This is a genomic window from Acidaminococcus massiliensis (assembly GCF_900095825.1).
GTDB lineage: Bacteria > Bacillota > Negativicutes > Acidaminococcales > Acidaminococcaceae > Acidaminococcus > Acidaminococcus massiliensis.
The window spans coordinates 691,465-749,135 of sequence record NZ_LT608315.1; the positions used below are offsets into that span (position 1 = coordinate 691,465).

General features: G+C 56.0%; 51 protein-coding genes and 1 tRNA gene (1 of these 52 running past the window's edge). 43 read left to right on the plus strand and 9 right to left on the minus strand.

What is annotated here, in order from left to right; genetic code table 11:
- From ilvB to BQ2657_RS03365, 5 genes are all read left to right on the plus strand, one after another.
- Window positions 1-1,444 (plus strand): biosynthetic-type acetolactate synthase large subunit (gene ilvB / locus BQ2657_RS03345; RefSeq protein ID WP_075579365.1); only part of this gene is annotated, 1,444 nt, incomplete at its 5' end.
- 43 nt (window positions 1,445-1,487) lie between these two features.
- Complete coding sequence (gene ilvN, locus BQ2657_RS03350) at window positions 1,488-2,048, plus strand: acetolactate synthase small subunit (protein WP_075579366.1); 561 nt, start codon at window positions 1,488-1,490, stop codon at window positions 2,046-2,048.
- A complete protein-coding gene (locus tag BQ2657_RS03355; RefSeq protein WP_075579367.1) occupies window positions 2,045-3,307 on the plus strand; it encodes an ATP-binding protein in 1,263 nt (420 codons plus the stop codon). The genes ilvN and BQ2657_RS03355 overlap by 4 nt, the downstream gene beginning before the upstream one ends.
- 100 nt (window positions 3,308-3,407) lie before the next feature.
- Entirely contained in the window at window positions 3,408-4,919 is a 1,512-nt protein-coding gene (locus BQ2657_RS03360; RefSeq protein WP_075579368.1) for an Ada metal-binding domain-containing protein, read from the plus strand.
- Window positions 4,894-5,442, plus strand: a complete 549-nt coding sequence (locus tag BQ2657_RS03365; RefSeq protein ID WP_075580971.1) for a methylated-DNA--[protein]-cysteine S-methyltransferase — start codon at window positions 4,894-4,896, stop codon at window positions 5,440-5,442. Before BQ2657_RS03360 ends, BQ2657_RS03365 begins: the two co-directional genes overlap by 26 nt.
- 30 nt (window positions 5,443-5,472) lie before the next feature.
- Here BQ2657_RS03365 and BQ2657_RS03370 read toward each other — a convergent pair whose 3' ends face one another.
- The gene (locus BQ2657_RS03370) at window positions 5,473-6,978 is read right to left on the minus strand and encodes an ArnT family glycosyltransferase (RefSeq protein ID WP_075579369.1); all 1,506 of its coding nucleotides are present in this window, start codon (window positions 6,976-6,978) and stop codon (window positions 5,473-5,475) included.
- Between the two features lie 175 nt (window positions 6,979-7,153).
- On the opposite strand from BQ2657_RS03370, the gene BQ2657_RS03375 reads away from it, so the two are divergent.
- Complete coding sequence (locus BQ2657_RS03375; protein WP_075579370.1) at window positions 7,154-8,050, plus strand: NAD(P)-dependent oxidoreductase; 897 nt, start codon at window positions 7,154-7,156, stop codon at window positions 8,048-8,050.
- 312 nt (window positions 8,051-8,362) lie between these two features.
- On the opposite strand, the gene BQ2657_RS03380 is transcribed toward BQ2657_RS03375, so the two are convergent.
- The gene (locus tag BQ2657_RS03380; protein ID WP_075579371.1) at window positions 8,363-9,484 is read right to left on the minus strand and encodes a 5-methyltetrahydropteroyltriglutamate--homocysteine S-methyltransferase; all 1,122 of its coding nucleotides are present in this window, start codon (window positions 9,482-9,484) and stop codon (window positions 8,363-8,365) included.
- Window positions 9,485-9,636: 152 nt separating this feature from the next.
- On the minus strand, window positions 9,637-13,923 hold the full coding sequence (locus tag BQ2657_RS03385; protein WP_075579372.1) for an acyl-CoA dehydratase activase-related protein: 4,287 nt from the start codon (window positions 13,921-13,923) through the stop codon (window positions 9,637-9,639).
- Window positions 13,924-14,210: 287 nt separating this feature from the next.
- On the opposite strand from BQ2657_RS03385, the gene BQ2657_RS03390 reads away from it, so the two are divergent.
- Entirely contained in the window at window positions 14,211-15,059 is an 849-nt protein-coding gene (locus BQ2657_RS03390; protein ID WP_075579373.1) for a carcinine hydrolase/isopenicillin-N N-acyltransferase family protein, read from the plus strand.
- Window positions 15,060-15,186: 127 nt separating this feature from the next.
- On the plus strand, window positions 15,187-16,800 hold the full coding sequence (locus BQ2657_RS03395) for a putative polysaccharide biosynthesis protein (protein ID WP_143224828.1): 1,614 nt from the start codon (window positions 15,187-15,189) through the stop codon (window positions 16,798-16,800).
- Window positions 16,801-16,843: 43 nt separating this feature from the next.
- Here the strand turns inward: BQ2657_RS03395 and BQ2657_RS03400 are convergent, their stop codons facing one another.
- On the minus strand, window positions 16,844-17,800 hold the full coding sequence (locus BQ2657_RS03400) for a M23 family metallopeptidase (RefSeq protein ID WP_075579375.1): 957 nt from the start codon (window positions 17,798-17,800) through the stop codon (window positions 16,844-16,846).
- Between the two features lie 141 nt (window positions 17,801-17,941).
- Window positions 17,942-18,481 carry a PadR family transcriptional regulator gene (locus BQ2657_RS03405; protein ID WP_075579376.1) on the minus strand — a complete coding sequence of 180 codons (540 nt, stop codon included), beginning with the start codon at window positions 18,479-18,481 and terminating at the stop codon, window positions 17,942-17,944.
- Between the two features lie 164 nt (window positions 18,482-18,645).
- Between BQ2657_RS03405 and BQ2657_RS03410 the strand changes: the two genes are divergently transcribed.
- Together BQ2657_RS03410 and ygiD are read left to right on the plus strand one after the other, a co-directional pair.
- On the plus strand, window positions 18,646-19,629 hold the full coding sequence (locus BQ2657_RS03410; protein ID WP_075579377.1) for an alpha/beta hydrolase: 984 nt from the start codon (window positions 18,646-18,648) through the stop codon (window positions 19,627-19,629).
- A gap of 13 nt (window positions 19,630-19,642) precedes the next feature.
- Window positions 19,643-20,434, plus strand: a complete 792-nt coding sequence (ygiD, locus tag BQ2657_RS03415; protein ID WP_075579378.1) for a 4,5-DOPA-extradiol-dioxygenase — start codon at window positions 19,643-19,645, stop codon at window positions 20,432-20,434.
- 407 nt (window positions 20,435-20,841) lie between these two features.
- On the opposite strand, the gene BQ2657_RS03420 is transcribed toward ygiD, so the two are convergent.
- Window positions 20,842-22,083 (minus strand): aminopeptidase, encoded by a 1,242-nt coding sequence (locus tag BQ2657_RS03420; protein WP_075579379.1) that lies wholly within the window; start codon window positions 22,081-22,083, stop codon window positions 20,842-20,844.
- Window positions 22,084-22,291: 208 nt separating this feature from the next.
- On the opposite strand from BQ2657_RS03420, the gene BQ2657_RS03425 reads away from it, so the two are divergent.
- Together BQ2657_RS03425 and BQ2657_RS03430 are read left to right on the plus strand one after the other, a co-directional pair.
- Window positions 22,292-23,542, plus strand: a complete 1,251-nt coding sequence (locus BQ2657_RS03425; protein WP_232708997.1) for an ArsB/NhaD family transporter — start codon at window positions 22,292-22,294, stop codon at window positions 23,540-23,542.
- A 16-nt stretch (window positions 23,543-23,558) separates the two neighbouring features.
- Window positions 23,559-24,599 carry a lactonase family protein gene (locus tag BQ2657_RS03430; protein WP_187119168.1) on the plus strand — a complete coding sequence of 347 codons (1,041 nt, stop codon included), beginning with the start codon at window positions 23,559-23,561 and terminating at the stop codon, window positions 24,597-24,599.
- Here the strand turns inward: BQ2657_RS03430 and BQ2657_RS03435 are convergent.
- Entirely contained in the window at window positions 24,505-25,437 is a 933-nt protein-coding gene (locus tag BQ2657_RS03435) for a LysR family transcriptional regulator (RefSeq protein WP_075579381.1), read from the minus strand. The two genes, BQ2657_RS03430 and BQ2657_RS03435, sit on opposite strands and share 95 nt — an antisense overlap.
- Window positions 25,438-25,574: 137 nt before the next feature.
- Here BQ2657_RS03435 and BQ2657_RS03440 point away from each other — a divergent pair, with 137 nt between their 5' ends.
- The 26 genes from BQ2657_RS03440 to BQ2657_RS13560 all read left to right on the plus strand — a co-directional run bounded on the left by BQ2657_RS03440 (window position 25,575) and on the right by BQ2657_RS13560 (window position 50,605).
- On the plus strand, window positions 25,575-26,699 hold the full coding sequence (locus tag BQ2657_RS03440) for a 2-methylaconitate cis-trans isomerase PrpF family protein (protein ID WP_075579382.1): 1,125 nt from the start codon (window positions 25,575-25,577) through the stop codon (window positions 26,697-26,699).
- 23 nt (window positions 26,700-26,722) lie between these two features.
- Window positions 26,723-29,011, plus strand: a complete 2,289-nt coding sequence (locus BQ2657_RS03445; RefSeq protein WP_075579383.1) for a hydratase — start codon at window positions 26,723-26,725, stop codon at window positions 29,009-29,011.
- Window positions 29,012-29,020: 9 nt separating this feature from the next.
- Complete coding sequence (locus BQ2657_RS03450; protein WP_075579384.1) at window positions 29,021-30,442, plus strand: MmgE/PrpD family protein; 1,422 nt, start codon at window positions 29,021-29,023, stop codon at window positions 30,440-30,442.
- Window positions 30,443-30,533: 91 nt separating this feature from the next.
- Window positions 30,534-31,727, plus strand: a complete 1,194-nt coding sequence (locus tag BQ2657_RS03455) for an isocitrate/isopropylmalate family dehydrogenase (RefSeq protein WP_390621272.1) — start codon at window positions 30,534-30,536, stop codon at window positions 31,725-31,727.
- Between the two features lie 295 nt (window positions 31,728-32,022).
- Window positions 32,023-32,334, plus strand: a complete 312-nt coding sequence (locus BQ2657_RS03460) for a hypothetical protein (protein ID WP_075579385.1) — start codon at window positions 32,023-32,025, stop codon at window positions 32,332-32,334.
- On the plus strand, window positions 32,328-34,184 hold the full coding sequence (locus BQ2657_RS03465) for a V-type ATP synthase subunit I (RefSeq protein ID WP_075579386.1): 1,857 nt from the start codon (window positions 32,328-32,330) through the stop codon (window positions 34,182-34,184). The genes BQ2657_RS03460 and BQ2657_RS03465 overlap by 7 nt, the downstream gene beginning before the upstream one ends.
- Before the next feature lie 14 nt (window positions 34,185-34,198).
- On the plus strand, window positions 34,199-34,675 hold the full coding sequence (locus BQ2657_RS03470) for a V-type ATP synthase subunit K (protein WP_075579387.1): 477 nt from the start codon (window positions 34,199-34,201) through the stop codon (window positions 34,673-34,675).
- 16 nt (window positions 34,676-34,691) lie between these two features.
- Window positions 34,692-35,300, plus strand: a complete 609-nt coding sequence (locus BQ2657_RS03475; RefSeq protein ID WP_075579388.1) for a V-type ATP synthase subunit E — start codon at window positions 34,692-34,694, stop codon at window positions 35,298-35,300.
- A 1-nt stretch (window position 35,301) separates the two neighbouring features.
- Complete coding sequence (locus BQ2657_RS03480) at window positions 35,302-36,297, plus strand: V-type ATPase subunit (RefSeq protein ID WP_075579389.1); 996 nt, start codon at window positions 35,302-35,304, stop codon at window positions 36,295-36,297.
- A gap of 26 nt (window positions 36,298-36,323) precedes the next feature.
- On the plus strand, window positions 36,324-36,650 hold the full coding sequence (locus tag BQ2657_RS03485) for a V-type ATP synthase subunit F (RefSeq protein WP_075579390.1): 327 nt from the start codon (window positions 36,324-36,326) through the stop codon (window positions 36,648-36,650).
- Between the two features lie 6 nt (window positions 36,651-36,656).
- Window positions 36,657-38,432 carry a V-type ATP synthase subunit A gene (locus BQ2657_RS03490; protein ID WP_187119219.1) on the plus strand — a complete coding sequence of 592 codons (1,776 nt, stop codon included), beginning with the start codon at window positions 36,657-36,659 and terminating at the stop codon, window positions 38,430-38,432.
- Window positions 38,425-39,816, plus strand: coding sequence for a V-type ATP synthase subunit B (locus BQ2657_RS03495; protein WP_075579392.1), 1,392 nt, complete (start codon window positions 38,425-38,427; stop codon window positions 39,814-39,816). The genes BQ2657_RS03490 and BQ2657_RS03495 overlap by 8 nt, the downstream gene beginning before the upstream one ends.
- A gap of 3 nt (window positions 39,817-39,819) precedes the next feature.
- Window positions 39,820-40,455, plus strand: coding sequence for a V-type ATP synthase subunit D (locus tag BQ2657_RS03500; protein ID WP_075579393.1), 636 nt, complete (start codon window positions 39,820-39,822; stop codon window positions 40,453-40,455).
- Window positions 40,456-40,573: 118 nt separating this feature from the next.
- The gene (pdxR, locus tag BQ2657_RS03505; protein ID WP_075579394.1) at window positions 40,574-41,926 is read left to right on the plus strand and encodes a MocR-like pyridoxine biosynthesis transcription factor PdxR; all 1,353 of its coding nucleotides are present in this window, start codon (window positions 40,574-40,576) and stop codon (window positions 41,924-41,926) included.
- A 98-nt stretch (window positions 41,927-42,024) separates the two neighbouring features.
- Window positions 42,025-42,573, plus strand: a complete 549-nt coding sequence (locus BQ2657_RS03510; protein ID WP_143224829.1) for a hypothetical protein — start codon at window positions 42,025-42,027, stop codon at window positions 42,571-42,573.
- Between the two features lie 19 nt (window positions 42,574-42,592).
- Window positions 42,593-43,171, plus strand: a complete 579-nt coding sequence (locus tag BQ2657_RS03515) for a nitroreductase family protein (protein ID WP_075579395.1) — start codon at window positions 42,593-42,595, stop codon at window positions 43,169-43,171.
- Window positions 43,172-43,198: 27 nt separating this feature from the next.
- On the plus strand, window positions 43,199-44,056 hold the full coding sequence (locus tag BQ2657_RS03520) for an NAD(P)/FAD-dependent oxidoreductase (RefSeq protein WP_075579396.1): 858 nt from the start codon (window positions 43,199-43,201) through the stop codon (window positions 44,054-44,056).
- Window positions 44,053-45,060, plus strand: coding sequence for a polysaccharide deacetylase family protein (locus BQ2657_RS03525; RefSeq protein ID WP_075579397.1), 1,008 nt, complete (start codon window positions 44,053-44,055; stop codon window positions 45,058-45,060). Before BQ2657_RS03520 ends, BQ2657_RS03525 begins: the two co-directional genes overlap by 4 nt.
- A gap of 59 nt (window positions 45,061-45,119) precedes the next feature.
- A complete protein-coding gene (locus BQ2657_RS03530) occupies window positions 45,120-45,587 on the plus strand; it encodes a peptidylprolyl isomerase (RefSeq protein ID WP_075579398.1) in 468 nt (155 codons plus the stop codon).
- The gene (locus BQ2657_RS03535; protein WP_075579399.1) at window positions 45,584-45,853 is read left to right on the plus strand and encodes a GIY-YIG nuclease family protein; all 270 of its coding nucleotides are present in this window, start codon (window positions 45,584-45,586) and stop codon (window positions 45,851-45,853) included. The genes BQ2657_RS03530 and BQ2657_RS03535 overlap by 4 nt, the downstream gene beginning before the upstream one ends.
- Window positions 45,854-46,009: 156 nt before the next feature.
- The gene (locus tag BQ2657_RS03540; protein ID WP_009015310.1) at window positions 46,010-46,207 is read left to right on the plus strand and encodes a cold shock domain-containing protein; all 198 of its coding nucleotides are present in this window, start codon (window positions 46,010-46,012) and stop codon (window positions 46,205-46,207) included.
- Between the two features lie 111 nt (window positions 46,208-46,318).
- Window positions 46,319-47,074: an SDR family NAD(P)-dependent oxidoreductase gene (locus BQ2657_RS03545; protein WP_075579400.1), complete on the plus strand. Its 756-nt coding sequence runs from the start codon at window positions 46,319-46,321 to the stop codon at window positions 47,072-47,074.
- A gap of 9 nt (window positions 47,075-47,083) precedes the next feature.
- The gene (gene brnQ / locus BQ2657_RS03550) at window positions 47,084-48,427 is read left to right on the plus strand and encodes a branched-chain amino acid transport system II carrier protein (protein WP_075579401.1); all 1,344 of its coding nucleotides are present in this window, start codon (window positions 47,084-47,086) and stop codon (window positions 48,425-48,427) included.
- A 77-nt stretch (window positions 48,428-48,504) separates the two neighbouring features.
- A complete protein-coding gene (locus BQ2657_RS03555) occupies window positions 48,505-49,113 on the plus strand; it encodes a porin family protein (protein ID WP_075579402.1) in 609 nt (202 codons plus the stop codon).
- A 71-nt stretch (window positions 49,114-49,184) separates the two neighbouring features.
- Window positions 49,185-49,763: a helix-turn-helix domain-containing protein gene (locus BQ2657_RS13555; RefSeq protein WP_075578809.1), complete on the plus strand. Its 579-nt coding sequence runs from the start codon at window positions 49,185-49,187 to the stop codon at window positions 49,761-49,763.
- A complete protein-coding gene (locus tag BQ2657_RS13560; protein WP_408607740.1) occupies window positions 49,733-50,605 on the plus strand; it encodes an IS3 family transposase in 873 nt (290 codons plus the stop codon). Before BQ2657_RS13555 ends, BQ2657_RS13560 begins: the two co-directional genes overlap by 31 nt.
- A gap of 79 nt (window positions 50,606-50,684) precedes the next feature.
- Here the strand turns inward: BQ2657_RS13560 and BQ2657_RS03570 are convergent, their stop codons facing one another.
- Entirely contained in the window at window positions 50,685-52,943 is a 2,259-nt protein-coding gene (locus tag BQ2657_RS03570) for a LuxR C-terminal-related transcriptional regulator (RefSeq protein WP_075579403.1), read from the minus strand.
- Between the two features lie 172 nt (window positions 52,944-53,115).
- Between BQ2657_RS03570 and BQ2657_RS03580 the strand changes: the two genes are divergently transcribed.
- A tRNA-Arg gene (locus tag BQ2657_RS03580) sits at window positions 53,116-53,192 on the plus strand.
- 192 nt (window positions 53,193-53,384) lie between these two features.
- Here the strand turns inward: BQ2657_RS03580 and BQ2657_RS03585 are convergent.
- Window positions 53,385-54,788 (minus strand): aspartate ammonia-lyase, encoded by a 1,404-nt coding sequence (locus tag BQ2657_RS03585; RefSeq protein WP_075579405.1) that lies wholly within the window; start codon window positions 54,786-54,788, stop codon window positions 53,385-53,387.
- Between the two features lie 286 nt (window positions 54,789-55,074).
- Here BQ2657_RS03585 and BQ2657_RS03590 point away from each other — a divergent pair, with 286 nt between their 5' ends.
- The 4 genes from BQ2657_RS03590 to BQ2657_RS03605 all read left to right on the plus strand — a co-directional run.
- Window positions 55,075-55,443 carry a CidA/LrgA family protein gene (locus BQ2657_RS03590; RefSeq protein ID WP_075579406.1) on the plus strand — a complete coding sequence of 123 codons (369 nt, stop codon included), beginning with the start codon at window positions 55,075-55,077 and terminating at the stop codon, window positions 55,441-55,443.
- Window positions 55,436-56,119 (plus strand): LrgB family protein, encoded by a 684-nt coding sequence (locus tag BQ2657_RS03595; RefSeq protein WP_075579407.1) that lies wholly within the window; start codon window positions 55,436-55,438, stop codon window positions 56,117-56,119. The genes BQ2657_RS03590 and BQ2657_RS03595 overlap by 8 nt, the downstream gene beginning before the upstream one ends.
- Before the next feature lie 136 nt (window positions 56,120-56,255).
- Window positions 56,256-57,410: a M20 family metallopeptidase gene (locus BQ2657_RS03600; protein ID WP_075579408.1), complete on the plus strand. Its 1,155-nt coding sequence runs from the start codon at window positions 56,256-56,258 to the stop codon at window positions 57,408-57,410.
- Window positions 57,411-57,431: 21 nt separating this feature from the next.
- On the plus strand, window positions 57,432-57,671 hold the beginning of the coding sequence (locus BQ2657_RS03605) for a YfcC family protein (protein ID WP_075579409.1). The gene runs 1,200 nt beyond the window's last position; the window shows 240 of its 1,440 coding nt (coding positions 1-240); it begins with the start codon at window positions 57,432-57,434; the stop codon falls past the right edge of the window.

Here is a 57,671-nt window from a genome sequence, read left to right on the forward strand (position 1 = left end):
CGCCACCGCCAATATGGATTCCATCCCTCTGGTGATCATCAGCGGCCAGGTGGCTACTTCCCTGATCGGCCAGGATGCCTTCCAGGAAGCGGACACGGCGGGGATCACCACCCCCATCACCAAATACAATTATCTGGTCCGGAAGGTGGAGAACCTGCCCCAGGTATTGAAAGAAGCTTTTTATATCGCCCGGACAGGAAGGCCCGGTCCGGTGCTTATCGATATCGTCACAGATGTGTTCGATGCCCGGCTGGATTTCCACTACCCCAAAGAAGTCCATCTATTGGGCTACCAGGGCAGCCAGCATCCCCGCCGGGCCGATGTGCAGCGGGCTGCGGAAGCCTTGCGCCGGGCCCGCAGACCGGTGATCATGGCCGGAGGCGGGGTGGTCCTGTCGGATACGGGAGGGGAACTGACCCGGCTGGCGGAAAAGACCGGGATCCCGGTGGTCACCACCTTGATGGGAAAAGGCGCCGTGCCGGATACTCTGCCCCAGCATCTGGGCATGCTGGGGATGCACGGCAGCTATGCGGCCAATATGGCGGTTTCCGGCTGTGATCTGCTGCTGGCTTTCGGGGTCCGGTTCGATGAAAGGTCTACTGCTAAGGCCAGCCTATTTGCACCGGCTGCTCGGATCGTCCACTTCAATGTGGAACCGGGGGAAATCAACAAGATCATCCCCGTCCAGGTGGCCGTTCCTGGAGATCTGCGGGAATCCCTGCCCCTGTTTGCCCAGCTGGCGGAACCTCTGGCTGCCGCCTGCAAAGAACAGACAGCGCCCTGGCGGGAACAGGGTGAAGCCATGAAGGAAGAAGTCCCCTGTACGGCCCATGCCTGCAGGGGAGGGATCTCGCCGGAAACGGCTTTGAAAAAAGCGGCGGCCCGGGCTCCCCAAGACACTATTGTGGTCACCGATGTGGGCCAGCATCAGATGTGGGCAGCCCAATTCTTTCCCACCCGGGAAGCCCGCCATTTCATCACTTCCGGCGGGCTGGGCACCATGGGCTTCGGCCTGCCGGCCGCCCTGGGAGCCAAAGTGGGAGAACCGGACAAAACGGTCCTGCTGATCACCGGCGACGGCAGTGTCCTGATGAACTGCCAGGAATTCACCACCCTGCCCACCTATGGCATCCACGTGAAGACCATTGTCCTGAAGAACGGCCAACTGGGTCTGGTCCGGCAGCTCCAGGGCCTGTTCCGGGGCGGCCGATATTCCCAGACGGAACTGATCCGGAAACCCTCCATGGCAAAAATTGCAGAAGCCATGGGGATCCCTTCCCGGAGCATCTCCCGTCCGGAAGAACTGGAAGCAGGACTGGATTTCCTGTTCGGCGGAGACGATTCAGCTCTTTTAGAAATCGCCATCCCGGAAGACGAACGGGTCTATCCTGTGGTCCCGGGCAGCAAGGGGCTGGACCAGATGATCCTGGGACGGGAAGGATGAACAAAACGAAGAACGTGCAAAACAAGGATAAAGGAGAAAAACTATGAAATGGCAGCATATGGCACTCCTGGTCAACAATCGGCCGGGGGTCCTGTCCCATGTGGCTGGGCTTATCGCCCGCCGGAACATCAACATCGAATGCCTGAATGTGGGGTATACGGAAATCCCGGAGATCAGCCGGATCAATCTGGTGGTAGGGGTGGAAAGCCGGTTCCAGCTGGACCAGGCCATCCATCAGCTGAGCCATCTGATCGATGTGATCAAGGTGGTGAACCTGGATGATGCCCCGTTGGTCAGCTGTGAACTGACCATGATCAAGGTCAGCGCGCCCACTCCCCAGATCCGAGAGGAACTGACCAATATCGCCAGCCTCTTCCATGCCAAGATCGTGGATGTACATCCGGAATCCCTGATCCTGCGTCTGACGGGCCGGCAGGATCATATCCAGGCTCTGCAGCAGATGCTCCAGAATTACACCATCTTGGAAATCGCCACCACCGGGCAGATTGCGCTGGGGAGAGGCCCCCAGACCGTCAAAGACAGCCTGCTGGAACCCCAGGAGCCGGCTGCTGAGGCACCGGAAACAGAGGGAGGACAGCCATGAAACAGGCCTTTCCGGAAACGGTAGCAGATTTCCAGGTCTTTTCCACCCTGACGGTGCTCCGGTCCCTCCATCGGGATCCGGTGATCAAAAACCTGAGCCGGGCCCAGCAGCATCCGGAACGGGAGAAGTATCTGGCCCGGGCCCGAGAGGCTCTGCTGGAACAGGCGGAAGAGCTGGGACTTTCCGGCAACCTGTGGCAGGGCTATTTCTTCCATCTCCTGTGTGAAGGGAACAACCTGGCTGGGCAGATGGTGGAAGCCCGGGGAAATGTGGGAAGCGGGATCCTGTCTGCCCTGACCCGGGACTTGGAGAAAATCCGTCCCTTCCTGACCCTTTCCGGCCGTTCTGTCCTGGGAGACGGGTTCTACGATCATTATGAACCTATTTCCCCGGCCCCTCGGGACGGTCTGGAAAAACAGCTGGCCCAGCAGCTGCTGGCGGCGCCCGAAGCGGCCCGGCAGGCGGAAATCCTGCTCCAGCATTACAAACGGTACGGCCGGGGGAAGATGGCCCGGTATGAAGCTTTTTGCCTGGATGCCAGGGGACATTTCCAGGGAATCGCCGATTTTCCCCACACGGCCTGGGAGGATATCCTGGGCTATGAGGAACAGAAGGAGAAGCTCCTGGCCAATACCCGGCAGTTCATGGCAGGGCGGGGCTGCAACAATGTCCTTTCTACTGGGAGCCGGGGCACGGGGAAATCCACTTCCATCAAGGCCCTGATCCCTCTTTTCAGTGCCCAAGGGCTGCGGCTGGTCCAGATCAAACGGGATCAGCTCCATCTGCTGGCGGCTGCCATGGAACGGGCCGGGCGGATCCGCAGCCACCGGTTCCTGTTTTTCTTCGACGATCTGTCCTTTGATGAGAACGAAAAGGAATACAAATACCTGAAATCCGCCATTGACGGCGGAGCTGCTCCCCAGCCGGACAATGTGATGCTGTGCGCCACCAGCAACCGGCGCCATCTGCTGAAGGAAACCTGGGCGGACCGGAGTGACGAGCTGGAAGCGGAAGTGTACCGGGAGGATGCCACCAATGAATCCATCTCCCTGTCAGACCGGTTCGGACTGATCCTCCATTTCGGGGCTCCCACCCAGCAGGAATACCTGGCCATCATCGACCATGAGCTCCAGAAAGAAGGTATCAAACTGTCTCCGGAGGAGCTGCGGATCCAGGGCGTCCGCTGGGAAATGGAACATTCCGGCCGGAATGGACGGATCGCCAAACAGTTCGTCCAGTGGTATTTGGGGAGTCATTGACGGGGCTGTTGCGCCTGCAACAGCCTCTTTTCCATGTCCGAAAACCGCCGGTTTTTTCTTTGTTTTCTGGTACAATAGAAGTAGAAAAGGAGGGAAAACCATGGACGATACGGACAGAGAACGGCTGTACCGGGCTTTTTGTGCCCGGGACTCCCGGTTTGACGGAAAATATTTTATAGGGGTGCGTTCCACCGGAATCTACTGCCGTCCAGTTTGCCACGCCCGGAAGCCGAAACTGGAGAACTGTGAATTCTTTGCCAGCGCGGCGGAAGCGGAAAAGGCAGGCTACCGGCCCTGCCTCCAGTGCCGGCCGGAACTGGCCCCTGGCTGTGCTCCGGTAGATGCTTGTGATTTTCTGGCCCAGCAGGCAGCCCGCTGTCTCCGGGAAACCTGCGGCAGCGGGATCAGCCTGGCCGCCCTGGCAGAAAGCCTGGGATGCAGCCCCCGCCACTTGCGGAGGACCTTTGAAGAAGCTTACCAGGTGCGGCCGGTGGAATATCTGACTACCTGCCGGCTGCTGCTGGCTAAGAGCCTGCTCACGGATACCCGGCTGCCGGTGACGGAAATCGCTTTTGCTTCCGGCTTCCGCAGTCTCCGGCGGTTCAATGAGGCTTTTCGGGAAAGATACCGGCTGGCTCCCACGGCTCTGCGGAAACAGCTGGAAGGGAAAGAAATCAGTCAGGAGGAGGACAGTTTTGTGATGGCGCTGGGCTATCGTCCTCCCTTCCGGTATGACCTGCTGCTGGAATTCTGGAAACCTCGGCTTCTTCCAGGAATCGAAACGATCCAAAAGGGGATCTACAGCCGGGGCATCCAACTGGCTGCGGGAACAGGAAAACGAGTCAAAGGCTGGTTCCAGGTCAGGGATCTGCCGTCTCGGAACCGTTTGGAACTGCGGCTCAGTGCTTCCCTTCTGCCCGTGCTGCCCCAAGTCCTGGGCCGGGTCCATCGTCTCTTTGACTTGGATTGTGAGCCCCAGAGCATCCTCCAGGGCTTTGAAGGGTTCCGGGACACCACAGGACGGGATTTCATTCCAGGTATCCGGATCCCCGGCTGTTCGGAACTTTTCGAAATGGGGGTCCGGGCCATCTTGGGGCAGCAGATCAGTACAGAGGCGGCTTCCCGGCTGGCCGGGCGTCTGGCTGACCGGTACGGAGCCGAAATCGAAGGGGCCCCGGAAGGGATCCGGCGGGCTTTTCCTCTAGCAGAAGATTTCCTTTGGGAGGAAGCAGAGGGGGAACAGCAGCTGGGGCCGCTGGGCATCATCCGCCAAAGGTCCCGGGCCATTGTCCGGCTGGCCGCTTTCCTGGCGGAGCGGCAGGATACCCATTGGCTGGCTGGACAGCCGGAACAGGTGGCGGAAGAATTGCAGGAAATTCCAGGAATCGGACCCTGGACCGCGCACTATACGGTGATGCGGGCCCTGGGCTGGTCAGATGCCTTTCCGGTGACGGATCTGGCCATCCGGAAAGTCCTGGCGCCTCGGACGGAAAAGGAGCGCAGGGTATTGGCAGAAGCCTGGAGGCCCTGGCGGAGTTATGCCACCCTCTGCCTCTGGCAGGGAAAACAGGAAGGAGTCGAAAAAAATGCTGTACATCACAAAAGTAGATAGTCCTCTGGGAACGATCCTCCTGAGCAGCCATGGAGAAAAGCTGAACGGGCTGTGGTTCCAGGGAGAGAAGTATGAAGAAATCCGGATGAAAAACGAAGACGGTGTGGAAGAACGGCCGGATCTCCCTGTATTCCAGGAAACCCGGCGTTGGCTGGACCTGTATTTCCAGGGGAAAGATCCAGGCTTCACGCCTCCCCTTGAACTGTCCGGCAGTGATTTCCGGCAGCAGGTAGGGCGGATCATGCTGACCATTCCTTACGGAAAGACCATGACCTATGGCGCCATTGCCCGGGAAATGGCCCGGAGGGAGGGAAAGGAGCGGATGTCGGCACAGGCCGTGGGAGGAGCGGTGGGCCACAATCCCATCAGCTTGATCATTCCCTGCCATCGGGTGGTGGGGACCAGCGGAAGCCTGACCGGATACGGCGGCGGTATGCCCCGGAAAGTGTGGCTGCTGGAACATGAAGGCATCGATCTGAAAGCCTCCGGTTTCACCATACCGAAAAAAGGGACTGCCCTGTAACAGGGACAGTCCTTTTTGCTTCCAGGAGATTCAGTTTCTTCCCCACACGGTCCAGCGGCCTCCTTCTCCCAGTTTTTCCCAGTTTCCTGGGACGGTCTGGAGAAAGTCCTTCTGGCTGCTCTGGTCTACCAGGACGATGATCCTTCCCGTATCTGGCAGGTCTTCCAGGGCTTCGAAGGGCATCATATTCTTGGCGTTCCAGCTGATCCCTGCCGGCCGCATTTCCTGCAGCCGTTCCCGGGTCACCAGACGGGGAGCGGGGATACCGCTGTAATAGGTGAAGGAAACCGGATAGCGGCCTCCATACACGTACACCGGGACACCGGATACATGGTGGGAGGTGACCATCTGGGCCACATCCCAGGCAGAAGCCTGCCGGCACAGGGGGATGGCCAAGGCATAGGACAGGACCGTAAAGAGCAGGGCCATGGCCAGGGCGGCCCGCTTGATCCAATACTGCAGGTCCAGCCGGCCGGCGGCACAGGCCAGACCGATGGCCAAAGGCGGCAGATAGGGGAAGGTGTAAGTGGGGTATTTGGTGGCCATGCATTCAAAGAAAAACCAAGTGAGGAAAACCCACAGGAACAGGAACCGCTGCCGGTCATCCAAGCTTTGCCAGAGGGTCCGGTTTTTGATCCGGGCGATCAGGGTCTTGCCGTATTTTTTCCAGAGCCAGGGCAGGCTCAGGCTCCAGGGGAAGCAGCCGATGAGGAAAATCAGGAAATAATACCACCAGGTATTGTTCCGAGGATGTTCGGAGACTGTAGCCCGGAGCACATTGTGGACCCCGATGAACCCATCCAGGAAGGCGCTGCCGTGGAGGACTGTCATAGGGACGTACCAAAGGGCAGCGATGGCCAGGGTCAGGATGAGGCCACGGAACAGCTTCATATGGGCCAGGGTCCGGAAATCTCGGTTGCCGGCCAGATAGGCCAGGATGATCAGCCCCGGCAGCACCAACCCCAGGGGCCCTTTGGTCAGGATGGCCAGGCCGGCCAGGGCATAGGCTCCGTAATAAAGAAGGGGCCGGTTTTCCCTTTTGGCCAGGTAGAACAGCATCAGGGCTCCATCCATGGCCACGAACAGGGTCATATCGGTGATCACGGCTTTGGCCAGGTAGAAATATTCCACACTGGTGGCCATGATCAGCCCGCTGAGGAATCCGATGTTCCGGTTGTACAATTTCTGGGCGAACCAATAAGTCTGGAGGACCCCGATGGTGCCAAAGACTGCAGGGAAGAAACGGGCTGCGAAGGAAGTCTCCCCGAAGAGCTGGAAGGCCACCAGCAGCTCGCCGTAGAACATCCAAGGTTTATCGTACCAGTAATTCCCGTAGATCCGGGGAGAGAGCCAGTCTCCGGAAGCCAGCATTTCTTTGGCGGTCAAGGCGTAATTGGATTCTACCGGGTCCGTGATCAGCAGCTGGCAGTTGGCTGCAAAGAACAGGAGCAGGCAAAGCACGAACAGCAAAAAAGCCGGCCAGTGCCTGTGGTAGACCCGCAGCAGCGGGGTCCTGTCATTTTCCCAGTATTCCATGGAACATTCCTCCTCCTGTTTGGTGGTTCCAGTATAGGAGGAGAAAATAAAGGAACCTTAAACAAAGGAAAAGGAATGCATAAAAAATCCTGCAAAAGAGGGAAAAGAAAGGTGTATAATGGATTTCCAAGCTTGCAGAGTTGAAGGATAAGGGAAAACGGAATGGAGGGAAGCTATGGAAATCAGCTTTATCGGTGTGGGCGTCATGGGCGGCGGCATGTGCCGGAATCTGCTGAAAAAGGGGCTGAAGGTCCGGGCCATTGCTAGGAAGAAAGAACATCTGCTGGCTTTCCAGCAGGCCGGGGCGGCCATCAGTACTCGGAACCGGGACGCGGCGGACAGTTCGGTCATTTTCCTCTGTCTGCCGGATGGAGCGGCGGTCAGACAGGTCCTTTTGGGAGAAGAAGGGCTGCTGGAATGCCTGGAGCCGGGTACGGTCTTGGTGGACTGCAGTACCTTGGGCTATCTGGAAGCCCGGGAACTGGCAGGCCTTTGCAGCAAACGGGGTGTGGTGTACCTGGACGCACCGGTTTCCGGGCACCAAGCCAAAGCAGAGGACGGGACACTGACCATCATGGTGGGAGGACGGGAAGATGCCTTCCGGCAGGTGAAACCCCTCCTGGAAGCGGTGGGAAGCACCATCCTGTATATGGGAGAAAGCGGCAGCGGGCAGCTGACCAAAATGATCAACAACTGTGCCCTGAATATCTGTACGGCCGCTTTTTGTGAACTGATGCCCTTGGGGGTGAAAATGGGGCTGTCTCCGGAGAAACTGGGAAAGGTCCTGATGACGGCTTCTGGGTCCAGCTATGCCTCCTGCCATCTGATCCCCAAGGTGCTGGAAGGGGATTTTGCCTACGGCTTTTCTCTGGAGCGGGCCTATAAGGACATGGCCCATATGGCGGAACTGACCACCCGGTTCCAGGTGCCGCTGCCCACCCTCCAGGGAACCATGCAGACTTACCAGCTGGCCCTTCGGCATGGGGAAGGGGAATTGTACAAAGGAGCTATGATCCGGTTTTACGAAGATCTGCTGGGAGTGGAATGCCGTCGGGAGAAAAAGGAACCCTGAGGCTTCCGACTCCTGACGAAGGGGGTGTTGCACGTAACGTGCAACACCCCCCGGTCTCATGAGCCGCATAGCAGCTCGGTCTCGGGTCTCGAGTCTCGAGCCGAATGAGAAATTTGCAAGCAAATTTTTTGAATGTACAAACCCTAATCTGCTAACGATAAGATATTCGTTTCTATATCCAGCACGATACTGGTCCTACACCTTCAAAAAAACCTGGCCATGGGGACAGGTTCTATCCAACGGCTCGAGACTCACGACTCGAGACCCGAGACCTCAAAAAGGGACTGTTGCGCATGCAACAGCCCCTTGTTTTCATGCATCTTCCCAGACTTTTTCCGCAATGGACCGGATCAGCCGGAGCTTGGCCCACTGTTCTTTTTCCGTCAGTAGGTTCCCTTCTTCTGTGGAGGAGAAACCGCATTGGGGACTCAGGCACAGCTGGTCCAGGGGAACATATCTTTCCGCTTCCCGGATCCGGGCGATGATGTCTTCTTCTTTTTCCAGTTCCGGAGTCTTAGAGGTCACCAGGCCCAGGACTACCTGCTGGTCTTTGATGTACTGCAGAGGTTCGAAGCCGCCGGCCCGGTCGCTGTCGTATTCCAGGAAGAATCCGTCCACATGGCAGCGACCGAAGAGGGTTTCTGCTACAGGTCCATAGCCGCCGCTGGAGAACCAGGTGGAACGGAAGTTCCCCCGGCAGATGTGCATGGTGATGGTCATGTCATCGGGTTTGGCTTCCAGGGCTCGGTTGATCATATCCACATAATGGCTGGCCAGTTCATCCAGGTCGAAACCCCGTTCTGCATAAGCCTGCCGTTTGTCGGCGTCGCAGAATTCTCCCCAGCTGGTGTCATCCAGCTGCAGATACCGGCAGCCGGCGGCGTAGAAAGAGCGGATGGCCTGCTGGTAGGCCAAGGCGATGTCCGTGAACAGCCGGTTCTGGTCCTGGTACTGGGGAATGGGTTCGTAGTGTTTTTCCCGGACGCAGCAGATCAGGTGGAGCATGCTGGGGGAGGGAATGGTCATCTTGGCCAGGGTATCTCCCGCCGTCTCTTTCAGGAAACGGAAATGATCCAGGAAAGGATGGTTCCCGAAGCTGATGGGACCGGTGATCTTTGCCGTGCGGGCCTTGGGCTGAGCCCCTTTGAAATGGACGGACCAATTTTCCGCAGAGATTTCCGTGACCCCTTCCAGTTCTGTCAGGAAATCCAAATGCCAGTACCGGCGGCGGAATTCTCCATCAGTGACGGCATGGAGGCCTACTTCTTTTTCTTTGGCTACCAGATCCTGGATGGCAGCATCTTCCGCCTCTTTCAGATCAGCAGCGGAGATTTTCCCGGCGGCAAACGCCTCTCGTTTTTCTTTCAGGGCAGCTGGACGCAGGAAGCTGCCAACGATATCATACCGGAATGGCGGTCTATTTTTTACACTCATGTCACTTTTCCTCCCGTAGCATTCATGGATTGTTCATGGGAAAAGTATACCATGGGTGTAGGGATTTGGATAATACCGAAAAACAACCGAGTGCCATAGCCTGAGGGAATAGCAGAAGGGACTGCTGCCTGCGCAGGCAGCAGTCCCTTCTTTCAAATCATGATTTCCCGTCTTGCCAGGTTCTCATCAAAGAAGCTTTCCTTCTTCTTTTCTTTTTCAGCTGGTGCAGGAGCCGCTGCGGTGCGGATGTTTTCCACAAACAGCAGCAGCCGGTTGGTCACGTTCACATCACTGACCCCGCTGTCAAAATCCAGGCTCAGCAGGTTCATATGAGGATAGAGGGATTTGATCTTCTTTTCGATTCCCTTGGAGATGATGTGGTTGGCAATGCAGCCGAAGGGCTGGAGGCTGATCACGTTCTCGATGCCGTGCTTGGCGAAGTTCACCACTTCCGCCGGCAGCAGCCAGCCTTCCCCGAACTGGGCGGCCATGTTGATGATGCCCTTGCCGTCATTGGCCAGTTCGAAGATGTCTTCGATGGGGGTGAAGTACCGGAACTGTTCTCCGATTTCGTTGAATTTCCGGATCTGTTTGGTGACCCACATATAGAGTACATCTACGATCAGGCTGGGCATATGATGCCGTTCCAGGCCGAATTTCCGGTTGGTGATCCGGTTGACGAAAGCCTGCATGAAGAAAGGCGTCAGGAGCGGCGGCATCACTTCGATGGAATGGTCCATGAGCCAGCCGGTGATGTTTTTGTGGGCGAAGGCGTTGAACTTCAAGTAGATTTCACCTACGATCCCCACCTGGGGCAGCCGCACATCCGGCTTGGCCAGGTCGTTGAATTCAGCGGCGGCCTCTTTCAGGAGCTTCAGCAGCCCGTTGGAATTGTTGGCCTCGATTTCCTTTTTGGCCAGTTCCAGGTATTTGTCCTTCAGTTCTACGGCTTTGCCCTTCACGGTTTCCCGGACCACAGAGGCATTGAAGAACTTGGAGAGACAATCGGAGAACAGCACCGTGGAAATGGTGATCCTGGCGATCTTCAGCCAGTTCAGTTCAAAGCCCGGCTGGTCGTTCTGGATGTTCTTGCTGGTGGCCAGGGAGATGACCGGGGTATCTTTGAACCCGGCTGCAATCAGGGCATGCTTGATCAGGCCAAAATAGTTGGAAGCACGGCACTGCCCCCCGGTCTGGGTAATGGCTACCGCTGTCTTTTTGGGGTCATACTTTCCAGACTGGAGAGCCCGGATAAAGTCCCCCACCACCAACGTAGCCGGGTAGCACACCTCATTGTTGGCGAATTTCAGCCCCAGATCTGCACTTTGGACAGTGCTTTCCGGCAGGGTCTCTACATGGAACCCTACGTTTTTCAGGACCGAGGGGATCAGGGGAGAAATGAACGGCGTAAAGTAAGGCGCTAGGATGGTGTAGTCCCGCATGCTCTTTTCAAAGCGGGGAGGCTGTTCGAACGGTGTGGGCTCGAATTTGGCATCCCGGTTGTACCGGATACTTTCCACTACGGAACGGACCCGCAGCTTCAGAGAGCCGATATTGGACACATCATCGATCTTCAGCAGGGTCAGGGCTTTGCCGTGGCGCTGGAGAATGCCCCGGACTTCGTCCTGGAGGAAGGCATCCGGGCCGCAGCCGAAGGAAGTCATTTCCATGAAGTGGACGCTGTTGTCCTGCCGGGCCACCCAGTCGGTGGCCTTGGAAATCCGGTTGATGTAGGCCCACTGGCGGACCAGATAGGAATCATCGATGGTGATGGTGCTGTCGTCCCGGACCAGATCCTCGTTGATCACATTGATGCCCATGGCCGCAATGGATTCACTGAGCTTGTGCTGGATGAGAGGGTCCGTATGGTAGGGCCGGCCCGCCAGCAGGATGGTCAGCTGTTTATGGGCACGGCTCTTCTGGAGGATCTCTTCATTCTTTGCCTTGATGGCAAGGCCGTATTCTTCCTGGGCTTTGACCGCTGCTTTCAGGGCCTTGTCCGCCGTGAAACGGTCGAACCCGATGTAGCTCAGGTATTTCCGGATCTGCTGCTTCAGGAGTTTGGCATCCTGGAAGTTGATGGGCGGGGAATCGATGGGGATCTCTGTATTGGTGACGCTTTTGATCACGTCGGAATAGCCGGAGACCACCGGGCAGTTGTAGCTGTTCAGCTGCCGTTTGTCGTCCTGATGTTCGTAGATCACATAGGGCATGAAGATCCGGTTCACCCGTTTCCGGATCAGGTTGTTGATGTGCCCGTGGACCAGCTTGGCCGGGAAGCAGATGTTGTCGCTCATTACATCATGGATGCCGCCCTCATAGTTCTTGAAGGTGGAGGGGTCGGACAGCTGGACCTTCAGGCCGCAGGCGGTGAAGAGGGCATGCCAGAAGGGATAGTCCTCATAGATGTTCAGGCAGCGGGGAATCCCGATCACCCGCTGGGCATCTTCTTTTACCGGACGGTCGAAGAGCAGCTTGTATTTGTAGTCGTAGATATTTTCTCCCGGTTTGCAGTCTTCGCCGTTGTTGGTGAAGAACTTTTCACACTTGTTCCCAGAGAAATAGATGCTGCCGTTGCTGAAATTGTATTTTTTGATCAGGCAGTTGTTTTCACAGCCATGGCACTGGAGCTGGCTGTCGGTGTAATTGGCCACATGGATCATTTCGTCCAGGGTCACGGAACCTTCCGCCCGGCTCCGGGCAAAGAGGGCACAGCCGTAGGCTCCCATGATTTCCGGGATGTTGCTCCGGTGGACCGTGGTGCCGGTGAGCCGTTCAAAGGCCCGGACCACTGCATCGTTTTTCATGGTGCCTCCCTGGAGGACGATGTCAGTCCCCAAGTCATGGGTGTTCTGGAGCTTCAGCACCTTGTACAGGCAGTTCTTGATGACGGAATAGGCCAGCCCAGCGGAAATATCCCCGATGGTGACCCCTTCCCGGAGGCTCTGCTTCACTTTGGAGTTCATGAATACGGTGCACCGGGTGCCCAGGTCACAGGGTTCCTTGGCTTCGCAGGCCAGTTTGGCAAAGTCGCTGACAGAGTAGTTGAGCCCTTTGGCAAAGGTTTCCAAGAAGGTGCCGCAGCCGGAAGAACAGGATTCGTTCAGTTCCATCCGGTTCAGGACCCCATGATCCACGAAAATGGCTTTCATATCCTGGCCCCCGATGTCCAGGATAAAGGAAACATCCTTATTGATCTTACGGGCTGCCAGATAATGGGCGATGGTTTCAATGATGCCAGTCTTCAGATCGAAGGCCGCTTTGATCAGATCTTCCCCATAACCGGTGGAGCAGCTGCCCAGGATCCGGGGATTGGCTCCCACTTTCAGGCATTCCGCATAGAAAGCTTCAAAAGCATTTTGGACGGCTCCGATGGGATTGCCGTTATTGGGCGCATAATGGGTAAACAGGATCCGGTCTTCCGGATCCGTGACTACCAGTTTGGTGGTGGTGGAACCGGAATCGATGCCCACGTAGACCGCATCTGTTTTCGCCGTCAGGGGCGTCAGCTGGATGGTATCGGCTTCCTTGGCTTTTTTCCAGGCGGCATAGTCCTCCGGAGAAGTAAAGATCGGCGGCAGCACATCGTCGGAACGGACGGTGACTTTGGGGGCGTTTTCCAGCTTTTCCACCAATTTGTCGAAGGAAATGGCAGGGGCGTCCGCCGCACTGAGGGCCGTCCCATAAGCGGGGATCAGATTGGCGTTTTCCGGGACGATGAAGTTCACATAGGGAATCTGGAGACAGTCCATCAGGGCCTTCCGCAGGGCGGGCATGAAGGTCAAAGGCCCTCCGCAGAGCAGGATCTTGGGCTCGATGGTGCAGCCATGGCTCAGGGTGGAAATCACCTGGACCGCCACTGCATGGAAAATGGAAATGGCAATATCTTCCCGGCTGACATTTTTGGCCAGCAGGTTCTGGATATCCGTTTTGGCGAAAACACCGCAGCGAGAGGCGATATAGTGGACATGCTGGGCTTTTTCAGCCAGGCCGTTCAGCTGTTCGATGGGGATCCCCAGAAGTACAGCCATCTGGTCCAGAAAAGCTCCGGTGCCCCCGGCGCAGTTGCCGTTCATGCGCAGATCGCAGCTTCCATCGGCTTTGATGTACACGATTTTTGCGTCTTCTCCACCGATGTCGATCAGCGTAGCCACTTCTGGATATTTGGCTTTGACGAATTTGGTGGCAGCGATCACTTCCTGTTCAAACGGAAGCTGGAATTTTTCCGCTACCCCCATGCCCACGGAACCGGTGATCTTCAGCTTCAGGCTGGCGGCTCCGATCTGGGAACGCAAAGTCTGCAGCTCTTCCCGCAAAACGCCAGCTACATTGGCCTGGTGGCGCTTGTAGCGGGAAAAAACCACATGGGAATGATTGTCCAGCACGACGATCTTGCACGTGGTGGACCCGATGTCTAAACCTACACGATACGTACTCATAATGCACCTCATCTTAAAGTGTATTTAATTATAGCACATTGCCCAAGAAATACCAGATGGAAGTATATAAACAGCTGTAGAAGTCCGTCCCATGCGTGTTTCGGACGCTTCTTACAAAGACGCGGCGTGGCGGAGATTCACTGCAGGAGGGCAGGAGGACGCAGATTTCGGTACACTTTTTTTAACGGTGTTTGAAGGGTCTGGGCATCCGGAATGGGACTTTCAGTAGGCAGCTTGGAGACCCTGTGGTACAATGGCGGAAGAAACTAGGGAGGGAAGGGATAAAGGTGCATCTTTTCAGCAGAAGGATCCTTCCGGTCTGCCTGGCCATCTGGCTCCCGGCTGCTGCTGCCTGGGGCTGTACCCTGTTCGGCGCCCAGGGCAGCCGGGTCTTGGGAGGGGGAAGCCTGATTGTCAAAAATCGGGACTGGCGGCCGGAATACCAGGAAATGCGGATGGTCCAGGGACCCCTTTACCGGTATTACGGGATCTATGGGGGATCGGAAAATAAAATGGCCCTGAAAGGCGGAGTGAATGAAGCAGGCCTGGCGGTGTTCTCGGCTGCAGCCAGCAGCATCCCCCGGAAGGAACGGCTGGCCATGGGAGGTGGGAGTAAGGGAGCCTTGAAAAAACTCCTGGGCAGCTGTGCCACCGTAGAGGAAGCTTTGGCCAGCGGTACGGATTTGGGAGGACCCAAATTCCTGCTGCTGGCAGATGCTTCTGAACTGGCTTGGGTGGAAGTGGGAGACAGGGACCAGGTGGCCGTCCGCCGGGTCAGCAATGGGAGCCTTTCCCATACCAATTTCTATCTGAGCCCGGGCTTCCAGCGGCTGAATTTGAAAGAGAACGTATCGGCCCGGCATCGGTACCGGCGGATCGAAGAACTGCTGGAAAGCCAGCAGACGCCATATATATTGAAAGATTTGATGCGCTTCAGCCAGGACAGGACAGAAGGACCGGACAACAGCATCTGGCGGCTGGGCAGCCGGCCGGATGGGCCTCAGACCCTTGCCTCCTTTGGGGTATGGCTGCATCCAGGCACCCGGCCGGATGTTTTCATCAAGATCCGTTACAGTCCAGAAGACCAGGGACAGGAAGATGTGTACCAGCTGGACAGTGCCCATTTATTTCCCTGAGCCTGAGGGAGAAATGCGCATAAGCTGCCAAAATATGATAAAATAATAAAATTACAGTAAAAAACGCAGTTGGGGAGGAAGGATATATGGACCGGCCTTCCCACTGGCGGCATAAAGGATGGATAGCATGGAGCAGCAAGGACAAACTCCCGCAAACAGCAAAACCAAAAAATTCCTGAAAGGGACCCTGATCCTGACCATTTCCAGTATCGTGGTAAAGGTCATCGGAGCTCTGAACTGGGTCATCCTCTCCCGGGTCATGGGCGGAGAAGGCATCGGCCTGTACCAGATGGGGTTCCCCATCTATCTCATGGCCATCACCGTTTCTTCTGCTGGGATCCCGGTGGCCATTTCCATCATTACAGCGGAAAAGGTGGCCAAGGAAGACTATACCGGAGCCCAGCGGGTGTTCCGGGTCTCCCTGCGGATGCTGTTCTGCACCGGGCTGTTTTTTTCCCTGTGCCTCCTGGTGATGGCCAAATGGCTGGTCACTTCCGGGATCATCCCGGATCCCCGGGCTTATTATTCCATCATTGCCCTGGCTCCGGCAGTGTTCTTCGTCACCTTCCTGTCCAGCTTCCGGGGATACTTCCAGGGCTGGCAGATCATGACGCCCACCGCCTGTTCAGAAATCACGGAACAGCTGGTACGGGTGGTCACCATGATCGCATTTTCCTATCTGCTGATGCCCTACGGATTGACTTATGCGGCAGCCGGGGCCAGCATGGGGGCAGGGGCTGGTGCGCTTTGCGGGCTGCTGCTCCTCCAGGTGTTCTATTTCCGGCTGAAGCATAAATTCTTTCCCCAGGGGGAAGGAACTGTGGCGGAAAAGGAACAGGAACCTGCTGGGAAGATCATCCGCCGGCTCATTGCCCTGGCCCTGCCCGTATCCATGTCCAGTCTGATGCTGCCCATCGTTTCCAATCTGGATATGATGATCGTACCTCGGCGGCTCATGGTGGGGGGCTGGTCCATGTCCGAAGCCACCACCCTGTTCGGATATCTCACCGGCATGGCGGTGCCTCTCATCAATATGTCCACCATTTTGACGGCGGCCCTTTCCATCAGTTTGGTGCCGGCCATCAGTGAATCCCGGGTGTTGGAAGATACGGAAGGGATCCGGGAAAAAGTGGCCACGGCTTTTTCGGTGGCGGCCGTGATCACCATCCCCTGCAGCATCGGTCTCCATGTGCTGGGAGGCCGGGTGGCAGCCCTCATCTATAACGCTCCCAAAGCCGGATCTTCCATCGAGACCATGAGCTGGGCCATTTTTCTCCTGGGTCTCCATCAGGTAAGTACCGGCATCCTCCAGGGGCTGGGGAAGACCAAGATCCCGGTGATCAACATGATCATTGCGGCAGCTTCCAAGGTGTTCCTGAACTGGAACCTGACTCCTACCCTGGGCATCGTGGGATCCTCCTGGGCCACCGTGGCAGATATCGGAATCGCTGCCATCTTGAACCTTTTCTTCATTAAAAAATATACCGGTTTCTCCTTGGAGCTGAAACAGCTGGGGAAGACTGCCTTGGCTGCTGCGGCCATGGGGGCTGCGGTCCAGGGCTTCCTGGCTCTGGTGCCCAATTGGGGTGCCTGGAGCATCCTGGGAGGCATGGCGGTGGCCGTACCGGTTTACGGGATCCTGCTGCTGGTGCTGAAGACCATGCCGGAAGAAGAACTGAACCAGATCCCCTTCCTGGGAAGGAGAATGGTGAGGGTGGGGAAGAAACTGAAGTTATTATAAAAAAGCTGTGAAAAAATGAGAAATCATTTTTTCACAGCTTTTTTTATCCTATCGGTCTTGCGAAATTCAACGGGTTCACCGGACTCCCGTTCTGGCGCACTTCGAAATGCACGTGGGGACCGGTGCTGTAGCCGCTGCTGCCGGCGTAGCCGATTACATCTCCCCGGCGGACGGTCTGCCCTGGTTGGACGGCGATGGCGCTCATGTGGCCGTAGCAGGTGGTGAGTCCGTTGCCGTGGTCGATGCTGACGAATCGGCCATAGCCTCCGTTCCACTGGGCTTCTTCCACCGTTCCGGCTGCCGAAGCCTTGATGGGAGTCCCATAGTCCACGGCAATGTCGATGCCGGGATGGTAATCGCTTCCGCCTCCAAAAGGATCTGCCCGGAGCCCAAAGAAAGAACTGATTTCTCCGCCGCTCACCGGCCAGCCATAGGTGCCATCGCCAGTATCGGAGAGGGCCAGCAGCATGTTGGTGAGGTTTTCTTTTTTATAGGCCAGTTTCTTCCAGTTGATTTCATCCTGGACTTCCAGTACGGTCAGCTGGTCCGCAGTGGTGGAGCCCCCTTGGCCTTTTTTGTCCAGTTCCTTGGATTTTTGGTCTACGGTCTGTTCCCCAATCTTCACGCCGTCCTTGGCTAGTTTTTGCCGGACAGCGTTTTCCACTTGGACCACCTGGGCCAGTTCCCGCTGGAGTTTTTCGTTGTCGTCCATCAATTTGGCCAGCCGTTCCGTATAGACCCCATAGTCTGCCCGATAGTTGGCCAGTTCCGTCTGCTCGTCCCAGGCCTTGAACAGCAGCCCGGCACAGACAGCCAGGCCCATGAGGCTGGCTAGGAAGGCACCGCCAAAGCCGATCAGCAGCTTGGGACCGGCGTGGAACTCCTGGATATGGCCTTCTTCATCCTTCCACTGGAAAGAGAAGCCGGCTCCCACCAGGCGTCCGGAAGGCAGCAGCCCCTTCAGTCCTTTGAGTTTCTCCGTCAGTTCTTTCTTTTCCATACTTGCTCCTTACAAAAAGGACGTGCCGGCGGCACGTCCTGTACAACTCTTCGATTGTTCTGCACATCTTGACTACCGAGTCAATATTTTAACGCGAAAATCCGGGGTATTCAACCGTTTACCAAAAAAATTTACAAATTGTTAAATCTCTGCCAACTGCTTCTTTTCCCATTCCAGTTTCCGGGTTTCCCGCTGGATGGCTTCCTGGAGGATCAGGGCATGCCCCCAGTCTTTTTCCTGGGCTTTTTGGGTGGGGAAAAGCAGCTGCCAACGGAGCCGGAGGTGGGCCAGGTGTTCTTCGTGACGGCGGATGTCTTCCTGGAACAGCTGACGGAGCTGGGGATCCTTCCGGCTGCGGATCAGGTACAGTTTCATGGTGAATTCATCCCGGGTGGGCATCATGTCTCCCAAGGGCTGGGCCAGCCAGTCCCGAAGCCGCTGGCGGCCGGAAGGGGCCAGGCGGTAGTATTTTTTCTGGAGCTTGGTGCCCACGGTGCCGGTATAGCTGGTGATCTGTCCGCTTTCTTCCAGCTTCCGGAGTTCCGGATAGACCTGGCTGTGCCGGGCACACCAGAAATCCCCTACTTCCTGTGCAAAGAGTTTTTTGATATCGTAGCCTGTCAGATCCTGTTTGGCCAGAAGGCCCAGCAGCACATACTGGAGATTGTTTCCTTTTGCCATGGAATCCGCTCCTTTCTTTTGTGATTATACCATATTGGAAAGAAAACGTGTAAAGATTGACATGATTCAATAAACATGCTACACTCGTTGCAATGATAAGTATGTAAATAATTACATTTTTCAGTCTGCTTCGCAGACGGCTGTCTAAAAAGGAGAAAAAATCTATGAAAATCGAGGGAGGACTGAGGTGGCTGGTGCTGTCCAGCCTGTTGCTGCTGGGCATGACGGGAGTTTCCGGAGCAGAGGCGGCGGAGCATTACGCCAGTAAGACCCTGGAGGTGACTCCGGTGAAAACGGAAGTGAAGCAGATTTCCGGCGTGGTCTATGAACAGGTGCCCACCCGGGGCTATCCCAATGTGCCCATGGCCATGGATCTGCTCCAGCCCCAGAAAAAAGAAAAAATGCCCGCCATCGTCTATGTGACCGGAGGCGGTTTCATCAACGCCAACCGGGACAACGGGGTCCAGTTGCGGAACTATCTGGCGGAAAAAGGCTATGTGGTGGCCAGCATCACTTATCGGGTGGCTCCTACCGCCCGGTTCCCGGAACCTCTGGAAGACGTGAAGGCTTCCATCCGGTATCTCCGGGCCCATGCGGACAAGTGGAACATCGACAAAACCCGGATCGGCATCGTAGGGGGCAGTGCCGGGGGCTATCTGTCCGCTTTTGCAGGGACCACCAGCGGTACAAGAACCTTTGACAAGGGAGAGAACCTCCAGGAGTCCAGCCAGGTGAACTGTGCCGTGGATCTCTATGGTCTGTCGGACCTGAGCCGGGTGGGCATGGACTACAGCCCGGAAAACCAGAAACTCCATCAGTCTGCCGGTGCCACAGAAGCCCTGTGGATCAACGGCAGCCCGGTATTCGGCGGGAAAGACGGCGGGGTCGGCGCCGATCCCAAAGCCACGGAAGCAGCCAACCCCATTGCCTATATCGGGAAAAACAGTGCGCCCATGCTGCTGATGCACGGGACAGCGGACAAAGTGGTATCCCCGGGCCAGACGGACCTGCTGTATCAGGCCCTGAAAGCCAAAGGAGTGCCGGCGGAACGGTACGAAATTCCCGGAGCCGCCCATGGAGGCGTGTATTGGGTCCAGGATAAGGTGCTCCAGGTCATCGGAGATTTCTTTGATCAGTATCTGAAATAAAAGGAGATAAACTATGGGAGAACAGAAAATCATGCCGGTGGTGTTTTCCGGCCATGGCAGTCCCATGATTGCCTTGGAACACAATGAGATCACGGAAGGGATGGATCGGATCGGCCGGGCGGTGGAAAAGCAGTTCGGCAGACCCAAGGCCATCCTCATGGTATCCGCCCACTGGTACACCCACGGGACTTTCGTCCAGAGCGCCCAGGAACCTCGGCAGGTCTATGACATGTACGGATTCCCCAAGGAACTGTACCAGGTGAAGTATCCTGCTAAAGGGGATCGGGAACTGACCCGGCAGGTGGAAGGACTGCTGGGCTCTGTCGTAGCCGTCAATGACGACTGGGGCATCGACCACGGGGCCTGGACGGTGCTGGTGCATATGTTCCCCAAGGCGGACATCCCTGTGGTCCAGCTGTCCGTGGACGGGGATCTTTCCTATCAGGAAGAATTCGAACTGGGCCGGAAGCTGGCACAGCTCCGGGAACAGGGGTACCTGATCCTGGGCAGCGGCAATGTGGTCCACAACCTCCGGGAAGTGGAATGGGACAATGAAGGCGGTTCTGACGCCACCCTCCGGTTCAACGACTATATCACCGAAGCGGTGCTCCAGGGAGAAACGGACAAGGTGATCGGCTTCGCCTCCCATCCGGATGCAGGGTATGCCGTACCCACCCCGGACCATTACCTGCCTCTTCTGGTGTGCCTGGGTGCCGCCGGTACCGACCAATCCCAGGTGTTCAACAAAGTCTGCAACCTGGGATCCATGGCCATGACCGGGTATGCCTGGGGGATGGAGGAGTAAAAAGGGGCTGCTGCCTGGGCAGCGGCTCCCCTTTAGTCGGGAGCCAGGAGCCTGAAGTCGGAAACCAAAGGATAAAATTGCAGACAATTTTTATGAATGTGTAAACCGGGACCGTTGGAACTGCCGTAGGGGCGAATCAAAGGTTACGGAGGAATCCCGCCAGGTTCGCCCGCCGCGTCCCCTTTGGTTTTACACAATCAGGAAGGAAATGGCCCATTAAGGCGGGGCTCAATGCTGAAGCTGGAGTTATATTGAATAAAAATGTAAAAATAAAAAGTTTTTAAAGTATAAGTAGTAAATGAAAAGCATTCAAGAGAACCTGTTCACTGCAGGTCCTTTCCATTGGCCGTTGACCGCTGACCATTGACAGCTGACAAAAAAGACCGCTGCGTAAGCAGCGGCTTTTTTTACGCCCAATCCCCGTCCACGAACACCGGCACCCGTGTACCGTCTTTTCGGATCCCGGTGATGGTAAGGTCCGGGCTGCCCACCATGAAGTCCACGTGGATCATGGAATCGTTGAGGCCGGCTTTTTTCTGTTCTTCCTCGCTCATGTCCGCCCCTTTTTCCACACAGGTGGGATAGGCATCTCCCAGGGCCAGGTGGCAGGAGGCATTTTCATCCAGCAAGGTTTCGTAGAAGACTTTGTCCATGAGAGAAATGGGGGAGTGGTAGGGGATGAGGGCCACTTCTCCCAGCCGGCAGGCTCCTTCGTCCATTTTCAGCAGGTCTTTCAGGATTTCTTCTCCTTTTTCTGCAGTGGCTTCCACTACTTTTCCGTTTTTAAAGGTCAACCGGAATTTTTCGATGAGATTTCCACTGTACACCAGAGGCCGGGTGCTGTACACCACCCCGTCCACCCGGTCCGCCTGGGGAGCGGAATACACTTCTTCCGTGGGGATGTTGGCGTTGAACCAAAAGCCCCGGGCCGTATTTTCGGCGCCTCCCTGCCAGAGGTGATGGTCCGGCAAGCCCACGGTGAGATGGGTACCCAGGTTGTTTTCATATTCCAGGGCGGCGAACTGCTGGGCGGTCAGCCATTCCCGCCGCTGTTTCAGCTCTGCCAAGTGCTGGTCCCAGTCGGCCAGGGGGTCTTTTCCCAGGCACCGGGCTGCATCCAGCAGCTGGATCCACAGGCGGGCCATTCCTTCCTGTTCCGGCAGCTCCGGATACAGCAACTTGGCCCACACAGTACTGGGGACGGCAGCCACCAGCCAGTTGGTCTTGGAAGCCATCATCCCGTCGGAATACTCCTTTACCGCCTGGTGGAAAGCCTTCTGCCAGGCCATGATCTTGTTCCGGTCGATGCCTTTCATGGCATAGGGATCGGCGGAGATCAGGCTCAGGAAGGCCGCACCCTTCCGGTAGTGGTACAGGTTGAATTCACTGCGCCAGTGGGGAACGGATTCGAACTTGTCCTGGGTCTCATATTCGTACCGGAGCCGGGTGGTCCCATTGCAGTACCAGTTGAACACCACCTGGGAAGCACCGGCCTGGTAGGCTTCTTTCGTAAGCAAGGTGGCGAAGGAGCTGGCTTCCACCGGGGCGTTGATCACCAGGATCTGGTCCTTCTGGAGGCAGATCCCTTTTTTCACCAGCACCCGGGCATACAAAGGCAGCTGCCGGTTCAGGGTTTCTTGTATATCCATGGAAAATCTCTCCTTTACTGTGTCAGTATGAATCTATTATAGCGGAAAAACAGGAATAGAGCCATGATTCCCCAAGGGAATGGGAAATGGCTCTTTTTATTCATTTTTCAGAATGATTTGTCTTTCTTATAATGGAATCAGCAATAGACTCGGAATAATCTGAAAGAAAAGACGCCCGGAGCCTTTTCTGATCCAAAGGGGGAGTATCATGTCCATGTCATTTGTTGCACTGGTGTTTCTGTTCGGAGCCATTGCCCTGGGGTTCGTGAAAAAATCCAATGTGGGGCTGATCAGCCTGGGGACCGTGCTGGTCCTGGGGAAACTGGGGAACCTGCCGGTGGGGAAACTGTACGGGGGTTTTCCTGGAAAACTGTTCCTGACCCTGCTGGGGACCATGTTCTTCTTTGCCCTGCTCCAGGAAAATGGGACCCTGGACAAGGCATCCAAAAAGCTGACCCGGCTTTGCGGCACCAAAGTGTTCTTGGTGCCCATTGTAATCTATCTGGTGAGCTTCGTCCTGTCCGCCATCGGCCCTGGGGCCATCAGCGTCCAGACGGTGATGGTACTGTTTGCGGTGCCCCTGGCCTTCCATCTGGATGCCAGTCCCATCCTCATGGGCGCCATGGCCATCCTGGGGGCCGTGGGAGGAACCGCCTCTCCCATTGCCCTCACCGGGATCATTGTGGGGGACCTGCTGGGCCAGATGAAGATCCCCATGCCGGGGATGGCCATTTTTGCCGGGGTCACTGCCGCCAATGCCCTATGCGCCCTGGTGACCTATCTAGTGTTCAAAGGGTGGAAACTTCGGGGTCAGCCGGTCCAGAGTGATCCGGAACCTATTGTCTTTGACGGGCAGCAGAAACTGAGCCTGGCACTGATCGCAGCCCTGTTCGTTTCCGTGGTGGGCTTTTCCCAGGATGTGGGATTTGTATGCTTCCTGTTGGCCCTGATCCTGCTGTTTACCGGGAAAGTGGACGAAAAGAAAGCGGTGAAAAGCCTGCCCTGGAACACACTGATCCTGATCTGCGGCATCAGTGTGCTGATGAACGCGGTGAAGCTGCTGGGAGGCATCGATCTTCTGGCCCGGGGTTTGGCCTCCTTCATGAGTCCGGCCACCGCCCCGGCCCTTATGGGCCTTACAGGAGGCATCATGTCCTGGTTCTCCAGCGCCAACGGGGTGGTGTTCCCCACCCTGATCCCCACCGTGCCCCAAGTGGCGGCCAACGTGGGGGGCGCCTCCCTGATCCAGATGGTGGCGGCCATTGTGTGTTCGGCCACGGTGGCAGGGATCAGTCCCATGTCCACCGGGGGTTCCCTGGTGATGGCCGGCTGCGCCCAGGAAAAAAACGGGAAGGAAAACGATTCATCCCTGTTTGCCAAACTGTTCGGTGTGTCCGCCATGTGTGTGGCCATTATTTTCCTGTTCACCCTGGCCGGCGGTTTGTCTTTTTTACAATGAATGAGGAGGAATGCTCATGTTTGCCTATATCGGATCCAGAACCACCAAAGAAAGAAAAGCCCTGGGAGAAGGAATCACCGTGTACCGCCGGGAGGGGGCAGTCTGGGAAAAAATCCAGATCCTGTCCTGCGGTCCCAATCCTTCTTACCTGTGCCTGAATGAAAAACAGGACCGGCTTTATGCGGTCCATGGAGATTACAGTGAAGTCACCGCTTTCCAGATAGGAAAAGAGGGGAACCTGACGGAGCTGGATTCTGTTTCCACCTATGGTACCAACCCGGTCCACCTGGTGGCAAGCCCCAACGGCCAAAGCCTGTATGTGGCCAACCTGGAAACGGGCAGCCTCACCCAACTGGCCCTGGAACAGGACGGGAGCCTGGGCCAGGTCCGGCAGGTACTGTTCGTTCCCGGTGAGCCCGGCCACGGGTACATTTCCCATCCCCACCAGGTATGTCTCCATCCGGACGGAAAGTGGCTGCTGGTACCCTGCCAGGGCCGGGATCATGGAGTGGGGAAGGTGGAAGTCTACGCCATCGACACTGAGGACAACCACTTGTCGGAAGCCTTTGTGTGGACAGCCCGGAAAGGGGCGGAACCCCGGCATGTGGCCATCCATCCCAACGGGAAATGGGTGTATCTGGTGAACGAAAAGGACAGCACTGCCCTTTTCTTCCATTTCGATGAAGCCACCGGGACCCTGGAACCCCGGCAGATGGTCACCACTCTGCCCGATGACTATTTCGGGCCTGGCTGGGCCAGCGGCATCGTCATGGGCCCGGAAGGGAAGGCCGTGTATGTGTCCAACCGGACCCATGATTCGGTGACGGTGCTTGCCATCGATCCGGAAACAGGCCGGCTGGCCTTCCGGCAGAACCTGCCCACGGAAGGGGAACAGCCCCGGTTCCTGGAACTGGAACCGGGAGGAAAATACCTGGTGGCTGCCAACGAACTGACCCACACCCTTACGGTTTTCGATATCCAGGAAGACGGGACCCTGGAACGGGAAGAAAAACAGATCCAGGAAGGATCGCCGGTGTGTGTGGTGTGGAAGAAATAAGGTCCAAAAAAATCTTCACCTGGGGCAGCTGGGCGTATTCTTCCCGGTACAGGGCGAAGGTGGAACGGGTGAAGGGGGTACCGTCCTGGAAGGTGAGGGGCTGGCGCACCAGGTCTTCCCGGTCCTTCAGGCAGATTTCCGGCAGCACGGACCACCCGATACCGCTGGTGATCATGGAAAGACAAGTGGAAATGTCGTTGACCTGGATGGAGGAGGCGGCTTCTGTAATGTGCTGTTCCAGTTTCCACCGCTGGATCCGGGACATGAAGGGCTTGTCGGACTGCCGGTGGATGTAGGGGAGCTGGGACAGGGACATGCCCTCGTTGGCCCGGCTGGTCACCGCATAGACCCGTTCCTGGGACAGCAGCAGGCTTTCCCCCGCCCAGGGAAAATGGCCCCGGAGCACGGCCATGGACAGCCGGTTTTCCTGGAGCTTGGTGAACAGGTCCAGGCTCTGGCCGGTGGTCACGTCGATGCGGACTTCCGGATAGTCGGTCATGTACTGCTTCAGCAAAGGGGGCAGGGTATACCGGGCATAGTTTACGGAAACACCGAACTTTAGGCGGCCGGCAATCCGGCCCTGAGCATACTGGGACAGGGTCTTCAGCCGCTGAAGGGATGCCTGGAGCCGGCCCATTTCTTCCCCGATGGCATCGGCGGAAGGAGCCGGGATCAGTCCCTTGACGGAGCGGAGGAAAAGAGGGGCTCCCAGTTCCTCTTCCAGTTTGTGGAGCCGCTTGGTAATGGCACTCTGGGTCATATACAGGGCCTGGGCGGTTTTGGTCACATTCCGGGTTTCCATAAGGCTCTGGAAAATCTGGATATCCCGTTCATCCATCAAAAAGACTCCCTTCTATATTCCAAATAGGAATGAATTTTAAACATATTCTATCATTTTTCATAATGAATAGAAAGAATTATACTGGAGACAACAAGAACAGACAGTGGAACAAGGATAAAAAAGGAGGAAATACCATGAATCAGAAACAGCGGAAATTCCCCTGTGTATATATGCGGGGCGGCACCAGCAAGGCGGTCTTTTTCCACAAGGAGGATCTGCCGGCGGATGAAAAACAGTGGCCGGAAATCTTCCTGAAGGTGATGGGGACCCCGGATGTGAAGCAGATCGACGGCATGGGAGGCACGGTAAGCTCCACTTCCAAAGTGGCGGTGATCAGCAGGTCCGACCGTCCCGGCATCGACGTGGACTACCACTTCTACCAGGTGGATATCGTAATTCCCCGGGTGGATGATTCCGCCAACTGTGGGAACATTTCCTCCGCGGTGGGGCCTTATGCCATTGACGAAGGGCTGGTGGAACCGGTGGAAGGGATCACCCAGGTCCGAGTCTACAATGTAAACACAAATAAGGTCATTGAAGAACACGTCCGGGTCCAGGACGGGAAAGCCTGTGTCAACGGGGATGCCCAGATCCAGGGGGTACCGGGCACTGGGTCCCGGATCGACATGTATTTCGAAGACCCCGCCGGGGCCAAGACCGGGAAACTGTTCCCCACCGGCCTGAAAAAGGAAACCATCGACGTGCCCGGGTACGGACCGGCGGAAGTGACCATGATCGACTGCTCCAACCCGGTGGTCTTCATCAAGGCCAAAGACCTGGGCATCACCGGCACGGAACTGACGGAGCTGAACCAGAACCGGGACGTGATGGAACACATCGAGCGGATCCGGGGCATCACTGCCCAGAAGTTCGGTTTCGTGGATGACTTCATGAAAGCCCGGACGGAATCCACTTCCGCCCCCAAGGTGGCCATCGTCAGCCCGGCCCAGGATTACAAAAACATGGACGGAAATGTGGTGAAGGCCAGTGAAATGGATCTGTGCGTCCGGGCCATTTCCGTGGGAGCCCTCCACAAGGCCTATCCCATGACCGTAGCTGTGGCCACCGGGGCGGCTGCCAAGATCCCTGGGACCATTGTCAGCGACATCCTGGGGGAGCATAAGAGTGACTGTGTCCGGCTGGGCCACTCCAGCGGGGTCACCGATGTGCTGATGAAAATGGACGGAGAAAAAGTGCTCCAGGGCGGCGTGGTCCGTACGGCCCGCCGGATCATGGATGGATTTGTATATATCCGCTGAGGGAAAAGAAAAGGAGAAGAATCATGATTCAGTGTGTGAATGAAGCCTATTATGCCCTGGACGGGGGCAAAACCTTTGTGCCGGCCAAGGACCATCCGGAATGGGACCGGGAAGCCGGCCGGAAGAATACCATTGCGTACCAGATCATCGCAGACCATAACACCAGCGGAGATCCGGCCAACCTGCAGCTGAAGTTCGATGCCATCGGGGTCTATGACAACACCTATGTGGGCATCATGCAGACCGCCTGCGCTTCCGGGCTGAAAAAGTTCCCGGTGCCCACGGTGTTCACCAACTGCCACAACTGCCTGTGCGCCGTAGGGGGCACCATCAACTCCGATGTGCACAAATATGCGGAAACCATCTGCAAGAAATACGGGGGCATCTTCGTACCGCCCCATGAAGCGGTGATCCATTCCTATATGCGGGAAATGATCGTCAAAGGCGGCAGTATGGCCATCGTTTCCGATTCCCACACCCGGTACGGCAGCCAGGGCTGTCTGGCCATCGGGGAAGGGGGGCCGGAAGTGGCCAAAGCCATGCTGGACAAGACCTATGAACTGAAATATCCCCAGGTGGTGGGGGTGTATCTCACCGGGGCACCCAAAGCCTGGGTGGGGCCCATGGATGTGGCCCTGACCCTCATCGGTGCCGTATTCAAGAACGGCTTTGTAAAGAACAAGGTCCTGGAATTCGTGGGCCCCGGGGTCCATTCTCTGTCCATGGATTTCCGGAACGGTATCGACACCATGACCACGGAATCTGCCTGCCTGACTTCCATCTGGGAAACCGACGATACGGTCCGGGAAGATTACCGGATCCATGACCGGGAAGGGGACTACAAGCATCTGGCTCCCAAAGACAAGGCTCTTTACGACAGCTTCATCCACATCGACCTGGATACGGTGGAGCCCATGATCGCTCTGCCCTACCATCCTTCCAACGCATTCCCTCTGAAAGAAGTAATCGCCAATCCGAGAAAATACATGAAGTATGTGGAAGACAATGCCAAGACCGTCTTCGAAAACAACACGGACATCCATCCGGATATGATGAGCAAAATCCAGAAGAACGGCCGGATCCTGGTGGATCAGGCAGCCATTGCCGGCTGCGCCGCCGGTTCTTTCGAGAACATCGCCTATGTGGACCAGGTGGCTAAGGCGGAAAAACGGGGCCTGGGCATGTTCCCTCTGAATATCTATCCTGCTTCCCAGCCGGTGCTGACGGAACTGAACCGGGCTGGTATCAGCAACGACTTGATGACCGAAGGGGTCCGGATCAAGACTGCCTTCTGCGGCCCCTGCTTCGGCGCCAGCGACTGCCCGGAAAACAACGCTTTCGTCCTGCGCCATTCCACCCGGAACTATCCCAACCGGGAAGGGTCCAAACCGAACATGGGCCAGGTGGCTTCCGCTGCCCTCATGGACTCTAAGTCCATTGCTGCCACGGCTTTCAATGGCGGGTATCTGACTTCCGCGGAAGAAATCAAGGACGTGTTCCAACCGGAAGCCCTGCCGGCCTTCACTTTCAACAAAAAGATCTATGACAATGTGGTGTACAACGGATTCGGCAAAGCCCAGCCGGATGTGGAAATCGTCTATGGCCCCTTCATCAAGGACTGGCCGGCTATGGAACATCTCACCGACAACCTGCTGCTCCAGGTAGCTTCGGTGATCCGGGACGAAGTGACCACAACTGACGAATTGATCCCTTCCGGGGAAACCGCTTCCTATCGGTCCAACCCTTATAAAATTTCCGAATTCACCCTGCTGCGGAAGGATCCGAAATATGTGGGGCGGGCCAAGGCCGCCCAGGCTTACGAAAAAGCCCGTCTGGCTGGGGATAAAAAGACGGCAGAAGCTTTCTACGCTCCTTTGAAAAATGCCGGAGTGGATGTGGAAAAAGACCTGGATACCTTGATGGAGACCACCGGCATCGGTTCCGTGCTCTATGCCAAACGGCCCGGGGACGGGTCCGCCCGTGAATATGCCGCTTCCTGTCAGAAGGTGCTGGGGGGACTGGCCAACATCTGCATCGAATATGCCACCAAACGGTACCGGAGCAACTGTGTGAACTGGGGGATGCTGCCTTTCACCCATCCGGATCCGGAAGTCGACCTGAAAGTGGGAGAATTCCTCTGGCTGCCCAACATCCGTCAGGTGGTGGCGGAAAACAAGGGAGGGATCGATGCCACGGTGATCGGCATTGACGGCAGTACCCGGACCCTCCATCTGGATCTGAAGATCCTCAACGATACGGAACGGAAGACCCTGCTGGCCGGTTCCATGATCAATCTGTTCAAAGAAAGCTGAGGCAGGAAAATGGAAAACAAGGTGCTGGCAGCACCTTTGGGGAGGCTGGCCCGCTTTGCGGCCGGCCTTTCCTGGGATACGCTGCCGGAAGCGGTCCAAAGAGCAGCGGTCTGCCGGGCCCTGGATTTGATCAGCGCTGCCATGGGGGCAGTGGGGAATCCGCTGGTGGAACAGATGAAACAGGCCCTCCAGGCACTGGATCCCCAGAACCGGACCCAGGGAGTGACTCTATGGGGACAGCCTCTGGAACAAAAATGGCCCGTGACCGACGGGGCCATGCTCAATGCCATGCTGGCCCATACCTTGGAACTGGATGATGTGCATCCGGCCTCCAAGACCCATATTTCCGCCAGCATGATCCCGGCGGCCTGGTGCCTGGGACAGCAGCTGGGCAGCACGGGAAAAGAGTTCCTGACGGCCCTGGTGGCTGGATATGAAGTGGCTCATCGGGTGGGCATGGCCATGGACGTGGCAGCTCACCGGAAGCGGGGCTGGCATGCCACGGCCACCTGCGGGACCTTCGGGGCGGCCACCGCCTGCAGCCATCTTTTGGGCCTCAACGGAGAAGGCACCGCCAGTGCCCTGGGTCTGGCCGGGTCCCAGACCACCGGGGTGTGGGCCTTCCTGGGAGATGGGACCAATTCCAAGGTACTGAATCCCGGACAGGCGGCCATGACCGGGATCCGCTGCACTTTTTTGGCCCGGTACGGTATGAGGGGCCCCATCCATATCCTGGAAGCAGAAGACGGTGGTCTGTTCCGGGCCATGAGCGACGGGGGCCATGTGGAAAAGCTCACGGAAGGGCTGGGGACCCGCTGGGAAATCCTCAATATGGACATGAAGCCCTATCCCTGCTGCCGCAGTGCCCACGCCGGTATCGACGGGGCCCTGTCCCTGCGGAAGGCCATCCTGGGAGAAGGAGTGCTGCCTTTCGAAGATGCGGCGGAACGGATCCTGGGACAGGTGGAAAGCCTGGAGGCGGGAACCTATAAGATCGGCTACCAGCAATGCGCCGTCAGCGAAGGGTGCCTCCATCCCCGGACGCCCCTGGACGCCAAATTTTCTCTGCCCTACGGTCTGGCCTGCAGCCTGCTGTACGGCAAAGTGGATCAAAGCATGTTTACGCCGGAAAAAGTGCAGGAGCCGGCCATCCGGGCCCTGATCCAGCGGATCACCGTCCGGGAAGATCCGGAATTGACCGCAGCTTATCCCGGCCACTGGAGCTGCCGGGTGAAGATCCGTCTGCAGGACGGGCGGGAGCTGGAACAGTTCATCCAAGATCCCACCGGGTCCTATCGGAAGCCTCTGCCCCAGGAAGCTCTGCTGAACAAGGCGGAGGGCCTGCTGGAACATGTTTATCCCGGACGGGGACGGCAGGTGGCCATCAAACTGCTCCATCTGGGAGAAATGGAACGGCTGCCGGAGATATAAAAAGCGTGTCAGCGGTCAGCTGTCAACGGCCAACTGCCGAAGGATGCCAGCACAGCTGGCTTTGATTAAAGGAGGAACCAGTATGGAACATATGGACGAAATGGGTTACGAAGAACAGGTCCGGGAAGAAACCATCCGGAAGGCCATGGAGAGATTCGGGGCTCTGATCCGGGAGGATTTCAAGCGGATCGACGGTATGAAACAGGCCCCCGGCCGGAAGGACTTCAAAAAGCTGGCTCACATCACCGTAGGGATCCTGCCCGGGGACGGGATCGGGCCTTACATCATGGAACAGGCCCTGCGGGTGGCAAAATATCTGCTGCAAGAAGAAGTGGCTTCCGGGAAGGTGGAATTCCGGACCATTCCAGGCATGACCATCGAAGAGCGGGCCCAAAAGAACGAGAGCCTGCCGGCGGAAGTGCTGGAAGCCTGCAAAGCCTGCGATGTGCTGGTGAAAGGACCCTTTGTGACGCCCCGGGCGGGAGATCCCTGGCCCAACCTGGTCAGCGCCAACAGCCTGCTCCGCCGGGCCCTCCAGCTGTATGCGGCGGTACGGCCGGTACGGATCCCGGAAAAGGGGATCGACTGGACCTTCTTCCGGGAAAACATCGAAGGGGAATACATCTGGGGGAACAAGGGCATCCAGGTGAATGAGGACCTGGCGGTGGACTTCAAGGTACTGACCCGTCCCGGGGCGGAACGGATCTGCCGGGCTGCCTTCGAATTCGCCAAGAACAATGGGAAGACCAACGTGACCGTGGTCACCAAGGCCAATATCGTGAAACTGGTGGACGGGAACTTCTTGAAGACCGCCCATGCCCTGGAAAAGGAATATCCCGGGATCACCGTCCGGGAAGAACTGGTGGATGCCATGGCCGCCAAGATCACGGATCCGGAATTCACCAAAGGGATGGAGGTGTTCCTGCTACCCAACCTGTACGGGGATATCGTGACGGATGTAGCGGCGGAATACCAGGGAGGCCTGGGCACTGCCAGTTCTTCCAACATCGGGGACCAGTACGCCCTGTTCGAAGCCATCCACGGGGTGGGGAACTTCCTGGTCCAGCACCACCGGGCCCAGTATGCGGACCCCTGCAGCCTGATCCGGGCCATGGGAGAAATGATCAGCCACATCGGGTATGCGGAGAAGAAGGAAAAGCTGGTGAAGGCTCTGGATATCTGCACCCGGACAGAACGGAAAGTGGTGATCACCACCGACAAGGACGGAGCCACGGCGGAAGAGTTCACGGATTATCTGCTGGAGACTTTGAAGAGGGCAGAGTGAAGAGAAAACCGGAAAGAGTGAAGAGATGCTGACTGAACAGTCAGCATCTCTTTTTAATTTTCGGTTAAATGTATCAAATGCAACAAAACTTTCCAATAATGGAACAAAGTCAAGAAAAATTCTTAAAATCATCCAAAGAATTTGTTACAAAAACAGAAACAGTATAGTATAATGGGGCTATAGTATACAGCAGGGATTTTTTTGTCTTTGTTGAAATACTATATTGTTACTGCATTTTATTCTTTTCATTGAAATTTGGAAGGCAAAACCTTCCCTGAGCAAAGGTGGTGAAAACATGTCCATGCTGGAAGATATCAAGGCTGCCGAGCAGAAAGCCGATGACCTGAAGAAACAGGCCACCCTGGAAGCCAGGAACACCGTCCGGGATGCCCAGGCGGAAGCCCACAAGGAAGCAGACGCCCTGATTGCGGAAGCTCGGAAACAGGCGGCGGCAGCCATTGCCCAGGCAGAAGCCCAGGCAAAACAGGAAGCGGACGCTCTGGTGGAAGAAAACCGGAAACGGGATGAAGCCCAGGCGGCGGAAGCCCGGAAAAATCTGGATGCGGCAGTCCAGTATATTATGAAGAAGGTCGTGATCGAATGTTAGTACCTATGCAAAAACTGACACTCTATGCCTTGAAAGCTGATCGCGATGCCCTGCTCCTGGCACTCCAAAAGGACGGGAGTGTGATGCTGGAACCGGAAGCGGGAAGCAAGGCCCTGCCCGGATCAGAAAAGGTCAGTGCCCAGCTGGATAAAACCGGCCAGGTGCTCCAGTTCTTGGTCCAGAACGGTGCCAAGAATCCCCTGTTTCCCCAGAAAGAAGCCATTTCTTATGGAAATTTCCTGAAAGAGACCCAAGAAGGCCGGCAGCTGACGGAAAAACTGGATACCACCGCCAGCAAGATCGCCTCTTTGGAAAGTGAGGCGGCAGCTCTCCGGACCCAGGCGGAAAGCCTGGACCCTTGGCTGAAATTGGACATTCCCTTGGAACAGCTGAGCTTTACGGAAACCACCCGCTGCCATGTGGGTTTCCTGCCGGAAAAGGAACTGCCGGAATTCCAGAAGGCCATCAGCGGCCTCTTGGCGGATATGAGCCTGTACGAACTGACCCAGGACGGGCAGGCCATGGTGATCCTGGCTTACGAAGACGCCGACAATGATGTGAAGCATCTCCTGAAGGAACATGATTTCAGCGAGGCAGTGCTGCCCAAGCGCAGCGGCCTGGCGGCGGATGTCCGGAAGGAACTGCTCCAGGAAGCGGAAGAAAAGGAAAATCGGATCGCCCGGCTGAAAGAGGAAACCCGAGAGAGCATCCCTCAGAAACAGCAGGTGGAACTGTACTATGACCAGCTGAATGCTGCCCATGACCGTCTCCAGAACGGCGGGGTGGAAACGGTCAGTGCTTTCAAGGTACAGGGCTGGGTCCGGAAAGATCGGGCCCAGCGGGTGGAACAGGTGGTCCAAGGCGTGACCGACGCTTATCAGCTGACCTTTGCAGACCCGGAAGAAGGAGAAATCCCGCCTACGGTGCTGGAAAACGGCAGGCTGGTGGAACCTTACGAAAGCGTGGTGGAGCTGTACTCCCTGCCCAAAGCAGGTTCCGTGGATCCGGACATGATCATGGCTCCTTTCCACTTCATCTTTTTCGGCATGATGATGTCCGATGCAGGCTATGGTCTGGTGCTGACCATCATGCTGTATTTCGCCTTGAAGAAGTTCAAGCCCACGGGCTTTGCCCGGCAGTTGGCCCTGGTCATCTTCTTTGGCGGTATTTCCACCACCCTTTGGGGCGCCATGTTCGGTGGCTGGTTCGGTTTGGAATGGCATCCTCTGCTGTTCGTACCTATGAATGAACCGCTGAAGATGCTGGCTCTGTGCTTTGGCCTGGGGGCCATCCACCTGATCACCGGCATGCTGATCAAGACAAAGATGCTGTTCCGGGAGGGAGATGTGATGGGCGCGGTCTGTGACCAGATCAGCTGGCTCATCATGTTCCTGGGGTTCTTCCTGATGGCGCTGGTACCAGGGCCCATTGGCAAATATCTGGCCTGGCTGGGAGCTGGGATCATCGTCCTCTTTGGAGGCCGTGACCGGAAAGGGATCATCAGCCGGCTGATCGGCGGGCTCCTGACGCTGTACAACATCAGTGGGTATCTCAGCGATCTCTTGAGTTATTCCCGGATCTTTGCGCTGGGGCTGGCCACCGGGGTCATCGCCATGGTCATCAACACCGTGGCTCAGATGCTCTGGAGTGCAGGACCTGTGGGCATTGTGGCAGCCATCCTGGTGCTTTTGGCCGGCCATTACTTCAATATCGTCATCAACGTGCTGGGTGCTTTCGTGCACAGCAGCCGTCTGCAGTACATCGAGTTCTTCGGCAAGTTTTATGAAGCCGGCGGCCGGGCGTTCCTGCCCTTGGCACTCCGGACCAAGTATACGGATATTACGAAATAAGGGAGGATTTCATTATGATTACTTTAGGAACAGCTCTGGCATTTGGCGGCGCAGCAACGGCTGCTGGTCTGGCAGGGGTTGGCAGTGCCATTGGTGTGGCCATTGCCGGGCAGGCCGCTTCCGGCGTGGTCAGCGAAGATCCGGATAAATTCGGTAACGTGCTGGTGCTCCAGGCACTGCCTGGGACCCAGGGAATCTATGGTCTGCTGATTGCCTTCATCATCATCCTGAACCTGGGGGTCATTGACGGGAATGTAAAAGATCTGACCACCTTCCAGGGGCTGGCTTACCTGTTTGCTGCTCTGCCCATGGGCCTGGGCGGCCTGCTGTCCGCCATCTATCAGGGGAAAGTGGCTGCTTCCGGCATTTACCTGACCGCCAAACGGCCGGAAGAAACTGGTAAAGGCATTATCCTGACGGCCATGGTAGAAACCTACGCCGTACTGAGTCTGCTGATTTCCTTCATCATGGTGAACGGGATCAAATTATAAGAAAGGGTGACCCGTCGTGTCTGGCGATAAAATCATTCAGAAAATAGAAGAAGAAGCGAAGCAGGACGCGGCAGCCATCGGAGCAGCAGCCCAGGAAAAGGCCCGGAAGGAAAAGGAACAGATCCTGGCCAAAGCCCAGGAACAGGTCCGGGAGATCCAGGCCAAATCCCAAGTGGATGCCAAAGAGGCTGCAGGCCGTCTGCAGCTGATTGCCGAACTGCAGAGCCGGAAAGAGAACCTGGCCAGCAAGCGGAAAGTGCTCCAGGAAGCCTTTGACCGGGCAGCGGAGCAGCTGGAAGCCCTGCCCCAGGAACAGTGGGAGAAACTGATCGGGCGGATCGTCCTGGGATCGGATCTCATCGGCCATGAAAAGCTGGTGGTCCCGGCCAAGGACCGTCCTCGGTATGAACAGGGGCTGCTGGCCCAGCTCAACAAAGAGCTGAAGGACCAGGGCCGGGAAGGGTCTTTGACCTTGTCGGATCGAACTGCTGGGTTCACCGATGGTGTACTCATCGAAGGAGAAACCTGCGATTATGACGGCTCCTTCGCAACCCTGCTGGAAGATGTACGGACCGAGGAGGAATACCGCGTGGCAGAGCTCCTGTTTGGCGCGGAGGTGAAGTGATATGCCCCAGCCCAGTTATGAATATGCCCTGGGCCGGATCAGCGTCCTGTCCACCCATCTGCTGACCGCCGCCCAGCTGCGGCGGATCGCAGAAGCGGACAGTACCAAGACAGCCATGAAGCTGCTGCTGGAAACCGGCTATGGGGAAAATGTGGCTACGGAACAGGAACTGGCCCAGGGAGAAATCGATTTGATCATCCGGGCCCAGATGCAGCTGACCCGGAAACGGATCCAGGAACTGACCCCAGATCCGGAACTTACCGGCCTGTTCCTGCTGCCGGTGGATACCCACAACCTGAAATGCCTGCTGAAGGCCCGGCTGCTGGGAATCCAGGCCGATGACATCCTTCGGGAGGGAGGCAATTTCGACCTGAACCTGCTGAAGGATATGGTCCATACCAAGTATTATGAGGACCTGCCGCCCATCTACTGCCAGGTACTCAACGAAATCGAAGGGGAACTGGCCCGGGAAGCGGATCCCTTCCGGCTCAGCGCACTTTTGGACGGAGCCTTGTTCCGCCAGGCCAAAGAGGTGCTGGACCGGAAAAAGGAAAAAGGCTTCATCCGGGAGTATTTCTCCCTGTGGGCGGATTGCCAGAACACCATCAGCCTGATCCGGGCCCAGAACCTCCACTGGGAACTGGCTCAGCTGCGTTTGGTACTGGTGGACTGCGGGGACATCTCCAAAGAGGTGTTCGAAGAAAGCCTGGATGTGCCTCCGGAACAGCTGGGAGCCCGGCTGAACCAGGGGAGCCATGGAGCTGAACTGGTCCAGGCCATCAACGAATTTGCACAGACCAATGAACTGGGGGTCATTTCCCGTCGGATGGAAGAGGGTCTGAGCCTGATCCTCCGCCGGGCCAGATGGGATACCCATTCCCTGGGACCCATCATAGGGTATCTGGAAGCCCGGGAAACCGAGGCAGAAGCCCTGCGGATGATCTTCGGAGCCATCCAGGGCGGGTTTGAACCCCAGCTGCCCAGCGTCTATGCATAATCACAGGAAGCATGGGAGGCAGCAAGATGGATAAAAAGAAAATCGCAGTGATCGGTGATCCCAGCTCCGTGATGATCTTCAAAGCCGTAGGGTTCGATGTATTCTACGAAGAAGAACAGGAACAGATTGAGCGCAGGATCCACCACCTGGCCGATGAGGGCTATGCCGTGATCTACATTACGGAAACCGCTGCCCAGAAGGCCCAGGCCGTGATCGCAGAATATGCTACCGCTACCTTTCCCGCTATCATCCCCATCCCTGCCGGGAACAGATCCCTGGGTCTGGGCATGAAGCGTGTCCGGGAAAACGTGGAAAAAGCAGTGGGCGCCGATATTCTATTCAAGGAAGGGTAGGGAACAATCGTGAGTGGAAAGATCGTGAAAGTATCCGGCCCGCTGATTGTCGCCGAAGGTATGAAAGACGTGCAGCTCCATGATATGGTCCGCGTCAGTGACAAACGCCTGATCGGTGAAGTCATCGAGCTTCGTGATGATAAAGCTTCTATCCAGGTGTACGAAGAGACTGCTGGCCTGGGGCCGGGGGAACCGGTGGAATCCACTGGGTCTCCCATGAGCGTGGAACTGGCTCCCGGGCTGATCGAAAGCATCTTCGACGGGATCCAGCGTCCCCTGGAAAAAATCTATGAACTGGCTGGCGACCGGATCAGCCGTGGCATCGAAGTCCCCCGTCTGGATCGGGAAAAGAAATGGCAGTTCGTACCGGTGGCCAAAGTGGGAGATCAGGTATCCGGCGGCGACGTAATCGGCACCGTCCAGGAAACTCCTGCTGTACTCCATAAAATCATGGTGCCGCCTGGCAAAAGCGGAACTGTGGAATGGGTCTATGCAGGAGAAGCTACCATCTTGGATCCGGTATACAAACTGAAAGACAGCAAGGGGGAGGTAGAGTCCTATCCCATGCTCCAGCAGTGGCCGGTCCGTGTGGCCCGTCCTTACAAGACCAAGCTGCCTCCGGAAGAACCCATGGTTACCGGCCAGCGGGTCATCGATACCCTGTTCCCCATTGCCAAAGGCGGTGTGGCGGCCGTGCCCGGACCCTTTGGCAGCGGCAAGACCGTCATCCAGCACCAGCTGGCCAAATGGGCGGACGCGGATATCATCGTGTATGTAGGCTGTGGAGAACGTGGGAATGAAATGACCGACGTACTGAATGAATTCCCGGCCCTGAATGACCCCCGCACTGGCCTGCCTCTGATGAAGCGGACGGTGCTGATCGCCAATACCTCCGATATGCCGGTGGCGGCCCGGGAAGCTTCTATCTATACGGGCATCACCATTGCAGAATATTACCGGGATATGGGGTATAAGGTGGCCATTATGGCTGACTCCACTTCCCGCTGGGCAGAAGCCCTCCGGGAAATGTCCTCCCGTCTCGAAGAAATGCCCGGTGAAGAAGGATACCCGGCATACTTGTCCTCCCGTTTGGCGGAATACTATGAACGGGCCGGGGAAGTGGAATGCCTGGGCCAGGACGACCGGATCGGCGCTGTTTCCGCCATCGGGGCTGTGTCCCCTCCTGGCGGGGATATTTCCGAACCGGTCTCCCAGGCTACCCTGCGGATCGTCAAGGTGTTCTGGTGTCTGTCTTCGGCGCTGGCTTATGCCCGCCATTTCCCGGCCATCGACTGGCTCCAGAGCTATTCCTTGTATTCCGATCGGCTCCGTGCCTACTATGATGCCAAAGTGGCTCCCGACTGGTCCAAACTGGTGGGGACGGCCATGGAAATCCTCCAGGAAGAATCCAACCTGAACGAAATCGTCCGTCTGGTCGGAATCGATGCCCTGGGCTTCAAGGACCGGATCACCATGGAATGTGCCCGGTCCATCCGGGAAGACTTCCTGCACCAGAACTCCTTCCATGAAGTGGATACCTACACTTCTTTGGAAAAACAGTACGATATGTTGAAATTGATCATCACCTGGTATGAAAAGGCCTTGGATGCCATGACCAAACATGTGAAGCTGGATAAGCTGATCGAAATGCCCATCCGGGAACAGATCGGCCGTGCCAAATACATTCCGGAAAAAGACCGGAAGGAAAAGTTCGGCCAGCTGAACCGGGATCTGGAGCAGGCCTTTGCAGAACTGACGGAAGAGGGTGAAGAAAATGCGTAAGGACTACAAAACCATCCGAGAAGTGGTGGGCCCTCTGATGCTGGTGGACCAGGTAAAAGGTGCAACCTATGACGAACTGGTGGAAATCCACCAGCAGAATGGGGAAATCCGGAACGGCAAGGTACTCACCGTGGACGGGGACAAAGCCCTGGTCCAGCTGTTCGAAGATTCCCAGGGGCTGCAGCCGGCTACGGCCAAAGCCCGGTTCCTGGGCCATGGGATCCAGCTGGGGGTATCCCCTGCCATGCTGGGCCGTGTATTCGACGGTATGGGCAGCCCCATTGACGGCGGGCCGGCCATCATCCCGGAAGAATACAAGGACATCAACGGGGAACCCATGAATCCGGCAGCCCGTGAATATCCTTCCGAATTCATCCAGACCGGGGTCAGCGCCATCGACGGTCTGAACACCCTGGTCCGGGGACAGAAACTGCCGGTGTTCTCCGGTTCCGGTCTGCCCCATGCCCAGCTGGCCGCCCAGATCGCCCGGCAGGCCAGAGTCCGGGGCACCGATGAAAAATTCGCCGTGGTGTTCGCTGCGGTCGGAATCACCTTTGAAGAAGCCAACTTCTTCATGCAGGACTTCAACCGGACCGGGGCGCTGAGCCGGGCGGTGATGTTCATCAACCTGGCCAACGATCCGGCAGTAGAACGGATCGCCACCCCCCGTATGGCCATTACGGCGGCAGAATATCTGGCCTTTGAACTGGATATGCATGTGCTGGTCATCATCACGGATATCACCAACTATGCCGATGCCCTCCGGGAAGTATCTGCTGCCCGGAAGGAAGTCCCCGGACGCCGGGGCTATCCTGGATATCTGTATACGGACTTGGCTACCATGTACGAACGGGCTGGCCGGATCCGGGGGAAGAAGGGATCCATCACCATGATCCCCATCCTGTCCATGCCCGAAGACGACAAGACCCATCCCATCCCCGACCTGACTGGGTACATCACCGAGGGGCAGATCATCCTCTCCCGGGAACTGTACCGGAAGGGGCTGACGCCGCCCATCGATGTGCTGCCTTCCCTGTCCCGTCTGAAAGATAAAGGGGTGGGCAAGGGCAAGACCCGGGAAGACCATGCAGACACCATGAACCAGCTGTTCGCGGCTTATTCCCGAGGGAAACAGGCCAAAGAACTGGCCACCATCCTGGGGGATTCGGCTCTCAGCAAGGTGGACAAGCTGTATGCCCGATTTGCCGATGCCTTTGAAAAGGAATATGTCTCCCAGGGGTACCGGACCAACCGGTCCATCGAGGAGACCCTGGATCTGGGCTGGAAGCTGCTGGGGATCCTGCCCCGCAGCGAGCTGAAGCGGATCCGGGATGAATACCTGGACAAATACTACAAACCGGCGGACGGCAGCGAGGGGGAATAACCCATGGCTACGAACGTAAACCCTACCCGGATGGAGCTGACCCGGCTGAAACGTCGGCTTGCCACTGCTGTCCGGGGGCATAAACTGCTGAAAGACAAACGGGACGAAATGGTCCGGCAGTTCATGATCTACATCCGCCGGAACCACGAACTGCGGCTGAAAATGGAAAAGGCCCTCCAGAATGTGTCCCATCATTTCGTGGTGGCCCGGGCCCATATGGGATACTTGACCATGAACGAAGCCCTGCTGTATCCGGCCCGGAGTGCCGAGTTCGAAGTGGGGAGCAAGAATGTGATGAGCGTGGATGTGCCCACCCTGACCTACACCGGGGCTACGGCGGATGATGCGGCCCAGGTGCCCTATTCCTTCGTGTTCACCACCGGGGAACTGGATACAGCGGTGACCGAACTGACCACCTGCCTGCCGGATCTTTTGGAATTGGCGGAAGTGGAAAAGACCTGCAACATGCTGGCGGATGAAATCGAAAAGACCCGCCGGCGGGGCCACGCGTTGGAATATGTGATGATCCCGGAAATGCAGGAAAGCATCAAGTACATCACCATGAAGCTCAGCGAAAACGAAAGAGCCAGTACGGTGCGCCTGATGAAAGCCAAGGAAATCATGGCGAAACAGGCGTGAAAAATAGGGGCTGTGAAGAAATGAGAATTTCATTTCTTCACAGCCCCGGTTTTTTTATGCTACAATATCCGTGACCATAAATCTTGCTGAAAAACGGTACTGAAAGGAGCACAGTTCTGTGCTGACTACTTTTAATTTTCGAGCACAGCCGGGGAGGGAACCGCTTTACCGGCAGCTGGCCGATTACTTCCGGGAAGAGATCCGGCTGCAGCATCTGGCCGCTCCGGATTTCCTTCCTTCCATCCGCAAGCTGACCCGGGATCTGAAACTGAGCCGGACCACGGTGGAGGCCGCCTATCAGATCCTCATCGATCAAGGGTATGTAGACAACCTGCCCAACCGGGGCTACCAGGTGGCGGCCTATGTTCCCCAGGAAGCCAGGGCAGAGACCGTCCCTGCGAATGGAAAGGCCAAACCGGCTGTGCGTTATAATTTTTCCAATAATTACATCGATACCTCCACTTTCGACACCGTACTCTGGCGGCGCTGTCTCAATGCCGTGCTCCGGGATCCGCCTTCCATTGCAGGGTATGGGGATCCCCAGGGAGAGCCGGAACTGCGGCAGGTCCTGGCCCGGTACAGTTATGCTTCCCGGGGGGTGGTTTGCCGACCGGAACAGATCCTGGTGGGGGCCGGTCTCCAGACCCTTTTGCTGGTGCTGCTGCCCTTGCTGCCTCTGGAACAGAAGGTGGTGGGATTGGAACCTCCTGGATTCCCTCAGGCGGAACAGATCTTCCGGCTGATGGGATGGGCTGTCCGCACCTTTGATCCGGCAGATCCCAAGGCGGATTGGCCAGGGCTCCTGATGATTTCTCCTGCCAATCCGTATAAAGGAAGAGCCCTGACGGAAAAAGAACGGAACAATCTGATCGTGGCCACCCAGCTGGAACGGGTATATCTGTTGGAAGATGACTACAACGGAGAATTCCGCTATCTCCATCGGCCCACTCCGGCCCTCCACAGTTTCGGGAACCGGGAACAGATCATCTATCTGGGATCTTTCTCCCGCACTATGCTCCCGTCCCTGCGGATTAGCTATCTGGTCCTGCCGGAAAAGCTGCTGCCCGCCTATCGGGCAATCGCCGACCGGTACAATCAGACTTCTTCCACGGTGGAGCAGCTGGCCCTGGCGGCTTACATCGAGGAAGGCCATCTGACAAGGCACATCCGCAAACTGCGGAGCCTGTACCGGACCAAGAGCCAGAAGCTCCAGGAAGCTCTCCTGACGGTATTTGGGAACCAGGTGCAGCTCTTGAGCTACGGATCCGGACTCCATCTCCACATTGCTTTGGATCTGCCTGGGACGGCAGGTGATCTGGCGGAGAAGGCTATGGATCAGGGCGTAAAAATCATCCCTGTCCAGGGAACGGATGCCGGCAGGCCGCCGGAATTCCTCCTTTCCTTTGCCGGGATCGCCGAAGAAAAAATCCAGGAAGGGGTGGAAGCTCTGCGGGAGGCGTTGGTGGGGTGAAGAAAAGACAATTGTTTTCTTCCTTCTGGGTAGGGTATAATAAAAAGGATACAGAAATGCCTGCAGAGCAGGGAAAACAGGGGGTGGATGTATGAAAAATGCCTGGGAGATCGCTCTTTTGGCCGTATTCCTGGGAATGGGCGGGCCGGCAGTGGAAGCAGCCCAGTATTTTGCCCCCCCGGTACAGCCTCAGCGCCAACGGACAGCTGCAGCCTCCCCTGACGGTAGAATTCCGCAAAGGGATGCCCCAGAAGATCAGTGCCAGCCTGACTGGTGCTGCCGGCTCGGAAAAAGTCCTGGTCCTGGGCTGGCAGGTGGGGGACGGAGTAGGGCTGTGTACCCTTCAGAAAGGAGTGGAATATGCCCTGTACCGGCTGGATTTCCGGCCGGGAAAACAGGATATCCTGATACTCAGTTACGGCCACAGGGGGACCGGGAAAACTCACTTGAATGAGGTGTCTGTAATCGGAGAGGATTCCCTGGGCGTCATCCGGCAGCTGCCGGTGGTGGGCTTTTCCCCGGTGGATGTATTCAACAGCCCACTCCAGATCCGGCAGCAGGAGGCGGTCCTTTTCCTGGAACAGGCCCCCCATGTACTGGTACTACAGGCAGATGGGGAAAACGGATATGCTGCCTCAGTGCAATGATCGATAAGGAGTGATTACGATGGATTTACCTGTATTATATGATTCCTGCCGGACCTACCGGCGCTTCTTGCAAAAACCACTGGAACCCGGTCTGCTGCGGACTTTGGTGGACGTGGCACGGAAGCGGAGCTGCGGACGGAACAGCCAGTGGCTGCGCTTTGTGGCTGTGGAGCAGCCGGAAAATGTCAAAGCCATGCAGCCTCTGCTCCATTGGGCTGCAGCATTGCCGAAAGAAATCGGGACCCCGAAGGAAGGGGAACAGCCAGTGGCTTTTGTGGTGGTGGCCAAATCCCGGAATGCCTCGCCCATGATCAGCGACATCGATCTGGGGATCGCCCTGGATGCCATGGCCATCACGGCCTGGCAGAAGGGGGTAGGGAGCGCCATCCTGGCTGCTGTGGACCGGAAAAAAATAGCTGCTCTGCTGGAAATCCCGGAAGAACTGGAGGTCAATATCGTCCTGGCACTGGGTTATCCGGCCCATAAAAGCAACCTGGTCTCCGGAGAAAAAGAAAAATCCCTGGACTATTATGTGGATAAAAACCGTGATTATTATGTACCCAAACTGCCTCTGGAGAAAGTAGCAGAATTCAAATAATCCTGGCAGAAAAAAAGGAGATCCGATATGCTGTATGATATTGCTATTGTGGGAGGCGGACCGGCGGGCTGCAGTGCGGCGGTGACGGCTGCCAACCGGTCTCTTTCTGCGGTGCTGTTCGACACAGGAGATTTTGGGCTGGCCCTGCGGAAAAGCCCGTTGGTGAAGAATTACCTGGGACTGCCGGACCAGTCCGGTGCTGCCCTGATGGATGCCTTTACTGCCCATATGAGGGCTGCCGGGACGGCTGTAGTGTCTCACAAGGTCTTGAGCATCATGCCTGGGAAGGCCAGCTTTTATCTGGCAACGCCTGGAGATGTGTACCAGGCCCGGAGCATCCTCCTGTGTCCGGGAGCGGCCCACGGCAAAGCCCTGGACGGAGAAGAGGCGTATCTGGGACGGGGCGTCAGTTACTGTGCCACTTGTGATGGATACCTGTACAAAGGCAGGACCATCGGGGTGGTGACCAATTTGCCATCGGCTTGGGAAGAAGTGGAATTCCTGGCCGGACTGGCGAAAGAAGTCAAGCTTTGGGCTGATTTTCCCCTGCCGGAAAAGAAACCGGGGAATCTCCGGATCATGGAAGGCAGACCTCTTAAAATCCTGGGGGAAGAAAAAACGGAAGCCTTGGAGACTACAGCAGGAACGGTTGATATGGACGGACTTTTCCTGCTGCGGGAAACCGATCCCCTGGAGAAGCTTTTGCCGGGTCTGGCGCTGAAGGGCCGGTTCATCCAGGTGGATGAGAAAATGGCAACCTCGGTGCCTGGGGTCTTTGCGGCCGGTGATGCAGCCGGTTATCCCTGGCAGATCAACAAGGCGGCCGGAGAAGGCCAGAAGGCTCTGCTTTCTGCGGCTTCTTGGCTGCGGGAGAATCCGGTATGACGGGTTGGAAGCCTGTCTGTCTGGTCCTTTTCCTGACAGTTTCCCTGGCCTTGGGCGGCTGTCAGAATCCAAAACATCAGGAGAATCCCGGGGCACTGCCGGTACAGGAACCGGCGGCTCCCCAGGAGACTAAGGCCATTGCTCCGGGAGAAGGGGAACAGGGTGCCCGGGTGGAATTTGTGACCCGGGAGCATAAGATGGAACGGGTCCTGTTCAGCGGCGGCTATCTGCGCAGCCTGCCGGAAGAAAAACCAGAAACCATCCTGCGTCCGGCTCCTGCCGGCGCTTTGGGCATGATCTTCGGCAAACGGGAAATCAATGGACTGGAATGGGCCAAGGTGGCTACCCGGGATGGTGTCACTGGCTGGTATACCGTGCCTGCAAGACCCGGGGTTCCCCGGGGAGAGAAACGGGAAGCCCTGAAGATTACCCATGATGGATACCAGAATACCTATCCCCAAGTGACCGGAGGCGTGACGCCCCAGGTCCAAGACCGGATCAATCAGGAACTGGGGAATTATATTTCCGTGTACCGGCATATCACCGGACCGGTGGAAAGCGAACTCCAGTGCCGGGTGACCTACAACCGGAACCATCTCCTGAGTTTGGTATTCCAGGGGAAACCGGTCCTGTACCGGAATTATCCGGTGACAGAGGTGAACAATCTGGCGTCCTGGACCCGGCTGAAGAACTATGCCTGGGTGTCTCCCCTGATGGGAGGGGCGGACAGCAGCCTGCTCCTGGCCCGGAAGACGGATTTCCAGTATGCCATGGTATTCGATCTCAATACGGGGAACCGGCTGACCCTGGACCATTTCCTGGGCAGCAGCCAGCAGGAAGCCATCCAGGAAAAATTGGGATCCCTGGAAGCTTGGGCTCGGCTCCAAAAGGACAACTTCTACATCGAGCCCCAAGGGAAGCTGGTAGCTCTGGCTTCCGTATCCCAGGGAGAAGGCGGCCGGGTCCCACTGGATCTGTCAGATTTGGTGATCAGGGAGTTTTGAAAGGATGTTGCACAGAATGTACAACACTCCCCCTTTATAACAACAACGAGGTGAACAACATGAACAGAAAAGTGCATTTCCACACGAATTTAGGAGATTTTACAGCGGAACTCTTTGAGGACAAAGCCCCCAAGACTGCAGGGAACTTCCTGGAACTGGTGGAGAAGGGATTCTATGACGGGGTCATCTTCCACCGGGTCATCGACGATTTCATGATCCAGGGCGGCGATCCCACCGGCACCGGCATGGGCGGTCCCGGTTACACCATCGACGATGAATTCGGGCCTGGACTGGCTCACAGCAGCGAAGGGATCCTCTCCATGGCCAATGCCGGCCCCAATACCGGGGGCAGCCAGTTCTTCATCACCTTGGTGCCCACCCCCTGGCTGGACGGCCATCATGCCATCTTCGGGAAAATCACCGAAGGGATGGATGTGGTCCATAAGATCGGTTCCACCCCTACGGATTTCGCCGACCGTCCCCTGGAAGATGTGGTGATGGAAAAGGTAGAAATCGTAAAGGAATGACCGCTTACGTCTATATGGTGCGCTGTGCCAATGGAGCCCTCTATACCGGCTGGACCAATGATCTAGCCCATCGTCTGGCCATGCACCGCAGCGGGTCCGGGGCGAAATACACCCGGGCTTTCGGGGCGGTGGAACTGGCTTATTACGAGGAACTGCCGGACAAAAAGGCGGCTCTTCGCCGGGAATATGCCCTGAAACAGTTGGCAAAAAAACAAAAGGAAGAGCTGGTTTGTCAATTTTCTCGAAAATCTTTGAAAATACCCTGAGTTATCTGTACTGTTGCAATTCTTTTGCTTGTAAAAGTCCAGGGGTTATGCTAGAATGGAACACAGAAACAACGGACTTACTGAATGTTGAACTCACGCAGGTATCACATATAGTTGGATCGTTTTTCGCAATAATTTTTAGGAGGCCAAGTAAAGATGACTGGCAAAGTTAAATGGTTTAATGCTGAAAAGGGTTATGGTTTCATTGAACGGGAAGATGGCGGCGATGTATTCGTTCATTTCTCCGCAATCCAGGGTGAAGGCTTCAAGACTCTGGAAGAAGGCCAGGCTGTAGAATTCGACGTTGTCGAAGGCAACCGTGGTGAACAGGCTGCTAACGTTGTGAAACTGTAAGATAGATATCTGCACAGAAACAACAAACGCAAACAAAGAGGGGATATCGTGGAAACGGTATCTCCTTTTTTCTTGTGTGGTAACCAGAGCTGCAGGAAGGGAGTCGGGAGTATGATTGGATACGGAATGGAGAAGAAAAGGGGTATCATCAGCGGGGGAACTTCGGGCATCGGTCTGGCGGCAGCCAGGCTGCTGGCTCAGGACGGAGCCACGGTGTGGCTGGTGGGCCGGGATCTGGAACGGGGCCAAAAGGCGGTGGAGAGCCTGGCCGGGCTGCCGGGGGAGGCCCGGTATCTTCAGGGAGATGTAAGTACTGTGGAAGGCTGCCGGAAAATCGCCGCAGAGCTCCAGGCCCAGCATCAGGAACTGGATTTCCTGGTGAATAGCGCCGGGATCTACCAGGAAAAGCCCTTCCAGGATGTGACGGAAGAGGAGTATCAGCAGCTGATGGACGTGAATGTGAAGGGGACCATTTTCCTTACCCAGGCTCTGCTGGATCTTTTTGCCCAGGATGGGCCTTCCATCGTGAACATCGCTTCTGACGCGGCTCTGGAAGGAAATTACGGCTGCTGTCTCTATGCGGCTTCCAAGGGGGCCGTGGTGGCCTTCACCAGATCTTTGGCCCTGGATCTGGCTCCCTGGATCCGGGTGAACTGCCTGTGCCCGGGAGATGTGGACACTCCCCTGGTGGAAAAACAGCTGGCGGAGGGAGGCTATTCCCGGGAATCCATGGCTTCTGTGTATCCCATGGGCCGGATCGGGAAGCCGGAAGAAGCAGCGCACATGATTTGTGCCATCCTATCCCCCCTCAATGGGTTCATGACCGGTGCCGTGGTCTCTGTGGACGGCGGCCTAACGGCTAAATAAGGAGGGACCATGGATCACAAACTTACTTCTGCAGAATATCTTTTTGTGGGTTCCATGCTGTTCGGGATGCTCTTTGGAGCGGGGAACCTGATTTTTCCAGTGCACATGGGCCAATTGGCCGGCGCCCATTTCTGGAGTGCCAACATTGGCTTCATTTCCACCGGGGTGCTGATGCCCTTCCTGGCCTTGATTGCCTTCGGCCTTTCCGGCAGCGGCAGCCTGGAAGAACTGGCGGGGAATGTGCATCCCGTCTTTGCCCGGATCTTTACGGTGCTGCTGTATCTGACCATCGGGCCGGCCTTTGCCCTGCCCCGGACGGCCACCGTCTCTTACCAAATCGGGATCGTACCCTTTGTGGGGGAGAATCAGACTCTTTTCCTGGCTGGGTTCACCTTCTTGTTCATGGCCGCGGCTCTATTGTTTTCCCTGAAGCCTTCCAAGCTGGTGGTGTACATCGGGAAGTTCCTGAACCCGATTTTCCTGGCTTTCCTGGCCATCCTGGTGGCGGTGGCTCTGGTCCATCCCATGGGCTCCATTGCCGGAAGCTTTCCCCAGGGCGCCTATGTGGAACACGCCTTCCTCACCGGGTTCAAGGAAGGGTATAACACCATGGACGTGCTGGCCATGCTGGCCTTTTCCGTGGTGGTGATCAACACCCTGAAGGACCTGGGGGTCCGGGACGTGGAGAATATTTCCGTGGATCTGCTGAAGGTGGGGGTCATTGTGGTGTTCCTCATGTCCCTGATTTACACCCTGATCACCTGGCTGGGTACGTCCAGCCTGGGGCAGCTGGCGGTATCCGCCAACGGGGGGATTGCCCTGGCCCAGATCGCCCATGCTTATTTTGGTCCGGTGGGGGGCATGCTGCTGGCAGCCATCGTGACTTTTGCCTGTCTGAAAACGGCCATCGGCTTGATCACCGCCTGCGCCAATACCTTCCGGGAACTGTTCCCCGGCAGCCTGGGCTATAAAGCCTACTGTGTACTGTTCGCCGGGATCTCTTTCCTGATCGGGAATGTGGGGCTGACCCAGATCATCGTGCTGGCCGTGCCCATCCTCATGTTCCTGTATCCCATGGCTATCACCCTGATCCTAGCTTCTTTTGCGTCCGCTCTCTTGGGGAAGGACAGGAGGCTGTACCGGTGGCCCATGCTTCTGGCGGGGCTGGCGGCTTTTGGGGATGCTCTCAGTGTCCTGCCCAAGGGGCTGCAGGAGACCGGTCCGGTCCAGGCTTTGCTGGGCTGCTACCACCAGCTGCCCCTGTTTGCTCTGGGGATGAGCTGGCTGCTGCCCACCCTGGCGGCCGTGGCTGCTGCTGACGCTGCGGTGAAGCTCACTGGCACAAACCGGTGAATTTTTGCGAAAATGAAAGAAAAAGTGTATAATGAAAGAATGATGAATGTTTGAATCCATTGAAGGAGGGATTTCCCATGAAAAAAATGATGATGGCCACTGCAGTGCTGAGCCTGCTGCCTTTGACCGTGGCCTGTGCTTCTCCCCTGGCCAAGATTGCTCCTGGCGCTGCAAAGATCGATGCCAACGTCACGGTGGGCAATACTCTCAAATGGAAACAGCACGGAGAAACCAAGGACTTCGGCGGGGATACCCGGTACCGGGTGGGCGGCACCATCGGGATTGCCGACAACCTGGGTTTGGATTATCGGTATGCAGCCCATGAAGGGGACCATGATGCGTCTGCCCAATCCCATCAGGTAAGCCTGGTCTACCAGTTCAATCCCTATCTCTATGGTTTTGGAGGCTATGTGCGGAACCGGCTGAAACAGCATGGCTACCATGACAACAACAGTGGGTATCAGGTAGGGGCCATCGGCCGGCTGCCCATTACGGAAAAGACCACCGGCTGGGCCAAGTTCGGCGCTGGCAACAACATCACCCAGTACGAACTGGGGGTTGGCTACGCCTTCACTGACAACTGGGAAGCCAACGTATCTTACAATGACAGCAAGTACAAAGATTTCAAGGGAGACATCGATGCCAAGACCCATGAAGTGAATGTGGGGGTATCGTACAAGTTTTAAAAAAAGGGGGGGCGTATGAGCTGACCCCCAATTGTTAGACCAAAAATCTAACAATTGGGGGTCAGTTTTTTATGGCAAAACACAGCTATGAATTTAAGAAAAAAATAGTACTGGAATATTTGAACAGTGACGAAGGGTGTATTTCTATTTCACGTAAATATGGGATGGCGAGTAGCAGCCAGCTGCTAAAGTGGGTTGCTGCTTACAAGGCATTTGGTGATGATGGACTGAAAAGATCCCGCTCTCAAAAAATATACTCTTTCAAAGAAAAACTTTCTGTGGTAGAGTCTTACTTAACAAATGAAATCTCATATCAGGAACTAGCAATTCAAGTAGGGATCAACAACCCATCAATGATTGCCAGATGGGTCAATGAATTTAGAATTGCGGGACCAGATGCTTTACGGTCACATAAAAAAGGCAGGAAGAGAACTTTGAACAAATCTCAAACCAAAAAAACAGATACCCAGGTTCAGCAGCCGATGGTCGACATCAGTGTGGAACATGTCAAGGAGTTAGAGGATGAAAATCTTAAACTCCGTATAGAGAATGCTTTTTTAAAAGAACTGAGGAGACTGCGTTTAGAGGACGAAGCAAAAATGAGAGAGTTGCGAAAATCATCTCCAGTCTCCGAAGATCATTCAAATTGAAAGACCTTCTCTCCTATACTCAAATGCCCAAAGCGACCTATATGTACTGGCAGAAACGGTTTGACCGCGTGAATCCAGACCAGGAAGTAGAGGACAAAATACAGGAAATCCGCAGCCAGCATAAAGATTATGGATATCGGCGCATGACCGGTGAGCTGAAGAATCAAGGGATTTGCGTGAACAAGAAGAAAGTTCAACGTATCATGCAGAAACTGAGCCTTCAGGTAACATCCTTTACCCGGAAAAGCCGTAAATACAGTTCCTATAAGGGTAAGGTAGGGACCATTGCTCCGAATAGAATACATCGTCGTTTTGAGACGAATATCCCACATCAGAAGATTACGACCGATACTTCAGAATTCAAATATTATGAAGTAGATACACAGGGACATCTGACCCTGCACAAGCTTTATCTGGATCCTTTCCTGGACATGTTCGATGATGAAATCATCAGCTATGGAATAGCCAAACGTCCTTCGGCTGAAAGCATACTGGAAGCTCAAGCTGAAGCAATCGAAATTACTGCTGATTGTCCATATCGAAGAACGTTTCACTCCGATCAGGGCTGGGCATACCAAATGAAGGCCTATACCAGGAAACTAAAAAAAGAACGAATTTTTCAGAGCATGTCTCGAAAGGGTAACTGTCATGATAACGCTGTAATGGAAAACTTTTTCGGCTTAATGAAACAGGAAATGTATTATGGAGTGATCTACTACAGCTACGAAGAACTAAAAGCCGCTATCGAACGATACATCAAATACTATAACGAACAAAGGATCAAGGAAAAACTGGGCTGGAAAAGTCCTGTTCAATACAGGCTTTCTTTGCTGGCAGCATAAAAAAGTAACGAGACAGTAAAAACCATCTCGTTACTAAGGTCTAACTTTTTGGGGTCACATCACGTAATGCCCCCTTTTTTCACATTTTCTCCACTGCGTGGAGCAGCTGGGTCCTGTTCTTCACCTGGAAACGGTGATAGAGCAGGCTCAGCTGTTTTTTTATGGTGATTTCTGCCACATTCAGCTCCTGGGCGATTTCCTTGTTGGTCCGGCCTTCTTTCACCCGTTGGATCACCAGTTTTTCCCGGGCACTGAAGACTTCTTCCTTCAAAGGACGGCCTTTTGCAGGGGTGAGGGAATAGGACTGGACCACCTGCAGGAAATCGGCGAATTCCGGCTGTTGGACGGCTTTCACCAGCATGGGACCCAGCAGGGACTGGTGCTCCACAAAGGGCAGGTACAGTTTGTCTTCCAGGGCTTCTGCTAGGGTGGACCGGAGCAGGGCGGCCGCTTCTTCGCCAAGGCCCGTATGTTCCAGGGCCGCAATCTGGACAATGGCGTCGTAGCACCGGCACATCTGGGAAGAAGTGGGAGATGGGACGGCATCCTGGGGACGGGTGGACAGGAGCAGTAGCTGGTATCTGCCCATGGTCAGCTGGAGACGGTGCCGGGTGGACTGGCGCATCCCTTGGAGGGAAGGATAATCCGGCAGGCTGTTCATCCGTTCCAGATGTTTTTCCAGGCTGGGAGAAGGCTGTTCCAACAGGCTTTGGACGAAAATCCCTACCAGGTCCAGGTCTGTCCGGGTCAGAGGGTCTGTAATCAGCTGGGACAGCTTCCGGTAATGCTTTTTCCAGCCCAGGAACTGTTCCTGGTCCTGCCGGATCAGGGCGATCCGAGGCACCAGGAACAGGGCGATGATGGCCCGCTGCTGTTCATCCAGGGTCTGGCAGGGAGCATCCAGAAAAGCTTGGAGCACTTCTTCGGCAGTGGAAAGCTCCCCCTGGAGATAGGCCAGCTCTGCCGCCACGGCGGAACGCCACAGGGGACCGCTGACGCCCTGGAGGGTTTCTCCGCAGCCGTCATAGAGGGCCTGGAGCTGGCGGGTGTTCCGGGCCAGGCTGCCGGCCCGGCGGTAGTACAGCACCAGTTGTCCGGAGACACCCCGGTGGATGCCCTGGAAATAATCCCGGGGCAGCCGGATATGGTGCTGCCGGCAATAGGCGAAGAACTGCCGGAAGGCCGGCTCCAGGGCGTCCAGGTCCGGCAGGCTGTCCAGGGCTGTGAGGAAAAGGATCCTGGCTTGGTCTTCCGGGGTATAGGCCCAGTCATCGGGCAGGGAAGCCAGCAGGATTTCCCGTTCTTCCCGGGCGGTCTGGGGAGACTGGAGCAGGTTCAAGGCCAGGAGGATCAGGGCGCAGCCGGCAAAATGTCGGGCCTTCTCTTCCGGAGGGCATTTTCGGAGCAGCTGGATCAGCAGGGAGGAGGGCTGCTGGTATAAAATGGCAAGGCCCGCCCGTTCCACTGCCTGGAGGGCCTGGGGCCAGGCTTTTCCCTTGAGGGCCAGGGCAAAGGCCTGGGCAAAATCCCCGCTGTGGAGCTGCCACCGGGTGGCTCGGATATAGGCTTTTTTCTGCCAGCTCCAGGATTCTTCCTGGAATTGGCCCTGGAGATATTCCTGGAACACCGGATGGAAGGCAAAGGTCCCTTGGGAAGGCTCATAGGCCAGGAAGGGGCTGCGCTTCCAGTGTTCTTCCAGCCGGGCCAGAGTGTCTGGGTGAGGGCAGATGAATTCCGCCTGGGCCCGGGAAAAACGGGGGAACAGGGAAAGGGTCAGGCATACCTGCTGTTCTTCCCGGGAAAGGGGCTGGAACAGCTTACGGATCAGCTGGTACATCAGCTCCTTGTCCTGGGGCGTGAACAGGACTGGATCGGCGGTCTTCAGCTTCCGGAAATTCCGGATGCCCTGGCTGATGGCAAACAGTTCATTTTCCCGGACGGCTTCGTAAGCCATGGAATGGTTCAGATAAGCGATCTCCCAATCTCCCGCCTGGTTTTTCCGGAAACAGAAGGCACAGCGCTGGTAAGCCTGGAGATACATCTTGTAAGAGGGATCTGTTTCTACCAAGGAACAGATTTGGACCAGCCACAGTCCGTCTCCCAGGGACCGGACTAGCGTCCGCTCCTGGCTTTGCCGGCAGGGAATCAGCTGGTCTTGTCCTTTCTCAAAGATGGCTGTCACCGCAGTCCGGCCTTTTGCCCGCATTTCTTGGCCGACACCCAGCCAAATCACATCTGGAGCCAGATGTGCCAGGAGAGGACCTAGGTTTGTTTCTTCAAAATAGGCGTGGAGGATGGTACGGCCCAAATGGAGCAGTTCGTCTTTCACAGCTGCCATGGAATTTCCTCCTTTTTGATGGATATAGAGAAAAGTCCCTGGAGTACAGGGACAGAAAAAATGTTATTGATTATTATAAGCGAAAAAAATTGGGGTTGTCCAGATTCCTTGTGGGGAAAAAGAGTCTCTATCTTGCTTCCTTTCCCTTCAGTTGTTATAATAATCTTGTTATGCGGTTGTAGCTCAGTTGGATAGAGCATCTGCCTCCTAAGCAGAGGGTCGCGCGTTCGACTCGCGCCAATCGCACCAGAAAATCAAAGGGACTGTTGCTTGGGCAACAGTCCCTTTTTTTGGGTCGCGGGCTTGTTGGTATAACCTCAAAATCCGATTTTGCGGATTCCAACCGATTTTGTCTTACCGTCCTATAGAAAAAGAACAAAGGACTTAAACGTCCAGGCCCGTGACTCTAGGTCCGTGACCTGGCTGCCAGAGGCAGCCTTCTTATCTCGCCACCGGCGTGGTCATCTTGTAGGGATCCAGGACCTGTTCCAGCTGCTTGTCAGAGAGATAGTGCTGCTGCCGGGCCAGTTCCACCACCGGGATGTTCTTGGCCAGGGATTCCTTGGCCAGCTTGGCCGCCTTCACATATCCGATGTAGGGGCTCAGGGCCGTGACGATCCCGGCACTCATCTTCAGCAGATGCTGGCAGTGTTCTTTGTTGGCAGTGATGCCTTCCACACAGTTGATCCGCAGGGTATCCGCTGCTTCCCGGAGGATATCGATGCTCTGGAACAGGGAATAGAAGATCACCGGCTCAAAGGCGTTCAGTTCCAGCTGGCCGGCTTCTACCGCCATGGCCACACAGGTGTCATTGCCGACGATCCGGAATGCCACCTGGCTGACTACTTCCGGGATCACCGGGTTGACTTTGCCGGGCATGATGGAAGAGCCATTCTGTTTGGCCGGGAGGGTGATCTCTTCCAGCCCGGTCCGAGGGCCGGAAGACATGAGCCGCAGGTCATTGGAAATCTTGGAAAGGGCGATGGCACAGTCTTTCAGGCTGCCGGAAACCGAGGCGAAGCTGTCGATGTTCTGGGTGGCGTCGATCAAGTCCGCTGCCTGGGTAAAAGAAAAGCCGGTCAGCTGAGAAAGATCTGCTGCAATATGGTGGGAATAGGAGGGGTCTGCATTGACTCCGGTGCCGATGGCTGTACCGCCCATATTGATTTCTGTCATTTCTCTGGCTGCCGACTGGATCCGTCTGAGCCCCCGGTCCATGGCCGTGGCATAGGCTTTGAATTCCTGGCCCAAACGGATGGGGACTGCATCCTGGAGCTGGGTCCGGCCCATTTTCAGGATGGAATCGAATTCTACGCCTTTCCGGGCAAAAGCCTCTTTCAGGGCTTTCAAGCTTTTGTAAAGATCTTCCAACAGGAAAAGTACCGTCAGTTTTCCGGCGGTAGGGATCACATCGTTGGTGGATTGGCCCCGGTTCACATCATCATTGGGATGGATCAGGGTATAATCGCCTTTTTTGCCTCCCAAAATCTCGATGGCGATGTTAGCAATCACTTCATTGGCATTCATGTTGAGAGAGGTACCGGCTCCGCCTTGGATGGGGTCCAGGATGAACTGGTCCAAGTGTTTCCCTTCCAGGAGCTGATCGCAGGCTGCCATGATGGCGTCTGCTGCAGCAGGCTGCAATGTGCCAGCCCGCCGATTGGCCATCGCACAGGCTTTCTTGATGTAAGCCAGGCTTCTGATCATGGTCGGATGAGTGGATTGCCCGGTAATATGGAAATTTTCATGAGCACGCAGAGACTGCACTCCATAATAGGCGTCCCCGGGGACGTATTTCTTACCGATGGAATCACTTTCCAAACGTTCGAATTTTTGCTGACTCATTGCCTATTTCCTCCTTGGAAATCATTTTATGGTCCTATTATAAACCTTTTTACCGAACAATCAAGTACTATTTTTTAATAGCGTTCTAAATTATAAAAACGCAGATGGCTTGTTAAATGATTGGCGTTCGAAAAATTCAAGAGAATCATCAATGAGATATCAGTCAATTCAGCAGAAGATGTCAGATTTACCTGTTTATCTCTTTTCTTCTCTGCCAGGATACTATATACTTATATTATTGTATTTTGTGAAAAGTCTTTACGGACAAGTTGTTTTAGGGGGAGTCATGAATATTGTTACGGAATTGGCGCTGATTTTCGGTGTCTGTCTGATCGGCATCGGAATCGCATCTTTGCTGCCTTTTATGGTGCCTTACAGTGTGATCAGCCTGCTGGTGCTGACGCTGCTGCTGTACCGGAAAATCCTGCGGCCGGAACAGATCAAGGATGCGGGAGTTTTTTTCATCCGGAATATGGGGATCTTCTTTGTACCGGCGGTGGTGGGAACCATGGAATATGTAGAGACCTTGACGAATTACCTGGTTCCCTTTTTGGTGATCACCCTGGTGACCACGCCGCTGGTGTATTTCATTGCCGGCTGGAGTGTCCAGCTTTGCTTGAAACTCCGCCGGAAGAAAGGAGCCGCCCATGCCTGAAGCCTTTACCCGTACCCCTTTCTTTGCCCTGACCCTGATCTTTATCTGTTGGGTGCTGGGGGTGAAGCTCCAGAAAAAAACAGGCTGGCTGCTGTGCAATCCGGTGCTGACTTCTTCTCTGATGATCGTGGTGATCCTGACGGTCACCGGTATCCCGCTGAAACATTTCAATGTGGGAGGCTCCATGATCACCATGCTCCTGGGTCCGGCTACGGCAGTACTGGCCCTCAATATCTACCAGCAGCGGAAAGTGCTCCAGGAGAACTTCCTGCCGGTCCTGGTGGGGTGTACAGCAGGGAGCCTGGGGAGTATCGCGGCGGCTCTGGCACTGTGCCACCTGTTCCAGACCAATTCCGTGTTTTCTGCCTCCATGCTGCCCAAAAGCGTTACCACGGCCATTGCCCTGGGGATTTCGGAAAACGGCGGGGGGATTCCCGGCATTACGGCTGGGGCGGTGGTGATCACTGGCATCGAGGGGGCTGTGCTGGCACCGTTCCTCAGCAAACTGTTCCACATCACGGATCCGGTAGCAGAAGGAGTGGCCATTGGAGCTTGCAGTCATGCGGTAGGGACCAGCAAAGCCTTGGAAATCGGCAAGATCCAAGGGGCAATGAGTTCCATTTCCCTGTGTGTGTGCGGGATCATAACCACAGGGCTGGCGCTGTTTTTTATGTAAGAAAGGGGGTGTTGCAGGAGCAGCCCCTTTTTCCTATTGCCAACACCGAAGATTTTCGATACAATTAAAAATAATATACACTATCTATGTATAAATTATCGGTGTTACTTTACTGTATTGGACAAAGGAGAGATTCATGGAGCAGCAAAACGAAAAAATCCGGGAAGCGGTGGAAAGTTTCCGGAAGGAGATGCTGGATTTTTGGAAGGATCTGATCAACTTCCAGGCCGGCAGCAAGGAAAAAGAACGGATGCAGACCCTGATGGGAAAGGTGTCTGTTTATCTCCAGAAGCTGGGATTGGAAAGTGAATTGGTGGAATCCGGAGCGGTACCCTTGATCCGGGCCTGGTCCGGAAAGGGCCGGGCCGGTCAGCCCATCCTCCTCAGCGGCCATTTGGATACGGTGTTCCCCGACGGCAGCTACCCGGAAGACCCCTTTACCATCAAGGAAGGAAAGGCCTATGGCCCCGGGGTCTGTGACATGAAGGGGGGCATCGTCATGGCGGTCTATCTGGCCAAAGTGCTGGAAAAGATCGGTTATGACCAGCATCCCATCAAACTGCTCTTCGTCCCCGATGAAGAAATCACCCACCAGGGATCTCAGGCAGACCGGCTGCTGGCGGAAGAAGCCCAAGGCTGCCTGTGCGCCTTCAACCTGGAAACCGGCCGGATGGATGACTGTCTCACCGTTGGCCGGAAGGGCTGTATGGATGTGTGGATCACCGTCCATGGGAAGGCCGGCCATGTAGGCAACGCTTACGCCTCTTCTGCCAATGCTATTGAAGAGATGGCCCACAAGATCATTGCGCTCCGGGCCTTGACGGATCTGGAAAAAGGCCGGATCGTCAGTACGGACATCATTTCCGGTGGTACGGTTTCCAATGCGGTGGCAGATACCTGCCGGATCGAAGTGGACTGCCGGTATGATTACAATGAAGACAAGGACGCATTGGAAAAGGCCATCCGGGCCATCTGTGCTGAGACCCACGTACCTGGGACCCGGACGGAAGTGGAATTCCCTGCTTTCATGCCCGTCTTCGAACGGACCGAAGGCAATGACCGGCTGCTGGACCTGGTGAACCAAGCGGCGGCAGAGTTCGGCCTCCCGGCTTTCGGGGCGGCCCATCCCGGCGGCTGTTCCGATGCCTCCTTTATGGCCCAGGCGGGGATCCCCATCTTGGATTCCGTAGGGGTCAAGGGGGATGGGGCCCACACCCTCCAGGAATATGCCATCGTCGAAACTATGTTTGAACGGACCATGCTGCTGGCTGCGGCCATCTGCCGTCTGTAACTGCTGCAAAGGGGAGTTGTCATGACAGAAAACAAACAGGAAACCGTTCAGAAACCTGTGAACAAAAAAGTATCAGTGCCCAGCCCGATCATCATCATTTTCTTTATCTTGATCCTTACGGCCATTGCCACCTATCTGATCCCGGCCGGGACTTTTGATCGGGTGAAGGATGCGGCCAGCGGGCGGATGGTGGTAGATCCCAATACTTTCCATTTCATCGCCCGGCATCCTGCTGGATTCTTCGATGTGTTCAAGGCTGTG

Bases quoted from the DNA above. Each gene is read 5' to 3' on its own strand.
- BQ2657_RS03435 (WP_075579381.1), bottom strand. From the start codon at position 25,437: ATGGATGAACGGGATATCCAGATTTTCCAGAGCCTTATGGAAACCCGG.
- BQ2657_RS03395 (WP_143224828.1), top strand. From the start codon at position 15,187: ATGGAGCAGCAAGGACAAACTCCCGCAAACAGCAAAACCAAAAAATTC.
- BQ2657_RS03365 (WP_075580971.1), top strand. From the start codon at position 4,894: ATGCTGTACATCACAAAAGTAGATAGTCCTCTGGGAACGATCCTCCTG.
- BQ2657_RS03445 (WP_075579383.1), top strand. From the start codon at position 26,723: ATGATTCAGTGTGTGAATGAAGCCTATTATGCCCTGGACGGGGGCAAA.
- BQ2657_RS03530 (WP_075579398.1), top strand. From the start codon at position 45,120: ATGAACAGAAAAGTGCATTTCCACACGAATTTAGGAGATTTTACAGCG.
- BQ2657_RS03400 (WP_075579375.1), bottom strand. From the start codon at position 17,800: ATGGAAAAGAAAGAACTGACGGAGAAACTCAAAGGACTGAAGGGGCTG.
- BQ2657_RS03525 (WP_075579397.1), top strand. From the start codon at position 44,053: ATGACGGGTTGGAAGCCTGTCTGTCTGGTCCTTTTCCTGACAGTTTCC.
- ygiD (WP_075579378.1), top strand. From the start codon at position 19,643: ATGGGAGAACAGAAAATCATGCCGGTGGTGTTTTCCGGCCATGGCAGT.
- brnQ (WP_075579401.1), top strand. From the start codon at position 47,084: ATGGATCACAAACTTACTTCTGCAGAATATCTTTTTGTGGGTTCCATG.
- BQ2657_RS13555 (WP_075578809.1), top strand. From the start codon at position 49,185: ATGGCAAAACACAGCTATGAATTTAAGAAAAAAATAGTACTGGAATAT.
- BQ2657_RS03375 (WP_075579370.1), top strand. From the start codon at position 7,154: ATGGAAATCAGCTTTATCGGTGTGGGCGTCATGGGCGGCGGCATGTGC.
- BQ2657_RS03425 (WP_232708997.1), top strand. From the start codon at position 22,292: ATGTCCATGTCATTTGTTGCACTGGTGTTTCTGTTCGGAGCCATTGCC.
- BQ2657_RS03355 (WP_075579367.1), top strand. From the start codon at position 2,045: ATGAAACAGGCCTTTCCGGAAACGGTAGCAGATTTCCAGGTCTTTTCC.
- BQ2657_RS03500 (WP_075579393.1), top strand. From the start codon at position 39,820: ATGGCTACGAACGTAAACCCTACCCGGATGGAGCTGACCCGGCTGAAA.
- BQ2657_RS03515 (WP_075579395.1), top strand. From the start codon at position 42,593: ATGGATTTACCTGTATTATATGATTCCTGCCGGACCTACCGGCGCTTC.
- BQ2657_RS03410 (WP_075579377.1), top strand. From the start codon at position 18,646: ATGAAAATCGAGGGAGGACTGAGGTGGCTGGTGCTGTCCAGCCTGTTG.
- BQ2657_RS03450 (WP_075579384.1), top strand. From the start codon at position 29,021: ATGGAAAACAAGGTGCTGGCAGCACCTTTGGGGAGGCTGGCCCGCTTT.
- BQ2657_RS03460 (WP_075579385.1), top strand. From the start codon at position 32,023: ATGTCCATGCTGGAAGATATCAAGGCTGCCGAGCAGAAAGCCGATGAC.
- BQ2657_RS03430 (WP_187119168.1), top strand. From the start codon at position 23,559: ATGTTTGCCTATATCGGATCCAGAACCACCAAAGAAAGAAAAGCCCTG.
- BQ2657_RS03480 (WP_075579389.1), top strand. From the start codon at position 35,302: ATGCCCCAGCCCAGTTATGAATATGCCCTGGGCCGGATCAGCGTCCTG.
- BQ2657_RS03495 (WP_075579392.1), top strand. From the start codon at position 38,425: ATGCGTAAGGACTACAAAACCATCCGAGAAGTGGTGGGCCCTCTGATG.
- BQ2657_RS03420 (WP_075579379.1), bottom strand. From the start codon at position 22,083: ATGGATATACAAGAAACCCTGAACCGGCAGCTGCCTTTGTATGCCCGG.
- BQ2657_RS03570 (WP_075579403.1), bottom strand. From the start codon at position 52,943: ATGGCAGCTGTGAAAGACGAACTGCTCCATTTGGGCCGTACCATCCTC.
- BQ2657_RS03485 (WP_075579390.1), top strand. From the start codon at position 36,324: ATGGATAAAAAGAAAATCGCAGTGATCGGTGATCCCAGCTCCGTGATG.
- BQ2657_RS03470 (WP_075579387.1), top strand. From the start codon at position 34,199: ATGATTACTTTAGGAACAGCTCTGGCATTTGGCGGCGCAGCAACGGCT.
- BQ2657_RS03600 (WP_075579408.1), top strand. From the start codon at position 56,256: ATGGAGCAGCAAAACGAAAAAATCCGGGAAGCGGTGGAAAGTTTCCGG.
- BQ2657_RS03555 (WP_075579402.1), top strand. From the start codon at position 48,505: ATGAAAAAAATGATGATGGCCACTGCAGTGCTGAGCCTGCTGCCTTTG.
- BQ2657_RS03405 (WP_075579376.1), bottom strand. From the start codon at position 18,481: ATGGCAAAAGGAAACAATCTCCAGTATGTGCTGCTGGGCCTTCTGGCC.
- BQ2657_RS03385 (WP_075579372.1), bottom strand. From the start codon at position 13,923: ATGAGTACGTATCGTGTAGGTTTAGACATCGGGTCCACCACGTGCAAG.
- BQ2657_RS03520 (WP_075579396.1), top strand. From the start codon at position 43,199: ATGCTGTATGATATTGCTATTGTGGGAGGCGGACCGGCGGGCTGCAGT.
- BQ2657_RS03540 (WP_009015310.1), top strand. From the start codon at position 46,010: ATGACTGGCAAAGTTAAATGGTTTAATGCTGAAAAGGGTTATGGTTTC.
- BQ2657_RS03535 (WP_075579399.1), top strand. From the start codon at position 45,584: ATGACCGCTTACGTCTATATGGTGCGCTGTGCCAATGGAGCCCTCTAT.
- BQ2657_RS03440 (WP_075579382.1), top strand. From the start codon at position 25,575: ATGAATCAGAAACAGCGGAAATTCCCCTGTGTATATATGCGGGGCGGC.
- BQ2657_RS03465 (WP_075579386.1), top strand. From the start codon at position 32,328: ATGTTAGTACCTATGCAAAAACTGACACTCTATGCCTTGAAAGCTGAT.
- BQ2657_RS03545 (WP_075579400.1), top strand. From the start codon at position 46,319: ATGATTGGATACGGAATGGAGAAGAAAAGGGGTATCATCAGCGGGGGA.
- BQ2657_RS03360 (WP_075579368.1), top strand. From the start codon at position 3,408: ATGGACGATACGGACAGAGAACGGCTGTACCGGGCTTTTTGTGCCCGG.
- BQ2657_RS03585 (WP_075579405.1), bottom strand. From the start codon at position 54,788: ATGAGTCAGCAAAAATTCGAACGTTTGGAAAGTGATTCCATCGGTAAG.
- BQ2657_RS03455 (WP_390621272.1), top strand. From the start codon at position 30,534: ATGGACGAAATGGGTTACGAAGAACAGGTCCGGGAAGAAACCATCCGG.
- BQ2657_RS03510 (WP_143224829.1), top strand. From the start codon at position 42,025: ATGCCTGGGAGATCGCTCTTTTGGCCGTATTCCTGGGAATGGGCGGGC.
- ilvN (WP_075579366.1), top strand. From the start codon at position 1,488: ATGAAATGGCAGCATATGGCACTCCTGGTCAACAATCGGCCGGGGGTC.
- BQ2657_RS03595 (WP_075579407.1), top strand. From the start codon at position 55,436: ATGCCTGAAGCCTTTACCCGTACCCCTTTCTTTGCCCTGACCCTGATC.
- BQ2657_RS03380 (WP_075579371.1), bottom strand. From the start codon at position 9,484: ATGAGTGTAAAAAATAGACCGCCATTCCGGTATGATATCGTTGGCAGC.
- BQ2657_RS03370 (WP_075579369.1), bottom strand. From the start codon at position 6,978: ATGGAATACTGGGAAAATGACAGGACCCCGCTGCTGCGGGTCTACCAC.
- BQ2657_RS03590 (WP_075579406.1), top strand. From the start codon at position 55,075: ATGAATATTGTTACGGAATTGGCGCTGATTTTCGGTGTCTGTCTGATC.